The following is a 55,517-nucleotide window of genomic DNA, read 5'->3' on the forward strand; positions in this document are numbered from 1 at the left end:
GCCGTGACATCCGAGTGATCTGCCAAGCCACAGGCCATCTCAACATACTTTTCGCACACGGCCAGAACCTTGTGCGGCGACTCCCCGACAAGACGCGAGACGGCGGCAAATGGCATCTGGCCAGACAGCATCAGAATGAAGGCTTCAAACAGCAAGGTGAAGCCATTAAGTCGCCCGGCAAAATCAGGCTCGACCAACCGCACCGAACCGTTGGGAAGTTTCACGCGAGGCGTGCGAACTTGCAGATGGCACTCGTGTTGAAAGAAGTTCAGGTGCCGATACGTCTTGGCCACCGTGTCGTGCACACCATGCAGCCCATCGTGACCCGAGACTGCAAAGCGACTGCCGACTTTGAAGTCAATCAATATCGTCAAGGTCTTGGCACCTTCGTCGAACTCAACCGAGGCAACGCACCACGGGTCAGTGATGCCCAGGGCAGATTCAAACAGCTTGGCAGTCATCAATTCACGCTCAAAAGTTGATCAATATGGCAGAAGCTTACCCACTCAAATTTCAAGAGAACCTAAAGCAATTTGTCTTTGGGTGCGGCCATCACGTCTTGAAGTTTGAAACGTGATTCGTTGTTGGACGGTTCGCCCCAGCTGTCGGCATAGGGCTTTTCAAAGCGGCGGTTGGCCTGAACCCTGTAATAGCGTTCGCTTTTGATAGGCACAGCAAAACCATGCATGTGCACGTCTTCCCAGCCCATGGCGGCCTGGATCAGTTTATGAAACTTGGGCAATGGCGTGGCCGGATCGACCAGCACATCGCGGTAAATAGCGGGTTTGAAATCGCGCAATTCAATGCGCAGTTGGTAAGCCAAAGTCATGGGTGAGTGAAGCTCAGGGTTTATGGAACGAGCACCTTGGGCACCCAACCTTTTGCAGTGGCCCGCTTGGCAAAGCCTTTGGCATCAAAGGTGACCAGCGCATCGCAATGGCGGCTGCTGGCGTGGTGCAAGGCATCGGCAAAGTCGAAACCTTGGCTCAAGGCATCGCAGGCACTTTGCAAGGCTTGACGGTCTTGCATTTGCACCTGGGGCATGCTGAGCAAGTGGTTGAACACCTTGACCACCGTGCGTGCCTCCAGTTTATAGAACCCACGCAAAACCCACTCCAACTCCAAGGCCACAGTGGTGGCCACAAAGAGGGGCTTGCCACTCTCGAGCAAGGCACGGGCATGCTCACATTGGAGCGCCGTGGCAGCATCGGTTTGCTCGGCCTGCACGTAATAACGCGCCAACACATTGGTGTCCAACGCCGTCAGCTGCGAGGTGCGTTGCTTCATGGCTTGAGCGCTTGAGCCGCATCCCAATCGGCCGCCACGTGCGGCCCCTTGACTTTGACCATGCCAAAACCGGGTTGGGGCGACTTTTTGGCAGGGACTGCGGGGCGCAAGGTGATAAAACTGGCGTCGGCGCTGAGGTCAAACGTCACCGCTTGCCCCGGCATCAAGCCCAGTTGCTGGCGCAGGGCTTGCGGAATGGTGACTTGGCCTTTGCTGGTCAGTGTGGAAAGCATGGTTGACCTCCGGGTTGATCTGGGTGCGGGTGAAAGCACCATTGAATTGTATTACCAAGTAAGAATTGGCACCGATTTACACGTCGATCTCAATCGAGTCGCCATGCAGCTCCATCAGCTCGCGGCGGGCGGCGGCTTCGCCTTTGCCCATGAGCTGGGTCATGAGGTTTTCGGTGCCCGCGTTGTCCAGCGGCCCCAGCTCAATGGGCAGCAAACGGCGCGTATCGGGGTTGAGCGTGGTGTCCCACAACTGTTCAGCGCTCATCTCGCCCAGGCCCTTGAAGCGGCTGATGCTCCAGCCGCCTTCTTTCACGCCGTCTTTGCGCAGCTTGTCGATGATGGCGGTGAGCTCGCCCTCGTCCAGCGCGTAGGCTTTGGAGGCAGGCTTTTTACCGCGTGCAGGCGCATCGACGCGGAACAAGGGCGGCCTGGCCACATACAAATGTCCCGCTTCGATCAGCTTGGGGAAATGGCGGAAGAACAAAGTCAGCAAGAGCACCTGGATGTGCGAGCCGTCCACGTCCGCGTCACTCAAGATACAGACCTTGCCGTAGCGCAGGTTGCTCATGTCGGGGTTGTCATTGGGCCCGTGCGGGTCCACGCCAATGGCCACCGAGATGTCGTGGATTTCGTTGTTGGCGAACAAGCGGTCGCGGTCGACTTCCCAGGTGTTGAGCACCTTGCCGCGCAGAGGCAAGATGGCCTGGCTCTCTTTGTTGCGGCCCATCTTGGCGCTGCCACCCGCCGAGTCGCCCTCCACCAAAAAAACCTCGTTGTGCAGGATGTCCTTGCTCTCGCAGTCGGTCAGCTTGCCGGGCAGCACAGCCACGCCAGAGCTCTTGCGCTTTTCGACCTTCTGGCCGGCTTTCTGGCGGGTTTGCGCGGCCTTGATCGCCAACTCGGCCAGTTTTTTGCCGTAGTCCACATGCTCGTTGAGCCACAACTCCAAGGCCGGGCGCACAAAACTGGACACCAGCCGCACCGCGTCGCGCGAGTTCAGCCGCTCCTTGATCTGGCCCTGAAACTGCGGGTCCAGCACCTTGGCGCTCAGCACGTAGCTGGCGCGGGCAAACACGTCTTCGGGCATCAGCTTGACGCCCTTGGGCAGCAAACCATGCAGCTCGATGAAACTTTTGACGGCGGTGAACAGGCCATCGCGTAAACCGCTGTCGTGCGTGCCGCCCGCGCTGGTGGGGATCAAATTCACATAGCTCTCGCGCACCGGCGCACCGTCTTCGGTGAAAGCCACAGCCCAGCTGGCGCCCTCGCCTTCGGCAAAGCTCTCGCTGTTGCCGTCGGCAAAGCCTTCGCCTTCAAACAGCGGGATCACCGGGTCGCCGTTCAGGGTTTGCGTGAGGTAGTCGCGCAAACCGGCTTTGTATTGCCACTGTTGGGTTTCCTTGGTTTTTTCATTCACCAAGGTCACCGTCACGCCCGGCATGAGCACGGCTTTGCTGCGCAGCAGGTGCGTCAGCTCGTTCATGGGCAGGGCGCTGGATTCGAAGTATTTGGCGTCAGGCCAGGCACGCACGGTGGTGCCCTGTTTGCGGTCGCCTTCGCCTGTGGCGCGCTTGACCAGCGGCTCGGTCACGTCGCCGCCCGAAAACACCAGTGTCGCCACTTGGCCTTCGCGGTAGCTGGTGGCTTCCAGGCGCTTGGACAGTGCGTTGGTCACCGACACGCCCACGCCGTGTAAACCGCCCGAGAAGCTATACGCCCCGCCCTTGCCCTTGTCGAACTTGCCGCCCGCATGCAAACGGGTGAACACCAGCTCGATCACCGGGGCGTTTTCTTCAGGGTGCAGGCCAAAGGGGATGCCCCGGCCATCGTCTTCGATGCTGACCGAGCCATCCAAGTGCAGGATGACTTTGATCTTTTTGCCGTAACCCGCCAGCGCCTCGTCGGCGGCGTTGTCCAGCACTTCCTGGATGATGTGCAGGGGGTTGTCGGTGCGGGTGTACATGCCCGGGCGTTGCTTGACGGGCTCGAGGCCCTTCAAGACGCGGATCGAGCCTTCGGAGTACTCATTAGAGGTTTTGACAGTTGAGTGGGTGGCCATGGTGGCGGATTGTAGTGGGATTTCAGGCGAGGCACTGGATGCAAAAACAGTATTCAGACTCCGCATGACATGCAGGCATCTGAGCGACCTCGGTGCTGCATGACATTGGTTACAGTCAGAGGATGCAACACAAACCCCTTTCCCTGACCCAGGTGCTGATTTGCGGCGCGGCCATCGTCACCCTCTCCATGGGCATTCGCCACGGCTTTGGCCTGTGGCTGCAGCCCATCACCCAAGCCCAAGGCTGGGGCCGCCAAGAGTTCGGCTTTGCCATGGCCATTCAGAACCTGTCCTGGGGCTTCATGGGTATTTTTGCGGGCATGGTGGCCGACAAATTCGGTGCGTTTCGCGTGATTGCCTTGGGCGCCGTGGTCTACGGCGTAGGCCTGCTGGGCATGGCCTGGGCCACCGATCCGTGGGTGTTTGCCCTGTTCACCGGGGTGATCATTGGCACGGCCCAAGCCGGCACAACCTACGCGGTCATTTACGGCGTGATTGGCCGCAACGTGCCCGCCGAACGCCGCTCTTGGGCCATGGGTGTGGCGGCTGCAGCCGGCAGTTTTGGCCAGTTTTTGATGGTGCCGGTGGAGGGCTTGCTGATCAGCCAAATGGGCTGGCAAACCGCCTTGGTGATTTTGGCGGCAGCAGCGATGCTGATCATCCCGCTGGCCTGGGGACTGCGCGAACCTGCACTGAACGCGCCCGGCCAAGTCAAGCGAGACCAAACCATCGGTCAAGCTTTGAAGGAAGCTTTCAAATACCCCAGTTTTCAGTTGCTGATGGCGGGTTATTTCGTGTGCGGTTTCCAAGTGGTGTTCATTGGCGTGCACATGCCCAGCTACCTGAAGGACCACGGCTTGGCCCCGCAGGTGGCCAGTTACGCGCTGGCCTTGATCGGCTTGTTCAACGTGTTTGGGACCTACATTGCAGGTACGCTCGGCCAGAAGTTTGCCAAAAAGAACATCCTGGCCTTCATTTATACAAGCCGTTCGGTGGCGATTGTGTTGTTCTTGTGGGCACCCCTGACGCCCGCCAGCGTGTACCTGTTTTCGGCCGTCATGGGCTTGCTGTGGCTGTCCACCGTGCCGCCCACCAACGCGGCGGTGGCCCAAATTTTTGGTATCTCGCACCTGTCCATGCTCAGCGGTTTCATCTTTTTCAGCCACCAAATTGGCTCTTTCTTGGGCGTGTGGCTGGGCGGCTACCTGTATGACAAAACGGGCAGCTACGACATCGTGTGGTACCTGGCCATTGCCTTGGGCGTGATGGCTGCACTGGTGAATTTACCGGTGCGTGAAAGCCCGATTGCCCGCAGTCAAGCCCAGGCGGCCTGACGTGTTTTGCACGCCATGACCTCGCAACGACACCGCCCCATGCACCCACGCTGGTGGACCCGCGCCCTGGCCTGGGGCCTGGTAGCGGGGGTGTCGGCCATTGTGTTTTTTCTTTATCAACGCCCGGAAATGCTGATTCAGTTGTCGGACCAGCTGTGGGGCTGTTTTTGAGTTTCTTTCATGCACGGAACTGAACAAGCTTCCCACTGGGTCCAGCGCTGGGCACATCTGATACCCCCAGGCGGGCGCGTTCTGGACGTGGCCTGCGGCGCAGGCCGTCACATGCGCTGGTTGGCAGAACGGGGTCACCACATCACAGGCGTGGACCGCAACCCCGAAGCTTTGGCGCGGGTGGGACCTTGCGGCGACACCGTTTTGGCTGACATTGAAACCGGCCCCTGGCCTTTTGCGGGAAAAACCTTCGATGCAGTCATCGTGACGAATTACCTGTGGCGCCCCTTGTGGCCCGACATCATTGGCAGTGTGGCCGTAGGGGGCGTGCTGATTTACGAAACTTTTGCCGCAGGCAACGAGACGGTGGGTAAACCCTCGCGGCCCGACTTTTTGCTGCAAGCGGGCGAACTGCTGCGTGTGTCGGTTGGTTTGCACACAGTGGCCTATGAAGATGGTTTTGAAACCTCGCCCGATCGATTTGTGCAACGCATCGCGGCCGTTCGCCAGCACACCGACAACGGTCTCAAACGCTTTGATTTGCGTCCTGACTGATTTCGGCAGGACCCAAGTTGTCACTTCCTGTGACAAGCTCACGCGCAGCCCCCGAAAAAACGGGCTGCAATCGTTAGAATGTCTTTTTTCATTCAGAAGCACCTGACATGACCTCCGAATTTCGCCCCATCCGTGGCAGTATTCCTGCCCTGATCACCCCCATGCTGGAAGACGGCAAAGTGGATTACCCCACCTTGCGAAAACTCATCGACTGGCATGTGGCCGAAGGCACCGACTGCATTGGTGTGGTCGGCACCACGGGCGAGTCGCCCACCGTCACCGTGGATGAGCATTGCGAAATCATTCGCGTCTCGGTTGAGCAAGCTGCAGGCCGCGTGCCAATCATGGCCGGTTGTGGCGCCAACTCCACGGCAGAAGCCATCGAGCTGGCCAAATTCGCCAAAAAGGTCGGGGCCGACTGCCAGCTGCAGGTGGTGCCCTACTACAACAAACCCACACAAGAAGGCCAGTACCGGCACTTTCGCGCCATTGCAGAAGCCACGCCCGACTTGCCCGTGATCTTGTACAACGTGCCCGGTCGTTCGGTCGCCGATTTGCAGCACGACACCGTGCTGCGCCTGGCCCAGGTGCCTGGCATCGTCGGCATCAAGGAAGCCACCGGCAACATCGAACGCGCCCAATGGCTGATCCGCGATCTGCCCAAAGAGTTTGCGGTGTATTCGGGCGATGACCCGACCGCTGTGGCCCTGATGCTGTGCGGCGGCGCGGGTAACGTGAGCGTCACAGCCAACGTGGCCCCTCGCCTGATGCACGAGTTGTGCATGGCCGCCATCCGTGGCGACATCCAAGAAGCCATGCGCATCCAGTTCCAGTTGATGCCCATGCACAAGAACCTGTTTGTCGAAGCCAATCCGATCCCCGTGAAATGGGCCATGAACCGCATGGGCCTGTGCGGCCCCACTTTGCGTTTGCCCATGACCGAGTTGTCAGAATCCCAACGCCCCGTTGTCGAAGCCGCACTCAAGGCCAGCGGCCTGATTTGATTTCCACCCAAGGATGCCTGTGAAATTTTCCAACCATCGCACTGCCCCGCAATTGCTCGCGCCACGCACCCTATCGGTGTTGGGTCTGGCTGTTTTGCTCAGTGCCTGTTCTGTACTTGAAGAAGACAAGATCAATTACAAAAGCGCCACCAAGGCGCCAACGCTGGAGATACCGCCCGATCTGACTCAACTGCGCAAAGAATCGCGCTACGCACTGGAAAGCACCTCCGCCACGGCCTCTGGATTCCAAAGCGCAGCGGGCAAGGTTTCCGATGCTGGCACAGCGACCAACAGTTTGGGCGATGTGCGCATGGAACGCCAGGGCAACCAGCGCTGGCTGGTGGTATCGCGTTCAGCCGACAAGTTGTGGGATCCCTTGCGCGAGTTCTGGACAAGCAATGGTTTCAGTTTGGTGACCGATTCGCCCGATGTGGGCATCATGGAAACCGAGTGGGCAGAAAACCGCGCCAAGTTGCCCCAGGACTTCATTCGTAAAACTTTGGGCAAAGTGCTCGATTCTTTGTATTCCACCGGCGAGCGGGACAAATTTCGCACCCGAATCGAACGCAATGCACAAGGCGGGGTAGAAATCTACATCACCCATCGCGGCATGGTCGAAGACTACACGGACGCCCAAAAAACCAAAACCATCTGGAAGCCCCGCGCCACAGATCCCGAGCTGGAAATTGAATTCTTGCGCCGCCTGATGGTCAAGCTGGGGGCTTCCCCAGAAAAAGCCAAAGCAGAAACCCTGACGGCCAGCGCCCCCAAGGGCACCGAGATCACAACAGTTGACGGCCAACCGACCATTGCGCTGACTGACAGCATGGATCGCGCATGGCGCCGCACAGGCGTAGCCTTGGACCGAAGCGGCTTCACGGTTGAAGACCGTGACCGTGCCAAAGGGATTTATTTTGTGCGTTATGTGGCGCCAGGCACAGCCGACAAGGAACCCGGCTTTTTTGCCCGTTTGTTCAGCAGCCCCAAGGAAGTCTCGACCTTGTCCCGCTACCGAATTGCGCTGTCGGACAAAGGCAATGGCAGCAGCCAGATTCGCGTCCTGAATGCCGAAGGACAGGCTGAAAGCACCGCCAATGCCAGCACCATCTTGAAGCTCATAGCCAATGAGTTGCAGTAAGGTAAAGCCCAGAGGCCCTCACGGGCCTGTGCTTGGACAATAAAAAACCCCGCAATGCGGGGTTTTTTATTGTCTGCCCGACTGAGGTCGGGGCAGCTTTGGCCAATTACTTGGCGGCAGAAGCGTCAGCAGCAGGCGCAGCAGCGGCAGATGCTTCAGCAGCAGGTGCCGAAGCTTCAGCAGCAGGAGCGGCCACGGGGGCAGCAGGAGCAGGAGCAGCGGCTTCTTCTTTCTTACCGCAAGCAGCCAAAGCAGCAGCAGCGATCACAGCAGCCAAAACGAGAGATTTGTTCATGATGATTTTCCTTAAGGGGGTTAAACAATTTCCGGAAATTGTCAGACAGGTTTTTGATTATTTGTCTGGACTGCGGCAAAAGCACTCGAGCTCTCTTGCGCACAGCCGCATATTATAGCGTTTTCCCTAAACAAAAATCAGGAAACTGACACGAATCCTTCAATAAGAGGTTTTGCTAGGGTAGTTGCTTAGAGGGTTTTCATCCACCCTGCAGACATCCAATCACGCAAGGCGTTTTGTGCGTCCTGGCTCAATGCTCCCACCGCCTTGGCGGTTAACCGGCGCTCATTGGCCAATTGACGCAAATGCCGTGCATCGCGTCCGCCCACCCTGAAGCTCTCGCCATTGATGAACAAATGACGCTCGTCATACATCATTTTGGTGCGCCGATCCAGTTGCACACCCGCTGATACATCAGGTTCATCGTCTACGGGGTCAAACCACACCTGAGCCTTGGGCTCGGTCAGGTATTCGCCCAGCAAGCTGTCGATCAAATGGGGGTTATTCAAAGCCTTGGCGATGGCCTGCCGTGCAAAATCAACCAATGGAGGCGGCATGGCTGCAGGGGCAATGGCAGCAGGCTGCTTCGGGTCACGGTACAGCGCATCGCCCACACCATCAAAGGCCTCATCGGCCAAGCCGAGCAGCAACTCGCGGGCCAACTCGCCTTCTTGCGGCGATCGAAAGCCAATCGACCAGGTCATGCATTCGCCTTGCGCGATGCCGTCGTGCGCATATTTGGGCGGCAGATACAGCATATCGCCGGGGTTGAGCACAAACTCTTCTTCAGCTTCAAAATTTTGCAAAATCTTGAGCGGCACGCCCGACTGCAGGCTCAGGTCTTGGTTGCGACCAATGCGCCAGCGACGCTGCCCGTGGGCCTGAAGCAAAAACACGTCGTAACTGTCAAAGTGCGGACCGACACCACCGCCATCGGTGGCGTAGCTGATCATCACATCGTCCAGCCGCGCATCGGGTACAAATCGAAACTGCTGCATCAGCGCGTGCACGCCATCGTGGTGCAAGTCCACGCCCTGCACCAGAAATGTCCATTTCTTCTGACTGAAAGGCGGCAAGCTGCGTTTCGGGAAAGGGCCGTGCTTGATCCTCCAGCCTTTGTCCGAGTCGATGATCAGGCGCGACTCAACCCCCTCCTCACCCGCCAAAGCCACCAACTCCGATCTGCCCAAACAAGGCACAAAACCCGGGATGGCATTGCGCACCAACAAAGGCTTTTTCTGCCAATGGCGCTTCATGAATTGCTTGGGTGTCAGGCCGCCCAGCAGGGCCAGAGGTTGTTCTGTGTTCATGTGTTGGTTCCTTTGAGGCCAACAATGCGCGGCCTCTTCAAAGCACAAGCGGCCAAAACCGGCCGCCAAACTGCGACAATTGTCCTATGGAAATCAAGACACCTTCTGTGGTCGCACTGACCTGGACACTCAAAGACACGCTGGGCGAAATTCTGGACACCCTGGACGAGCCCGTTGAATTTTTCATTGGCGGCAAGGATTTGCTGCCCAAGATCGAAGAAGCCCTGCAAGGCCACGAAAAAGGCGCCAAGCTCGACCTGCATCTCGAGCCCGAAGATGCCTTTGGCGACTTTGATGAAAACCTGCTGTTTCTGGAACCCCTTGCGCTGTTTCCTGAAGGCTTGGAAGAAGGACTGACCATTGAAGGCACCGCCTTGCCCGAGGGCTGCCACCCCGATGCGCCGCGCAATGTGCTTTACACCGTGACTGAAATCTATCCCGAGCATGTGGTGCTGGACGGCAACCACCCGCTGTCGGGCATTGCCCTGCGCTTGAGCCTGAAGGTGGAGTCGGTGCGCGAGCCCACCGAGGCCGAAGTGGGCAGCGGCAGCTGCGGCACCGGGTTCTTCAAAATCGAAGTCGGTGATGAAGGCCTGCCCACTGGGCCTACTTTGCATTGATCCATCTGGGCAATTCCGACAGAGGCATATCGGCGGTTTCCGCTACGACATGCACCGGTCCATCAAAAGTCGTCGTCGGACTCTTCGAGTACCGACCTACAAAAGATCATCCCGTAGGTCGGCACTCGAAGAGTCCGACATCTTCACCCCGACCTTATTGTTTGCCGGTAGAGCCGTAACCGCCCTCACCGCGCTCGCTGGGCACGTCAAATTCGGTGACCAGGTTGAACGTGGCCTGCACCACCGGCACGATGACCATTTGCGCGATGCGCTCCATCGGCTCGATGGTGAAGGCCACGTCGCTGCGGTTCCAGGCGCTGACCATCAACTGTCCTTGGTAGTCGCTGTCAATCAAGCCCACCAAATTGCCCAGCACGATGCCATGTTTGTGGCCCAAACCAGATCGCGGCAACAGCATGGCGGCATATCCGGGATCTTTCAGGTGGACCGCAATGCCCGTGGGCACCAATTGCCAGGCGTTGGGCAGCAGGGTCAAAGGCTCGTTCAGGCAGGCGCGTAAATCCAGGCCTGCGCTGCCAGATGTGGCATAGGCAGGCAGCTGATCGGCCATGCGGGCGTCGATGATTTTGAGGTCGATGTTCATGTGAGGTTGTGCGTTGAGCGTTGAGCGTTGAGCGTTGTGCCTTGTGCGTTGTGCGTTGAGCGTTGTGCGTTGTGCGTTGTGCGTTGTGCGTTGTCTTCAGGCTTTTCTCTTCTCGCTGAACGCTGAACGCTGAACGCTGAACGCTGAACGCAGGACGCTGAACGCAGGACGCAGGACGCTGAACCCAAACATGGCTTATCGGGTCAAGCGTACTGCGATATCGTCGATCAGCTGCACCGCCAAGGCCTGCTTGCTGGCATGGGGCAACTCGCGTGCACCCGATGCATCCACCAAGAGCAAGGCATTGTCGTCCTGGCCAAAAGTGGCTGGGCCAATATTGCCGACCAACAGCGGCACGCCCTTGCGAAGGCGCTTGGCCGTGGCGTGCGCCAGCAGGTCGTGGCTTTCTGCCGCAAAGCCCACACAGAACAAGTCGCCCGACGCGCCACGCGGGGACTGCGCGATGGTGGCCAGGATGTCCGGGTTTTCGACAAAACTCAGCTCGGGCGTTTGGCCTGAGCCGTCTTTCTTGATTTTTTGATCGGCCGAATGGGCAGGCCGCCAATCGGCCACGGCGGCGGTGGCGATGAACACGTCGGCCGCATCCGCATGCAGCACCGCAGCATTGAGCATCTGACGGGCCGAACGCACATCGAAGCGCTGCACGCCTCGCGGCGTGGGCAAATGCACGGGCCCCGCGACCAGCGTGACGCTCGCCCCCGCCATCCGGGCCGCGCGCGCAATGGCAAAACCCATCTTGCCGCTCGACAAGTTGGTGATGCCGCGCACCGGGTCGATGGCCTCGTAAGTGGGCCCAGCCGTGACCAGCACTTGCTTGCCGGACATCACCTTGGGTGTGAAAAACGCCTCCAGGTCTTCCAGAATCTCTTCGGCTTCGAGCATGCGCCCGTCGCCCGTCTCGCCGCAAGCCTGATCGCCCTGCCCCACATCCAGCACATGGATGCCATCGGCTTTGAGCTGGGCCACATTGCGCTGCGTGGCCGGGTTGGACCACATTTCTCGGTTCATGGCAGGGGCCACGATCAAAGGCACTTGGTCGATGGGCCGCGCCAGGCACATGAGGCTGAGCAGTTCGTCCGCGCCGCCGTGCAGCAGTTTGGCCATGAAGTCGGCACTGGCCGGCGCCACCACAATCGCATCGGCCTCGCGGCTCAGGTTGATGTGTGCCATGTTGTTGGCCTCGCGCGGGTCCCACTGCGAGGTGTAAACCGGCCGACCCGAGAGGGCCTGCATGGTCACCGCCGTCATGAATTTCTCGGCCGCCTCGGTCATGACGACCTGCACCGTCACGCCCGCCTTGACCAAGGCGCGGCAGAGTTCTGCCGACTTGAAGGCCGCAATGCCGCCTGACAAGCCCAGAACGATGTGTTTTCCAGCCAATGTGCTCATGGCTGGGGAATGTAGCAGACCGCCACGTCAAGTAAACCCACAAGAAACGGCTGCAGACCGGCCCCCCCCCAACCCGACTGTCTATAATCGCGATTTCCACCTTCCGGGAGCCCCTGGTTCCCGTCTTGGACATGACCAAATTCGTCTTCGTCACCGGCGGTGTGGTGTCTTCCCTGGGCAAGGGAATCGCCTCCGCATCGCTCGCCGCCATCCTTGAATCGCGCGGCTTGTCTGTCACCCTCATCAAGCTCGATCCCTACCTCAACGTCGACCCCGGCACCATGTCGCCCATCCAGCACGGCGAAGTGTTCGTGACCGACGACGGCGCAGAAACCGACCTGGACCTGGGCCACTATGAGCGCTTCATCAACACCCGGATGAAGAAGGCCAACAACTTCACCACCGGCCAGATCTACAAAAGCGTGCTCGAAAAAGAGCGCCGTGGCGACTACCTGGGCAAGACCGTGCAAGTCATCCCCCACGTCACCAATGAAATCCAGGAATTCGTCAAGCGCGGCGCGGGCTATGGCACGCCAGAAGCGGTCGATGTGGCCATCGTCGAAATCGGCGGCACCGTGGGTGACATCGAGTCCCTGCCGTTTCTGGAAGCCGTGCGCCAGCTGAGCCTGCGCCTGGGGCCCAACAATGCGGCCTTTGTGCACCTGACTTACCTGCCCTGGATTGCCACAGCCGGTGAGCTCAAGACCAAGCCTACCCAGCACACGGTGCAAAAACTGCGCGAAATCGGCATCCAGCCCGACGCGCTGCTGTGCCGCGCTGACCGCTACATCCCCGATGATGAGCGGGACAAAATTTCACTGTTCACCAACGTGCAAGGCTGGGGTGTGATTTCCATGCCCGACGTGGACACCATCTACAAAGTGCCCCGCGTGTTGCACGAGCAGGGCCTGGACGGCCTGATCTGCGACAAACTGCGCCTGAACACCCCACCCGCCAACCTCAAACGCTGGGACGATCTGGTGTACGAGACGGCCAACCCCAAGGGTGAAGTGACGATTGCCATGGTCGGCAAATACGTCGAGCTGTCGGACAGCTACAAATCGGTCAACGAAGCACTGCGCCATGCGGGCATGCGCAACCATGTGCGCGTCAAAATTGAGCACATCGACTCAGAAACCATCACCCCCGAGACCGTGGCCAGCTTGGCCAACTTTGACGGCGTGCTGGTGCCCGGCGGCTTTGGCAAGCGCGGTGTCGAAGGCAAGATCGAGACCGCGCAATACGCCCGCACCCACAAAGTGCCTTATCTGGGCATTTGCTTGGGGATGCAGGTCGCGACCATCGAATACGCCCGCCATGTGGCCGGCATGAAGAACGCCAACAGCACCGAGTTCGAACCCGAAACGCCCTTCCCGGTGATCGCACTGATCAACGAGTGGAAAGATGCCGACGGCTCGATCCAAAAGCGCGACGAGAACTCAGATCTCGGCGGCACGATGCGTCTGGGCGCACAAAGCTCCGACGTTTCCAAAGGGACTTTGGCCCACAAAATCTACGGCGACGTGGTCACCGAGCGCCACCGCCACCGCTATGAGGCCAACGTCAATTACCTGGACGACCTGCGCAAAGCTGGCCTGGTGATCTCGGCCCTGACCCAGCGCGAGCAACTGACCGAAATCGTCGAGTTGCCACAAAGCGTGCACCCTTGGTATGTGGGCGTACAGTTCCACCCCGAGTTCAAGTCCACGCCTTGGGATGGTCACCCCTTGTTCAACGCCTTCGTCAAGGCGGCGGTTGAGCACCAAGCCGCTGCCTGAAACCCCCATTGAGGTCCACCATGAAACTGTGCGGATTTGATGTTGGCCTGAACCAACCCTTCTTTTTGATCGCGGGCACCTGCTCCATCGAAGGCCTTGAGATGTCCCTCGAAGTGGCCGGTCGCCTCAAAGAGGCCTGCACCGCCTTGGGCATCCCCCTCATCTACAAAGGCTCGTTCGACAAGGCCAACCGGTCCTCGGGCAGCACCCAACGTGGCGTGGGCATCGATGCAGGCCTGAAAATCCTGGACGAAGTGCGCCGCCAGATCGGCGTGCCCATCCTGACCGACGTGCACGACGAGTCGCAGGTCAAGACCGTGGCCAGCGTGGTGGACGTGCTGCAGACCCCCGCGTTCTTGTGCCGCCAGACCGATTTCATCCGCGCCGTGGCCCAGTCGGGCAAGCCGGTGAACATCAAGAAGGGCCAGTTTTTGGCGCCTTGGGACATGAAAAACGTCATCGACAAAGCCCGCAGCGCTGCCCGCGAAGTCGGCCTGCCCGAAGACAACTTCCTGGCCTGCGAGCGCGGCGTGAGCTTTGGCTACAACAACCTCGTGGCCGACATGACGAGCCTGGCCGAAATGCGCAAGACCGGCGCACCCGTGGTGTTTGACGTGACCCACTCGGTGCAAAAGCCTGGCGGCCAGGGCACCAGCAGCGGCGGTGCGCGCGAGATGGTGCCGGTGCTCGCCCGCGCGGGCGTGGCCGCTGGCGTGGCAGGTCTTTTCATGGAAACCCACCCCAAGCCTCAAGAGGCCTGGTCTGACGGCCCCAACGCCGTGCCTCTGGGCAAGATGAAAGCCCTGCTGGAGACGCTGGTACAACTCGATTCCGTCACCAAAAAGAACCCCTTTTTAGAGGATGATTTCTCATGAGCGGCTATATCATCGCCCACGTCCAGGTCACCAACCCCACCCAGTACGAAGAGTACAAAAAGTGGTCCACCGCCGCCATGAAAACCGCAGGTGCCGAAGTCTGCGTGCGCGGCGGCCAGGTGCAAGTGCTCGAAGGTGACTGGGCCCCTGAGCGCATCGTTGTCCTGAAGTTCCCCTCGTTCGAGGCCGCCAAGGCCTTTTACGAACTGCCCGAATACCTCCAAGCCCGCGAAGCCCGCGAAGCCCGCGAAGGCGCTGCCATCATGCGCATGGTGGCCGTCGAAGGCGTCTGACACGCCGGCTTTGAAGACCCGTTTTGTTTTTAAATTGAGAGAGTTCAAAAATGAGTGCAATCGTTGATATCGTCGGCCGTGAAATCCTCGACAGCCGTGGCAACCCCACCGTCGAATGCGACGTGTTGCTGGAGTCGGGCGTCATGGGCCGCGCCGCTGTGCCGTCCGGCGCATCGACCGGCAGCCGCGAAGCCATCGAGCTGCGTGACGGCGACAAGAGCCGATACCTGGGCAAAGGCGTGCTCAAAGCCGTCGAGCACATCAACACCGAAATCAGTGAGGCTGTGCTGGGTCTCGACGCCTCCGAGCAAGCCTTTTTGGACCGCACCCTGATCGACCTGGACGGCACGGACAACAAAAGCCGCCTGGGTGCCAACGCCATGCTGGCCGTGTCCATGGCCGTGGCCCGCGCTGCGGCCGAAGAGTCTGGCCTCCCCCTGTACCGCTACTTTGGCGGCATGAACGGCAACCAGCTGCCCGTGCCCATGATGAACGTCATCAACGGCGGCGCCCACGCCAACAACAACCTGGACTTGCAAGAGTTCATGATCATCCCCGTGGGTGCGCCGTCGTTCCGCGAAGCCGTGCGCTGGGGCGCTGAGGTGTTCCATGCCCTGAAGAAAATCATCCACGACAAGGGCATGAGCGTTGCCGTCGGCGACGAAGGCGGCTTTGCCCCCAACATCGACAGCCATGAAGCAGCCATTCAGATGGTGCTCGACGCGATTGCCGCTGCGGGTTACACCGCTGGCGAGCAAATCGCCATTGGGCTGGACTGCGCGGCCAGCGAGTTCTACAAGGACGGCAAGTACGTGCTCGAGGGTGAAGGCGGCATCAGCCTGACATCCGAGCAGTGGACCGACATGCTGGCCACTTGGGTAGCGAAGTACCCCATCATCAGCATCGAAGACGGCATGGCCGAAAGCGACTGGGACGGCTGGAAAGTGCTCACCGACCGCTTGGCCAAAAACGTGCAGATCGTCGGTGACGACCTGTTCGTGACCAACACCAAGATCTTCAAAGAAGGCATCGACAAAGGCATCGCCAACTCGATCCTCATCAAGATCAACCAGATCGGCACCCTGACCGAAACCTTCGAAGCCATCGAAATGGCCAAGCGCGCAGGTTACACCGCCGTGATCAGCCACCGTTCGGGCGAGACCGAAGACAGCACCATTGCCGACATCGCCGTGGGCCTGAACGCGGGTCAGATCAAGACAGGTTCGATGAGCCGTTCTGACCGTATGGCCAAGTACAACCAGCTGCTGCGCATCGAAGAAGACTTGGGCGACGTGGCCGTGTACCCCGGCCGCAGCGCGTTCTACAACCTGCGGTAAAACCCGATGGGCAACCGCCTCGTTCCGATCGTGCTGGTCACCTTGCTGGTGATCATCCAGGCCCAACTGTGGTTCGGACGGGGCAGCTTGCCCAACGCGGCAGACCTGGAACGTCAGGTCAAGCAACAAAAAGCCGCGAATGAAGAAACCCGCCGCGCCAATGAGCAGCTGAGCGCCGAGGTCAACGACCTCAAGGAAGGCCTCAACATGGTGGAAGAGCGGGCCCGGCACGAGCTGGGCATGGTCAAGCCCAACGAAATCTTCGTGCAAATCGCCAAATGATGTCCCTGACCGAGATCACCGGCTTCGTGCTGGGCTTGGTGATGGTGGTGTGCAGCATCCTCGAACTGCACTGGAGCTGGCCACTGGCTATCGCCAGCTCTCTGCTCTACTTTTTTGTGTTCAAGGACAGCCTGCTGTATGGCGAAGCCGGCCTGCAAATCGTGTTCGCGGCTCTGGCGCTCTGGGGCTGGTGGCAATGGCTGCGCAAGGGCGATGATGCTCAACCGGCCCTTGTGATCCAGCGGCTGCCAACCCGGGGCTGGTGGTTGGTGCTGATCGTCAGCGCCTTGTTGTGGCCCACGCTGGCCCTGCTGCTGCAACACTTCACCGACAGCGATGTGGCCTGGTGGGACGCCTTGCCCACAGCCCTGAGCCTGGTGGGCCAAGCCCTGCTGGGGCGCAAATACATCGAAAACTGGCTGGTCTGGTTGGTGGTCAACGTCATCAGTGTGGCGCTGTTTGCCCACAAAGGACTGTGGCTGACTTGCGTGTTGTATGCGCTGTTCACGCTCATGAGTGTGTGGGGTTGGCGCGTTTGGCAAGCCCGGCTCAAGGCAGCGCATCCATGAATGCCCGGCGCATTGCCATTGTCGGTGCCGAAAGCACCGGCAAATCCTGGCTGACGCAAGCGTTGACCTCGGTGATGCGCATGCGTGGACAAACGGTGCACTCCGTGGATGAAGTCCTGCGCAGCTGGTGCGACCGTGAAGGCCGCACACCCCAGCCCCATGAGCAAGCGGGCATTGCGCACACGCAAGCCCAAGCCGTTGAACAGGCGCCGCCGGGCTGGGTCATTTCAGACACCACGCCCCTGATGACCGCCGTCTACAGCCACATGTTGTTTGCAGACGAGAGCCTCTACCCCATGGCTTTGGCGCATCAAGCCCTGTACGACCACACCCTGATCACTGGCTTGGATTTGCCCTGGGTGGCCGATGGCCTGCAGCGCGATGGCCCGCATGTGCGCGGCCCGGTGGACACACTGGTGCGCCAGGCGCTGGAGCGGGCAGGCATCAGCTACCGTGTGATTTACGGACAAGGCCATCAACGACTGAACAATGCTTTACTCGCTTTGGGACTGCCAGGTGAAGACGATGCTGCCCGCCTGAACCGTGAAAACGCGCAATTTGCCATCAACCAGGGCCGCACAGTGTGGCAGTGCAATGAATGCAGCGACCCCGAGTGCGAACACAAGCTGTTCACAGGTCTGCTGGCGCAGCGTTCAACTTGACCCCGCAAATCGGCACACGCAGGGGTCCGACGTTTACAGCCTCAGGTACAGGCCCCATGTCGGAGTCTTCGACCGCCGTCCTAGGAAATGGCAACGCCCCGTAGCTCGGTACTCGCAGAGTCCGACGTTTTCAGTGCAAGGAGCCGCCTGACACATCGGCAGGCAAGCCCGTGAAAAGGCCCGCCGCATCCACTGGATCAAACCGGTATTGCGCACCGCAAAAGTCGCAACCCACTTCCACCTGCCCCTGCTCGGCGATGATGCCTTCGACCTCTTCGGTGCCGAGGCTGCGGATCATGTTGCCCACGCGCTCGCGGTTGCAACGGCAGGCAAAGCGCGGGCCGGTCTCACCGATGAAGGGTTCGAAACGTGCGAGGGGCTCTTCCCAATACAAACGGTGCAAGATGGTTTCTGCATCCAAGCCCAGCAGCTCTTCACGCTTGAGGCTTTTGGTCAGGATCGAAATGCGGCTGAAGTCTTCGCTTTGGCCCAGCACCGACTCGCGCATGAGTGAGTCGGTCTTGCCGGCCAGGTTGCCTTCGCCTTCGATGGGCAGGCGCTGGATCAGCAAGCCCGCCGCCACCTTGTCGTCAGCCGCCAGCACCAGCACGGTGTCCAGTTGCTCAGACTGCAGCATGTAGTGCTCCAGCACCTCGCTGATGTTTTCGAGCTTTTCACCCCGATCGCCAAACAGCGGCACCACGCCTTGGTAGGGCTGCTGGCCGGGTAAGCGGTCTTGCGGGTCCAGGGTGATGGCACAACGCCCTTCGTTGTTCACATTCACCATCTGGCTCAGGGTGGCGTTGTCGGCCACCTCGCCCACCTGGGTGCAGGTGGCGCGCAGGCTCAAATCCGGTTGCACCTCGACCACGCCCAGCTTGACTGGGCCGTCGCCAAAAATCTGCAGCACCAAAGCGCCGTTGAACTTGATGTTGCCCTGCATCAGCACGCCGGCCGCGGCCATCTCGCCCAGCAACTGGCGCACGGGCGCGGGGTAAGCGCCGGTTTCGGAGTTGGCGGCGCGGCGCGCCAGGATGTCTTGCCAGGCATCGGTCAGGCGCACGAGCATGCCGCGTACCGGCAGGCCTTCGAAAATGAATTTATGGAGTTCGGACAAAGTGCAATCAACAGCCCCGTGGGGCCGATCCTCAAAAGTTAAAAAGCGTTTGCGACAACCAACCCATCAGCTGATTTTTTTCAGGCCCGCCTTGAAGCGGCGGGCGTTTTCCACGTAATGTTTGGCGCTTTGGCGCAGACCTTCGATCTGCTCGGGGCTGAGTTCGCGCACCACCTTGGCAGGCGTGCCCATGATCATGGAGCCATCGGGGAATTCCTTGCCCTCGGTCACCAGCGAGCCGGCACCCACCAGGCAGTTCTTGCCGATCTTCGCACCGTTGAGCACCACCGCACCAATGCCGATCAGCGACTCGTCGCCAATCGTGCAGCCGTGCAGCATGACCATGTGGCCCACCGTGACATGCTTGCCGACCTTGATCGGCTTGCCGTGGTCGGCGTGCATCACGCTGCCGTCCTGGATGTTGCTGCCCTCGCCGATCTCAATCGTCTCGGTGTCCCCGCGCACCGTCACACCAAACCAGACACTGGCGTCCGCCGCGATCTTGACCGCGCCCATGACCTGTGCGTTGTCGGCCACCCATGCGGTCTCGGCAAGTTCAGGGGTTTGATCATCCAGTTGGTAAATGGCCATGGCGGTCTCCTGTCGGTTGGGTTTTCTTGAAAACCTACAATTGTAGGGATGCCCAAACCCTGCTGTGGGCGCTGCCAACGATCACCATGCACACCCTGCGCTCCGCCGCCCTGATCCCTTGGGCGCAAACCGACCCGAACCTGAAGGCCCAGGCCACTTTGGCGCTGGACCTGAGCCTGCCCGTGGGCACGCTCGACAGCCTGAGCGCGCCCTCTGTTGGCCCCGGCCGCGCTGCCCGCCCGCTGCTGGTGCCACACACCCAGCTCAAAGCCAAATCCATGGCCACGCCCGAGGGCCGGGCCATGTTGGTGCATTCGATCGCGCACATCGAGCTCAACGCCATCGACCTGGCGCTCGACGTGGTCTGGCGCTTTGCGGGCATGCCCGAGGCGTTTTATACCGACTGGGTGCGCATTGCCCAGGAAGAGGCCAAGCACTTCAGGCTGCTGCGCCAGCATTTGGTGAGCTTAGGTGTTGACTACGGCGACTTTCCGGCCCACAACACCTTGTGGGACATGGCCGAACGCACAAAGGACGACATCCTGGCCCGTATCGGCATCGTGCCACGCACCATGGAAGCGCGGGGCCTGGACGCCTCGCCGGGCGTGAAAAACAAACTGGTCAGTGTGGGTGACCACCGAGCGGGCGAGATTTTGGACATCATTCTGGAAGAAGAAATTGGCCATGTGGCCGCTGGCAACCGCTGGTACCGCTATCTTTGCGAACAGCGCGGCCTGGACCCGGTGCGCACCTATGCCGAGCTCATCGCGCAATACGACGCCCCCAAACTGCGCCCGCCCTTCAACATGGCGGCGCGGCGGCTGGCGGGGTTTGAAGAGGCCGAATTGGCAGCCTTGAGCTGAACCTCACCCCCTGGGGTGATGCTGAGCATGCAAGGTCTTGAGCCGCTCACGCGCCACATGGGTGTAGATGGTGGTGGTCGAGATGTCGGCGTGACCCAACAGCATTTGCACCGCGCGCAAATCGGCCCCGTGGTTGAGCAAATGCGTGGCAAAGGCGTGGCGCAAGGTGTGCGGCGACAGCGGCGAGGTAATGCCTGCCTCGATGGCGTAGCGCTTGACCAGGTTCCAGAACATGACGCGCGACATGGCCGTGCCGGGTTTAGGGCCGCTGGTGGTGATGAACAGGTCTTCCGTCTGGCGTCGGCCTAGCAATGCAGGTCGGGCCTGGCCGATGTAGCGCTGCAACCATTCACGCGCCTCTTCGCCAAAAGGCACCAGGCGCTCTTTGCTGCCCTTGCCCGTGATGCGCAGCACACCCTCGTTGAGCGATACATGCAGCGTCTTGAGCCCCACCAACTCGCTCACGCGCAGGCCACTGGCATACATCAGCTCCAGCATGGCGCGATCTCGCAAGCCCAGATCGGTGGCCAAATCCGGTGCACGCAACAAGGCGTCCACTTGCGCCTCACCCAAAGTCTTGGGCACCCGCAAAGCCTGTTTGGCAGCCAGCAGGCGCAGCGTCGGGTCTTGCAACATCAGGCGTTCGCGCAAGGCCCAGCGGAAATAGCGTTTGAACACCGTCAGCCGCCGATTGGCCGAAGTGGCCTTGGTCTGGCCATGGCGCTCGGCAAAATAAGCTTGCAGATGGTGCTCTTGCGTATCGTCGAGTGCCAGTCGGTGCTGCACAAACAACCAAGTGGCAAAAAGCCCCAGATCCCGGCGGTAAGCCGCCAAAGTGTTGGCGGCCAGACCATCCTCCAGCCAGAGGGCGTCTGCAAAGCGGTCAATCACCCCCAGGCTGGCTGCGTGCATCAATCGAGCTTGAGTTTTTGCTGTTCAACGACTTTCTTGTAGACCTCAAACTCTGCCTTGATTTGGACCGTGAACTCTTCAGGCGTATTGGCGATCACCAAAGAGCCGGTGTCGTTGATGCGCTTGACGACAGCAGGATCTTGCAGGGCTTTTTTCACGCCAGCGCTGACCTTATCCACCACCTCTTTGGGCAAGTTTTTGGGGCCCAAGATGCCGTAATAAGCCATGCGGTTGACCGGCTCCAAGCCAATTTCCTTGAAAGTCGGCACATTGGGCAACTGGGGCAAGCGCTGAGGCGCAGCCACCACGATCGGCACCAACTTGCCGGTTTGGATGAAAGGCAATGCCGAGGGCAGGTTGTCAAAAATGATGGGTACCTGACCGGCCACGGTGTCGTTCAGGGCAGGGCCTGCGCCACGGTAAGGGATGTGGGTGATGAAAACGCCCGACAAACTCTTCCACAACTCGGTTTGCAAGTGGCCGATACCACCCGTGCCCGAAGAAGCGTAGGAATATTTGCCGGGATTTTTCTTCAATTCAGCCACAAAACCGGCGTAATCCTTGGCCGGAAAACTGGGGTGCACCGCAATCACATTGGGCGTCGCCGCAATATTGATGATGGGCGTGAAGTCGGTCAGGACGTTGTACGGAATTTTGGGGTTGATGGCCGGATTGGCCGCGGTGGTGGACACCGTGGCCATGCCCAGTGAATAACCATCGGGGGCTGCTTTGGCTGTCTCATTAGCACCCACGACGCCACCGCCACCCGCCTTGTTTTCAACGATCACGGACTGCCCCAGGGCTTTGGCCAGGGGCTCGGAAATCACCCGAGCCACGATGTCGGTGGTGCCGCCTGGCGCAAAAGGCACCTGCAACTTGATCACTCGATTGGGATAGGCTTGCGCCCATACAGAGCCACTGGCCACAGCCGATGCAGCCAAAGCGGCCACCGAAATCCATTCACGACGTTTCATTGACAGATACTCCTAAAACAATCCTTGATCATAGGCAATAAATCAACCTATCCATCAAGGGGAAACCCACAAAACCATCAAAACACACACTTGAACGTGCACCCAAGCGACAGCCAGCGCAGACCAGGGCGAACACCGGCGGTTATCCTATCGCCGTGAACTTTGCACAACTTCTCTTTCCAGACTTTTCCCTCATTTTGTGCGGCTATCTGATTTGCCGCTTCACGGCGCTCAACCGGCCGCTGTGGCAACAGGTCGAAACACTGGTCTATTTCCTGCTCTTTCCGGTGCTGCTGTTTCACTCCATCTTGAAACGCCCCATAGATGTGAACGCAGCTTCCAGCCTGATGGGTGCAGGCGTTTGCTTGGGGCTGTGTGCGATTGCCCTGTCCTACAGCCTGCCTTTCTGGCCCATTTTGGGTAAACGGCTGGACAAGCGCGACCACGCCGCCAGTGCGCAAGTGGCCTTTCGCTTCAACTCCTTCATCGCCCTGGCACTGGCCGACCGGCTGGCGGGGCCGGATGGCCTGTTGATGATTTCCATGCTCATTGGCGTTTGCGTGCCGCTGTTCAATGTGGCTGCGGTCTGGCCCATGGCTCGGCATGCCAATTCAGGATTTCTCAAAGAACTGATACGCAACCCCTTGATCATGGCCACCTGCTCGGGACTGTTGGGCAATTTGCTGGGCTTTCGCATTCCCGATTGGCTGGACCCCACCATCAGCCGCATCGGCGCGGCCTCTTTGGCGCTGGGCCTGATGGCTGCAGGCGCGGGCATGCAATTGGGCACCCTGCGCCAAGGCAAGCTGCTGGGCCTGAGCGTGCTGAGCATCAAACACCTGCTGCTGCCCATAGGGGCGCTGGGCATGTCGCACCTTTTCCTGCTCAATCCGTCTCAGACCACTGTTTTACTGGCCTTTTCTGCCTTGCCCACAGCATCGACTTGCTATGTGCTGGCCGCCCGCATGGGCTACAACGGACCTTATGTGGCCGGGCTGGTCACACTGTCCACACTGGCAGGCATGCTGAGCTTGCCCTTTGCTTTAGGTGTTTTGCGTTGAGCGTTGAGCGTTGAGCGTTGAGCGTTGGGCGTTGGGCGTTGGGCGTTGGGCGTTGGGCGTTGGGCGTTGAGCGTTGAGCGTTGAGTGATCGAGCAACTGACTTTGCAGAACGCAAGTTTCAGCTGCAACTTGGGCTGAAGGACTTCAGGCACATGTCGGGGCTGAAGCCAACGACCTACAAAAAACCACACGCCTTGCCTTGCAGATCGGCAACTTCAACTCCGACATTGCGGGCTTAGCCGCAAACCTCGTTCAGATGCTCAAGCCGCCAATCTCGGGATTGATCTTTGCATCAAACCTTGGCCAGAGACCAAGCTACTTGCTCTTGCACCACCGGGTCGGGATGCGCCGCATGTGTGGTCAGGGCTTGTTGCAAAGCCAGTCGGTCCTCTGTGTTCATGCCCATCGACGCCAATGCATTGCCCGCCGCCAGCGCCAGGTTGCGCAGCCAGCGGGCATGGCCAATGCGGCGGATGGCGCTGCCTTCGGTGCGGCGCAGGAACTCGGCTTCGTCCCAACGCATGAGGGAAACGATGCTCGAAGCCTGCAGGCCATCCCGGGGCTGCCAGTCGGGCAAGGCGCTGACTTGTGCAAACTTGTTCCAGGGGCAGGCCAGCTGGCAGTCATCGCAACCATAAATGCGGTTGCCGATCAGCGGGCGCAGCGCTTCATCAATCGGCCCGGCATGCTCGATCGTCAGATAAGAAATGCAGCGCCGTGCATCCAGCCGGTAGGGGCCAACGATGGCCTGCGTGGGGCACAAGTCCATGCAGGCGGTGCATTGGCCGCAATGTGCAGACACCGCTGGCGTTTCAGGCAGCGCAAAGTCCACAAACAACTCGCCCAGAAAGAACATCGACCCCGCCTCGCGGCTCAGCACCAAGGTGTGTTTGCCGCGCCAGCCCAGCCCGCTGCGACTGGCCAGCTCGGCCTCCAGCACGGGGGCCGAGTCGGTGAACACACGGTGTCCAAACGGGCCTATCGCCTCAGCAATGCGGTCTTGCAGCTTTTGCAAACGTCTGCGCAAAACCTTGTGGTAATCGCGCCCCCGGGCATAGAGCGACACCACCGCTTCACCGGGCTGCAGGCTGCGCTCAGTTTCGCGGGCCAGCCAGTTGGGCGGCGTGCCTTCGGGCAGGTAATCCATGCGGGCCGTGATCACGCTCACCGTGCCCGGCACCAGCTCGGTGGGGCGCGCGCGCTTCATGCCGTGACTGGCCATATAGCCCATGCTGCCGTGAAAACCGGCGGCCAGCCAGGCCTGTAACCCGGGCTCTGCAGAGGACAAATCGATACCCGTCACGCCAATTTGGGACAATCCCAGCTCACGCGCCCAGATCTGGATCTGGGGCCACAGTTCAAGAAGGTCGATTTGAATACGTTGAGCAGTCACACGCCGATTGTAGGAAGCCCCGGCTCCCCTGCCCTCACTCCCGACTCAGCCCTTGCCCCCCATTCGGCGCAGACGCTGGTTTGGGATGGCATTTGGCCGGATGAAGCCGCCACACAGGCCTTTGCCACTGCGCTGGCCGCTGCCCTGCCCGGCTGGCCGGGTGGGCGCGATGCCCGCATCGAATTGCGCGGCAACCTGGGCGCGGGCAAAACCACGCTGGTGCGCCACCTTTTGCGCGCCGCCGGGGTGCAAGGCCGCATCAAAAGCCCGACCTATGCCGTGGTCGAACCCCACCAGGCGGGCTCGGGCGAGAGTACCTGGCCGATCTGGCATTTTGATTTTTACCGCTTCAACGACCCCCAAGAATGGGAAGACGCGGGTTTTCGGGACATCTTTGCCGGGCCGGGCCTCAAGCTCATGGAATGGCCCGACAAAGTGGCCGGACAACTGCCCCCCGCCGACTGGGTGATTGGCCTGGAGGCCATCAACGAAGACAGCCGCCGCGTGCACATCAGCGCCCAAACGCCGCAGGGTCAAACTTGGCTGAAGGCCTGGATGGCCTCAGCCCCCGGGGCTTGCCATGCCGATTGACCGTCGCCAACTCCTGCAAACCGGGCTCGTGGTGCTGAGCCTGGGGGTCTCGCACTTGGCGCGGGGCGCCAGCATGCTGGCCGTGCGCATTTGGCCAGCGCCCGACTACAGCCGCGTCACCCTTGAATCAGACACGGCGCTCAAAACCCGGCAAACCTTCATCCAGTCGCCTCCCCGGCTCGCGGTCGACATTGAAGACATGGAACTCAATGCCGCCTTGCGCGAACTGGTGGGCAAAGTGCAGGCCTCAGACCCCAACATCGCAGGCATTCGCGTGGGCCAGTTCAGCCCTGGCGTGGTGCGGCTGGTGATCGACCTCAAGCGCCCCATCGCTCCCCAGGTGTTCACCTTGCAGCCGGTGGCCAACTATGCGCACCGGCTGGTGCTCGACCTGTACCCCAGCCAAGCTGTTGACCCGCTGGAGCAACTCATCCAGGAGCGCGTCATGGCCAAGGCCGAGCCAGCTCCTGCGCCCTCTGCAGCAGGCCAACTGCCCACGCCTTCGCCGCTGAATGACCCTTTGGGCGAATTGATCGCTCGTCAAGGCCTGCCTGCCGCCGTGCCCACTGCGCCCTCAACGCCGTCTGCGCCCCCTTTGCTCACGCCCTCCACCCGCAGGCAAGGCTTCGAGCTCCCCGGCGCCGAGATGGACAGCCCCAACCACCCTCCCAGAGCGGCCACGGGCAAGTCCACCGACCGGCTCATCGTGATTGCCCTGGACCCCGGTCACGGCGGTGAAGACCCAGGTGCCGTGGGGCCTGGCGGCACGCGGGAAAAAGACGTGGTGCTCAAAATCGCCAAACTGCTGCGTGACCGCATCAACGCCAGCAGCGTCAATGGCAGTCCCATGCGGGCATTCTTGACGCGCGATGCCGACTTTTTTGTGCCCCTGCATGTGCGGGTGCAAAAGGCCCGCCGTGTGCAAGCCGATTTGTTTGTCAGCATCCACGCCGATGCGTTTTTCACACCCCAGGCCAGCGGCGCCAGCGTGTTCGCGCTCAGCCAAGGCGCAGCTTCGAGCAGCGCTGCCCGCTGGATGGCGCAAAAGGAAAACAAAGCCGACTTGATCGGTGGCCTCAATCTTGGGGCTCAAGACGCGCAAGTGCAGCGCGCCATGCTGGACATGAGCACGGCCGCGCAAATCAAGGACAGCCTGCAATTGGGCGGCAGCTTGTTGCGCGAAATTGGCGGCGTGGGCCGCCTGCACAAGCCCCGGGTCGAACAAGCCGGTTTTGCGGTGCTCAAAGCCCCCGACATCCCCAGCGTGCTGGTCGAAACCGCCTTCATCAGCAATCCGCAAGAAGAAGAAAAACTGCGCAGCGACGCCTACCAGCAACAACTGACCGATGCGCTGCTGCGCGGCATCGTGCATTACTTCTCACGCAACCCGCCGCTGGCGCGCAACCGGGCCATGTGAGGCCTACCCATGGGGGCCAAGCGCCCCCTTTTTTTCGTCTACCTTTTTTCTTCGACCCTTATCTGCGCCCACTGCCCGGTTTGGCGAAATCGGCATCCACCCAAGCTTGTGCGGTCTGGCGGTTGAGCTTGAAACCGGCATCGACCTTGACCTCGGCCAGCGCGTCGCCCCCTTCGTCCTGCGCACTCAACAGGGCATAGGGGTTGTCCTCGTCCGGCACGATGTCCAGCAGCACCGTCACGCGGCCCTGCCCTTGACCGTTGACGATCACCGACTGGTGCAGCGTGGCGTGCAATTGCTGCTCACTGCGGCGCACAAACTCGCTGGCGGTTTTGACCAAGGTGATGAAGGCCGAGCCATCCAGCGGCTTGGGGTTCTTTTTGTCGCGGCCCATGGTCCAAGGCCCCACCAGTGCGGGCTCGGACTCACCGGTTTTGAACATGGCCACCGCCCAGCCGTCGTCATCGTCGTTCTTGATGACCTGGGCGGTCCATTGCTCGTTTTGCCAGAAACGGGGTTCTTGAATCAGGGGGGAGTCTTGCGTGTCTTCGGTCATGTTGAAAAGGCCATTGAAATCATGTTCGATCATGCCTCAAGGCGTCCCAGAGGGTCGGCATCTGTGGGATTGGCGCAGGTCGCATGTCGGGGCTGAAGCCGCCGCCCTTCCGGATACAGCCATCATGGCCGCAAATGCAAGGCCAGCAGCAACACCTGACTGGCCCCCCGCTCGCGCAAAAGTGCTGCCGCCACCGTGGCCGTCCAGCGGGTTCGCACATCGGTGGCCACCAGCAGCACCGGCCCGTCGGGCATGGTGGTGTCGTCTGTGCAGCGAATGGCCGACTCCAGATGCGCCACCACCGGGGTTGACGCCGCATCATCCGGAGCGGGGCCATCCGTCCAGCTGAACACATCCAACAAAGGCAGCCGCCCTTTTCGCGCGATGTGTTCGGCCATGCGGCGGTTGGACGCCATGTCGAGCGCAGGCAGTGGCACGACACACACCGGTCGAGCAGGCCAGCGCTTGGCCCAGCGCCCCAGCGTGGCCACCGCGCCCGCCAGCAGTTCGGCCGGCACATCACCCGGTGCGGCGGTGCGCAGGGCCTGCAATTCGGCCACCCAACCCGGATCGTCGGCAAACGAGACAGCACGGCCCACATCAAAGCCTTGAATGCTGCCCTTGCGCCGCACACCGGATGGCCAGCGTTTGCGCGGCTCGATGTCCATGTCCACACCCCGCAAAAAGTTGCGGGCGGCCATCAAGTTCTCGGGCGAGGGCGTCTGGCCCGGAAACGGCACATGCCCTGTGCAGACCGAACACCGCCCACAAGGCGCAGGCGACGGGTCGTCCAGCGCGGTTTGCAAATACGCCATCAGGCAGCCCGCACCGTGCGCGTACTGGCGCATGATGCCCGCCTCCTGCTGGCGCACCTGGGCCAGCGCCGTCCATTTCGCCGTGTCGTGCACATAGGGCACGCCGGTGGCCCGCCAGGCCGAGCCGTCTTTGTCCACCACCCCCTCCACCGCCAAAATTTTGAGCAGCGCTTCCAGCCGCCCCCGCCGCACGCCCGTGTCGGCTTCGATCTCGATCAGGCTGCGCTCATCATCGCCCAGGCTTTGCAACACCTTGGCTGCCGTCGTCGGATCGGGAATCGAGGCGGTGGCGAAGTAATCCCAAATGCGTTCATCGGCATCAGACGGCAACAACACCCCTTCGGCATGCGCCACCGCCCTGCCCGCCCGGCCCACCTGCTGGTAATACGCCACCGGGGTGGAGGGCGAGCCCACATGCACGCAAAAGCCCAAGTCCGGCTTGTCGTAGCCCATGCCCAGTGCCGAAGTGGCCACCACCGCCTTGACCTGGTTGTGGCGCAAACGGTCTTCCACCTTCAATCGGGTGTCGGCGTCGATCTGCCCGCTGTAGGCGTCGACCGCATGGCCGCAGCTGCGCAAAAAAGCCGTCAGCCGCTCGGCCTCGGCCACCGTCAGCACATACACAATGCCCGAGCCCGGCAACTGCTCCAGCGCATCGGCAATCCAGGCGTAGCGCTGCAAAGGCGACAAACCCGGCACCACCGACAAGGTGAGCGAGGTGCGTGCCAGCGTGCCGCGAAAGGTCACCGTGCCCGCACCCAACTGCTTGCCAATGTCCAGCGTCACCCGCTCGTTGGCCGTGGCCGTGGTGGCGAGCACGCTGGCCGTGGGCGTGGACAAGAGCGCCCGCGCCAGCCGCTGGTAGTCAGGCCGAAAGTCAAAACCCCAATCGCTGATGCAATGCGCCTCGTCGATCACGATCAAGCCCACCCGCGCCAGCAAAGCGCCCAGCCGCGCCGCAAAGCGCGGATTGCCCAGCCGCTCGGGCGAGACCAGCAGCACGTCGATGGCGTCCTCGTCCAGCCGCTGGAACACATCGTCCCAATCGTCGATGTTGGTGGAATTCACCGTGGCCGCCTTCAGGCCCGCCCGTTCGGCGGCACTGACCTGGTCGCGCATCAGCGCCAGCAAGGGCGAGACCACCAGCGTGGGCCCCGCGCCCGTGCTGCGGATGGCGTGCGTGGCCACCCAATAGACCGCAGATTTGCCCCAGCCCGTGGCCTGGACCACCAAAACACGGGACGCGGCTTGCACCACCGCATGCACCGCGTCCACCTGATCCGTGCGGGGCACCGCGCCCGGCCCGGCCAAGCGGGCCAGGATGGTGTGCATGTGGTGTTCCGCGAATGTGCGGGATGTGTGCTCTTGAGCCTGCAAATTGTTGGATGTGTTCATGGGCTCCCCCTGTCTGATGTGATTTTTTTAACCAAGGAAGATTGTGCAACGCAGTTGGGTGTCATGAGTGACCGATCCATCGCCGCAGGTCGGACCTTCCACTTCGACATCCTTCACATCGCGCAGCGACACCTTCAAACAGCTGTGGTCCGCCAGGCATGTCGAGGCTGAAGCCACCAAGCTACGAAGACCGAACGCCCTGGATCACAAGCGCATCTAGCCGCCGACGCGGCGCAGGCCCGTCGGCCGGGGCATGGCCCATACGCGTTCACATCCGCACCGTGTGCCCACGCTCGGCAGGACCCAGCAACTGGTGCACGGCCTGGTAGTGCGGCTTTTGCTCGGGTTTTTACTGCAAAGCCTGCGGCAAGGGGTGCATGGACAAGCCCTTCGCCATAGCCGCCAGCTGCGCCCGCACATAGGGATGGCCGGTCAGCCGCTACTTGATGCGATCGTTGCGCTCGGTGATCAGTCGAAAAAGCGGGGGTGCTGGCAATTGCGGCGTTAAAAAGCTCCAGCTGGCCCGTGATTTCAGAGCTTTCCGGGGCCGAGGCGTGGGCCAACCTGCAGCCTGCTTTGTTTTGCCGACCATCCTAGCCTGCATGCGCCAAACCCTGCCCGATGTGGTGGTGGATCTGCTGGTCAGCAATTCGGTCAGCAACCTGCTCATGCGCGAGGCCGACATGGCGCTGCGCATGGTGCGGCCCGAGCAACGCAGCATGGTGGCCAAGCACATTGGCCAAGTTGCACTGCGAGCATGCGCCAGCTAAAGCTCTTTGCAGCGCAGGGGAACGCCGCAGCAACCGGCCGACCTGCTGGCGCACGACCTGATCACCGGTGACCGTAACAACGACATCGAGACGGCTTTGCGGCGCTGGGTTATCCAGCCAGCCGCCTGCGACACGGCCTGCGTACCGATGACTTGATCGCCCATTGGACAGCCGTGCAAGCCGGGCAGGGAGTGGGTTTCGTGAGCGAGCACCTGATAGATGACTCCGACCCCACGGTCAAGTTCATCTTGCCGATGATCGAGCTGCCGGTATTGCCCGTTTGGCTCACGGTACACCGCGAGCCAAACGGCTACCAACACGACAGCCACCCCGACAGCTTCCGCTTCACGGCGAAAGAGCACCAGCACGCGCACGAAGACATGGACATTCAAAAACCACCGACGACAGCCGCCACACCTTGAAGTAATCACCTGATCCAAACACCGACTGGACACAACATGACCAAAATCACCCTCGCCACCGTGACCGGCTGTGCGCTCCAACACAAAGACAGCTTGGTCAAAACCGGCAAACTCCAGGCCGTCTGGAGCGCCGTCAAGCCTGCCAGCATCGAAGCCGTTAATGGCAAAAAGGGCAAGGAATGGAAAGTGACGTTCAAGGACGCCACCGCCAAAGACAAATCCAAGAAGACGCTCTACATGTTCTTCACCTTGCCGGGCAACCTCATCGCGGCCAATTTCACGGGTCAATAAAGCTTGTAAAAGGTTCGTCAGGCCAACGCGCAAGGCAACCTGCGGCTCATGAAAAGGGCTATTTGATAGCAAATTTATCAATTGCTGTCATTCAGTCTTATTGAGGATAGTGCGCCATGTCAGCGGTCACCGTCAGAAACCTGTCCGAAGCCACACACCGCGCCCTCAAACTGCGCGCAGCACAACATGGCCGCAGCACCGAGGCCGAGATTCGCCTGATTCTGGAAAATGCCGTGGCCCCCAAAATCGGCATGGGTTCTGCCTTGGTGGCCATCGGGCAAAAGTGGGGGGGGATCGAGCTGCACTTCGTACGCGACAAGCGCCCCGCAGAAACCGCGAGCTTTGAATGATCATCCTCGACACCAACCTGGTGTCCGAACCGCTCAAGCCCTTGCCGCATCCGGGTGTCGTCGATCGGCTCAATGCGCAAGAGCCAGCGAGCTTGTTTATCACCAGCATCAACTTAACCGAACTTTTGGCAGGCATTGCAACCCTGCCCCAAGTCAAACGGCGGGATGCATTGGGGCAAGCCTTGACCAGCCATCTGACGGCGCTCTTTGAAGACCGGATGCTGAACTTCGACACCCGTGCCGCGCAAAGCTTTGCAGCCTGCTTGGCCGGGGCCCAGGCCCAGGGCAATCCCATAGGTTTTACCGACTTTGTCATTGCAGCGGTTGCCAAAACCAAGGGTTTTATCGCGGCCACCCGCAACGTGCGGGACTTCCTGGGCACGGGCGTTCAAGTCGTCAACCCTTGGGCATTGAACTGATTCGCCCTGATAAGGCCGCCAACCATGGCCCACACAACACCTTGACAGTCCCAACCCTTGACGTACACTATTTTCGTGCCGCACTAATTTAGCAATTGATCCAGGAGCAGCCATGGCCAGCCTCACTTCCCCCCCCAGCGTCAAAATCATCGGTGCCAATGGCCAGATTTCTTTGGGCAAGCAGTTTGCGGGCCGTCAGGTTTTGGTCGAAGAAAAAGAAGCCGGAGTTTGGCTGATTCGCACCGCAACGGTCATTCCAGACAACGAACGTTGGTTGCACGAGACGCAAGCCGCGTCCGATCTGTCCAAGGCATTGGCTTGGTCTGCACAAAACCCTGCCTCAAACGCACAGACCGACGCCCTTTTGTCTTCTGTTTTGTCGTCCCCATCACCCAGCGAGTGATGGAGATGGGCGCGAACGACCACCCCATTCGACTGGATTTGAACAACCCGGTGTTTCAGGAAAACCTGTTCGGTTTACAGAAACCGGAGCGCCATGCAGCCATCGACACCCTGAGGAAAATCCGGCAAATGAGCTGGAACCAGCTTTACCGCGACAACGGCCTCAAGTGGGAAAAGATCGCGAGTGTCAAACCACCGCCAGGCATTGACGCCATCTATTCAATGCGCATCACCCAAAGCCGCCGATGCACAGCCCACCGTGACGGTGATTTCCTGCGGCTCTTGACGCTGTCTCCCGACCACGACAGCACCTACGGGCGCAAGTAAAGCCGCTTGCTGTGCTGACGCACAGGCTGCGCAATCATTTGGCCAGTCTGAGGCACCCAAGAAAGCCTGTAACGAACTGCCCGACAATCACCCCTTTGCTCCTTTCCCTTTCAGCAGCGGTTTTCTATGGCGATTCAATGGTTCCCCGGACACATGCACCTCACGCGCAAGGCGATTGGGGAGCGCATCAAAGAGATTGATGTCGTCATCGAAATGCTCGACGCCCGCCTGCCCGGCTCCAGCGCCAACCCCATGCTGGCCGAGCTGATCAAGGGCAAACCCGCCCTCAAGATCCTGAGCAAGCAAGACCTGGCCGACCCGGCCCGCACCACGCAATGGCTGGCCCACTACAACGCCCTACCCGGCGTGCGCGCCATTGGCCTGGACACCAGCATGACGCAGCCCGCCAAGGCGCTGATCGAAGCCTGCCAGCAGCTGGCCCCCAACCGGGGCGGCATGGTCAAACCCATGCGCGTGCTGATCTGCGGCATCCCCAACGTGGGTAAATCCACGCTGATCAACACACTCAAGGGCAAACGCGCCGCCAAGACCGGTGACGAAGCCGGTGTGACCAAGCAGGAAGCGCGCATCGCCCTGGCCGACGACTTTTATTTGTACGACACGCCCGGCGTGCTGTGGCCGCGCATCATCGTCGAGCAAAGCGGGTTCAACCTGGCCGTCAGCGGGGCGATCGGCGTGAACGCTTTTGACGAGGAAGTGGTGGCACTGGAGTTGCTCAATTACCTGATCCCCCACTACCCGCAAGCCCTGACCGACCGCTACAAGATCGCCGACGTGGCCAGCCACACCGACGAAACCCTGCTCGAAGCCATTGGCCGCGTGCGCGGCGCCATGCAAAGCGGCGGGCGCATCAACACCACCAAGGCCGCGCACATCGTGATCCACGACTTCCGCTCGGCGGCGCTGGGCCGCATCACCCTGGAAACGCCCGAGCAATTTGCCCAGTGGCTGGCCGAAGGCAAAAAGGCCGATGCCGAGCGCGCCGTGCGCAAAGAGGCCATCGACAAGGCCAAGAAGTCACCCCGCAAATGAAGTGCCGGGTTTGCGCCCCGCAAGCGTTACTTGCGCCTCATGGATGCGGCCCCAAGAAGCCTTCAGTGAACAAAAATGTGGTGCGTCGGCGGCATCAAAGCCGACATGGCGCCTGCGCTTTAGCGAGTTCGGGGCAGCGATGTCGGACCTGAAGGTACTGGCCTGTGGGTTGACGGTGAAAAAAATGGCAAGCGTCAGCGTTCCGATCATCAGAGCTCAATCAGAGCTCAAAGCCAGCAGGGCACAGGCCATCTTGGCGCCATGGCTTGCGCAAGGCGATAAAGTCCACGCTTGATGACACGGACTTTGCAACACCCTCATGAACACCCGCCTCGCCACGCCCGACAAAGACGCCATCGCCCTGCTCCCACCGTTTGAACGGCTGGGCCTGGACCGCATCACCCTGGTCAGCAATGCCACCCAAGCTCGTCAAGCCCACAGCCATCTGACACAAGCGAGCGCCTGGGGTTTTGACACCGAATCCAAACCCACGTTTCGGGTGGGCGAGGCCTCTGACGGCCCGCACATTCTTCAACTGTCCACCGCTGAGCGAGCCTGGGTCTTTCAGCTGCACGAGCCCGAATGCCGCGCCGTGGCCGCCGACTTGATGGCGCTGGGCGGCATTGCCAAAGCCGGTTTTGGCCTGGGCGACGACCGCAAACGCATCATCCACAAATTGGGGATAGAGCCCCAAGGCATTCTGGAACTCAACACCGTATTCCATCAACGCGGCTATCGCAAAGACATGGGCGTCAAAGGCGCCGTGGCCGTGTTGTTCAACCAACGCTTCATCAAGTCCAAAAAAGCCGCCACCAGCAACTGGGCCAATGCCCACCTCAGCGAAGCGCAACTGGTCTATGCCGCCAATGACGCCTATGCGGCGTTCCGGGTCTGGGAGGCGCTGGGGCTTGCGCTCACGGTCAGGCATCCATCCCGCAGCACCGAATGATGAAGTGAAGAACTGCCTTGAGCGAGCGCAGCTGCTGGTTTGCCGCGTCGCGGGCTCCTCGCAATGACCTCAAGATAGATGCACGGAACGCCAACGCCATAGCCGCCACCGCCGATGGCCGTTCAGGCTTCGGGCAATGAATTCTTGTCTAACCAAGACCGAAGCCGCTCAACGCCCTGCGCCAGCCGCGCCAAATCCTGAGACGCAAAGCACCAGCGCAGCCAGCCTGCCGCCTCGGGGGCAAAGGCTTCGCCGGGGGCCAGGCCCAGACCGGCTTCGGCCACCAGCCGTTTGGCAGTCGCCACCGAGTCGGGGTGCCCTTCAAGCCGGAAAAACGCGTACATGCCGCCTTTGGCCGGGGCCACTTGCACGCCGGGCACGGCTTGCAAAAGCGGCAACAGGGTGTCGCGGCAGGCTTTGAGGTGCGCCACCACGCGGGGCGTGATGTCGGCGGTGTTTTGCAAAGCGGCCACGCCCGCCCGTTGGGTGAAGACCGAGGCGCATGAGGTGTTGAACTCGATCAGCTTGCCCATGTGGGGCGTCATGGCAGGCGGCATGACCAACCAGCCCAGGCGCCAGCCGGTCATCAAAAAGCTCTTTGAAAAGCTGTGCACCACGACCAGGCGGTCGTCGGGCTCGGCCACGTCCAGAAAGGAAGGCGCGCAGCCGTTGGGGGTGTCGGTTTCGTAGTACAGGCGTTCGTACACCTCGTCGGCCAGCACCCAGGTGCCGGTGCTGCGGCAGTGGGCCAGGATTTCGGCCTGCTCGGCGCGGCTCAAGGTCCAGCCCGTCGGGTTGTTGGGCGAGTTGACGATCAGCATGCGCGTGGCAGGCGTGATGGCAGCTTTGAGCGCGGCCATGTCGAGCTGCCACTGGCCAGCCACGGGGCGCAATGACACGCACTTCAAATTCGCCCCCATCACCAGCGCCTGCGCCGTCAAGTTGGGCCAGACGGGCGTGACCGCGACCACCTCGTCGCCCGCGTCGATCAAGGCTTGCGCGGCCAGCATCAGGGCGTTGACGCCACCCGAGGTGATGGCCAGCCGGTCCACGCCTATCGGGCCATGCAGGGCCGACATGTAGTCGGCCACGGCCTGGCGCAGCTCGAGCAGGCCCAGGTTGTGCGAATAAAAGGTCTCGCCGCGCTGCATGGAGTCGATGGCGGCCTGACGCACCACATCGGGCGTGACTTCATCAGATTCGCCAAACCAGAAAGCCAGCACATCGGGACGGCCCATGCCCGCGTTGGCCACTTCGCGGATGCGGGACTCTTCCAGATCGAGCACGGTCTGGCGCATGAAAGGGGTGAGAAAGGGGGTGGAGGGGGTGTTCATGCGGGCATCGTAAAGGCAAGCCAAAGTCGGGGCTGTCACGGGCTTGCACAAGTTGAAGGCTTGCATATGATGGACAACAAAAAATCACACACAGGGAGACCCGCATGACAAAGCAGCTGATTCTGGTCGGCTTGATCGCTTGGGTGATGGGCGGCACCAGCCTCGCAGCGGCCCCCAGCGACAACTTCACCGCCACCGCTGGCGCTGTCCCCGAAAAAGCCAAAAAGGCCAAAAAAGCCCGAGCCCCCAAGCCCCAAAAAGACAAGGGCTATGGCGAAAACAAGGCCGAACGCGACAAACGCCTGTTGCGCGAATGCCGCGGCAAGCCCAATGCGGGGGCTTGTGAGGGGTATGCGGGCTGACACGGTCTGTGGGGTGGATCGCTGAGGTCAACTGACATGTCGGGGTCTTCGACCGCCGACCTGCGAGTGACCGGGCTGTTCCGTAGGTCGGTACTCGAAGAGTCCGACGTTGCTGGATCAAGCAACTCAGCAGAAACCAAATCGGGTGCCCTGGCTCAAGGGTCAATGTCGGGGTCTTCGACCGCCGACCTGCGAGAGTCCGCAGGTGTATGGCACGCAAACTACCGCTCTGCCCCGCCCCACCACTGCCGCAATCCGCTGACGCGCACGCTGGGGCGGGCGATGGCGGCGTGGAGCAGCCCCTCCTGGGCTTCGATGAGGGTGAATTTTTCTCGGGCGCGGGTGATGCCGGTGTAAACCAGTTCGCGCGAGAGCAGTTCGGCAGCGCCGGGCGGCAGGACCAGGGCGGTGTGTTCAAACTCCGAGCCCTGGCTTTTGTGCACCGTCATGACAAAGGCCGTTTCGGCATGGGCCAGACGCGCCACGCTGACCGAGCGCAGTTGCTCGCCGTCGAGAAACCAGGCTTTGGGCACTTTGTGCAGGTTGGGCAAAACGACGCCCACATCGCCATTGAAGACGCCCAGTTGCGTGTCATTGCGCGTGACCATGATCGGACGGCCGGTGAACCATTCGCCCTGGGGCTGCAGCCAGCCTGCATCGGCCAAGGCTTTTTGCACGGCGGCATTGAGTGCGGCGGTGCCCCACTCGCCCTGGTGCACCGCGCACAGAATGCGAAAGCGGTCAAAGCTTTTGAGCACTTGTTTGACCCAGGCCTCGTGCGCGGCCAAATCGCCTGCCGCGGGTGGATCGTTGACGCATGTCAGGTAGTCGGCATACGAAGCGCCGCCGATCGCCCGAGCGCCTTGCCCGGTGGCCAGATCACACACCGCTTGGGGGCTTTCAGGCTGCCAGGCGGTCAAGGCCTTGCCGGGCAGCGCAAAGGCTTGCTGCACTTGGGCCGCATCGCCTGCGTTGACCGCCAGGGCCAGCTGGCCAATGGGGCCGTCAAAGCGGCGGCTTTTGCGCAGCATCACGGTTTGCTGGGCCAAGGCGGGCAGCGCGGGCGCGGCCGATGCGTGAAAACACGCGGCCAGCGTTTGCCCGGCCACCTCTTGCGCAAAGCGCAAGGTGTCATCGGTGTAGCCGCCTTGGGCAGCGTCGCGGCAGACATCGCCCAGCACCGCACCGGCTTCGACCGAGGCCAGCTGGTCTTTGTCGCCCAGCAGCACCAGGCGGGCAGTGGGCGGCAGCGCTTGCAGCAAGGCGTCCATCATTTCCAGATGCACCATGGAGGCTTCGTCCACGATCAGCACGTCCACGTCGAGCAGATGGGCGGCGTGGTACTGGAATTGGCGCGTATCGGGACGCGCCCCCAACAGCGAATGCAGGGTGCGGGCCGCGCCGATGCGCTGGATCAGGGTGTCCAGATCGAGCGTGGCACCGGCCTGCCCGGTGGCCTGCGCCTTGAGCGCCTGGAGTGAGCCGTCAATCGATTGTTTGAGTCGCGCAGCGGCCTTGCCCGTGGGCGCGGCCAGGGCCACGCGCAAGGGACTGGCACCTTCATGCAGCGCCAAAAGCAGTGCCAGCAAACGTGCGGCGGTGTAGGTTTTGCCCGTGCCAGGGCCACCGGTGATGACCGACAGCCGCGCCCGCAGGGCCACGGCGCAGGCGAGTTTTTGCCAGTCGGTGGCATCCTCAGGCGAGCCCCCCGTGCGGGGCGCAGTCACAAAAAACCGGTCCAGCCATTCGCGGGCCTGGGCCGTGGGCACGTCCACCGCACTTTGGGCCCGTTGCAAGAGGGTTTGGCCCACACGTTCTTCGTAAGCTTGGTAGCGACGCAAATACAGCAAGGGCGCATCAGCAGCGCCGCCCAGCACCAAGGGCTGGCCCGCATCGGGGGCGCTGGCATCGAGCAAACAAGCGGGTGCCGCACGCAAGGCGGCCAGCCAGCCTGCCCGATCTGAGGGCAAATGTGCCCACAGTGCCAGCAAGCCTTGCGGGCCATGCACCGCATCAGCGGGCCAGGCCAGCAAGGTCACGGGAGGCGTGAGCAAGTCGTTGACCGACAGGCAGGTGTGGCCCCGGCCTTCCATCTGGGCCAGCACGGCAGCGGCCACCAGCAGCGCGGGCGGTGCGTCGGGCTGCAGCCGCAGCAATTGCGCAGCCAGGGCGCTGTCCAGGCGGCGCAGCCAGCCCAACTCGGACCAGCCGTGCAGCCAGTTCAGGGTTTGCTCGGCGTTCAAACCACCAACGGGCAGGTCGTTGAGCCAATCCATCTGGGCGGCTTTTTGCGCCGAGGTATGCGCTTGGTGCGCCTGCTGCGCCGGATTGAGCAGGTTTTGTCGCAAGCTCATGCGCTCATCTCCTGTGAACCATTCTTCAGACCCTTTAATGTCGCGACCCAGTCTTTGTAGGAGCCAGCCCTGCTCGTAAAAGAACCCAGGCGGTCCGCAGGCCATCGCTTGCAGGGCAAGCTCCTACAGAAAACCCCTGCATCAGTGGATTGCGGGTGATCAGCCGCAGCCTGATCTTTGTAGGCGCCAGCCCTGCTGGCGATAGAACCCAGGTGGTCCACAGGCCATCGCATGCAGGGCAAGCTCCTGCAGAACAAAGCAGCAAGCGCATCACCCTGCTGCACAACAAGGTCAACCATCACAGTACCTCATTCACTTGCGATACGTTGTCGGACGATGGGTCCGCCCCCAGCATCGCGTCCAGGCTGTCCATCAGGGCGACGGGGGCGGGCAAAGTGCAGCAGCCTGCGGCGGGGCCGTCGATGCCGCGCAGGAACAGATAGACCGCGCCGCCCAGTTGCTGCGCCGGGTCGTAGGCCGCGCCCAAACGCGCGCGCAGCAGGCGGTGCAGGGCCAGCATGTAGAGCGCGGCTTGCACCTCGTAGCGGTGGTGGGCCATGGCCTTGTCCAAGGCTTGCGAACTGTAGGCGGCATCATCTGGCCCCAGGTGGTTGGACTTGTAATCCAGCACCCAATAGCGGCCCTGGTGCTCGAACACCAAATCGGCAAAGCCCATGAGCATGCCGTGCAGCTGGGCATCGGGCAGTTGGGGGCGGCTCACGCCGGGCAGCAGGTGCTCACGGCACAGGGCGTCCACTTCCTGGGCGTGCAGACGCTGTGCGGGCAACCAGAACTCCATCTCGGGCAACAAAGTCCCAAGCGCATTGAGCGGCGCGTCCGGCCCGCGCAATGGCTGGGCCACCACGCGGGACAGCCACTGCACCACCTCGCCCGCTTGCGCCGAGTAGCCCGCCCGTTCGCAGCGCTTGGCCAGGCGCTGGGCCAAGGGGGTGCCCGGCTGCAGGGCAAATCCGTCTGCGGCCAGCCACTCCAGCTGGTCGTGCAAAAAGTTGCCCGCGCTGGGGCCTCGGGCAAAGCTGTGCCAAGGCGACACAGACAAGGGCTCGGAGGGCGCCGCCGCCGGGGTGCCTGCCAGACTGACACTCAACGCTGTCAGCGCCTGCGCCGCGCCCTCCTCTGGCGGTTCGTCATCGGCCGGGCGCGGCGTCGTCATGTTCGAAGCTGTTTGCAGCACGGGTTGCGAAGACAAGTCACGCGCCAGGCGCGAAAAGCTGGCAATCGTCCAGCTCTTGTCGATGCGGGCGGTGCTGTGCAACGCCTCTTGCAAGGCCGACTGCTGTGCAGGCCGCTGCCAGCGGGTCAAGGGCACATCGCTTGGGGCCAGCGTCAACTGCACCGACAAAGCCGCGCCCTGGGCGTTGGTCTGCAGCGCCTGTAGTTTGGGTAGCCATTGCGCTGAATCCCATGGCTGACCAGCTCCCAGCAAATGGCCGGGGGCACTGTCGTGGTTGACACAGGCCTTGCCGTTGCCGCGCTTGACCGCGCTCCAACCCACCCACAGGGCGTGCCGCGCACGGGTCAAGGCCACGTACCACAGGCGCAGGTCTTCGCGCAGCCGGTCCAGGTCTGCGCCTTTGGCGTCCTGCTTGTCAAACGCCAGCGTCCAGCGGCGCTCGCCCTGCGCGTCATTGACTTGCAGCACGGCGGCCTTGTCGGCCGTGACCACGCGGTGGCTGTGCGCAAAGGGCAGGCACACCACCGGGTATTCCAGGCCCTTGCTCTTGTGGATGGTGATGACCTTGACCAGGTCTTCATCGCTTTCCAATCGCACGGTCTGCTCTTCGTTCTCACCTGCACTGCCGTCCATCGCTTCGTCAATCTGCTGGCTCAACCAGCGGATCAGGGCCTGTTCGCCGTCCAGCTGGTGGCTGGCGGTTTGCAGCAGTTCGGCCAGGTGCAAGACATTGGTCAGGCGGCGTTCGCCATCGGCCTGCCCGCGCCAGCGCCCGGCCAGCTGCAAGACATGCAACGACTGGCGCAGCATGGCCAGAACGCCCTGGTTTTGCCAGGTCTGGCGCAGCTCGCGCATCTGCTCGGCGCGCTGGTCCAGCAGCTCGTCTTGGGTGGCCAAGTCATGCAGCTCGACCAAAGACAAACCCACAGTGCGCGTGCCCAAGGCAGCGCGCACGCGGCGCATGTCTTGCGGTTCGGCCACGCCGCGCAGCCACAGGCACAGGTCTTGCGCTTCGTCGCTGGCAAACACCGAATCGCGGTCCGACAAATACACCGAGGCCACACCGCGCCAACGCAGCGCATCGCGCACGGCGGCGGCCTCCACGCCGGTGCGCACCAGCACCGCAATGTCTTTGGGCTTGAGCGCGGTGTCGCCTTTTTGTGAATCGACAAAGCGCGCCTGCGGGTCACTGAGCCAGGCCACGATCTTCTCGGCGCACAAGGCCGACAAATGCGCACGCGCATCGCGCTGGCTGCGTAGCGTGTCGTCGTGCACCACGGTCATGGCCGGGATGGGGCCAGTGCTGTCGGTCAGCACTTCGGCGCGGCCCTTGGCGTCCACACTCTGGAAAGGCAAGGGGTCTTCATCGCCTTGGCGGTAACCGAAGGCGTCTTGCGGGATGTTGAACCAGCGGTTGACCACATCGACCACCGCCACGGTGGACCGGAAATTGGTGCCCAGCACATGGTGACGGCCCGCCGTGGCGCGGCGCGCGGCCAGATAGCTCTGGATGTCCGCCCCGCGAAAGCCATAAATCGACTGCTTGGGGTCACCGATCAAGAGCAGCGCAATGTCTTGCCGGTTGTCCGCCGTGCGGTAGATGCGGTCAAAGATGCGGAACTGCAGCGGCGAGGTGTCCTGAAACTCGTCGATCAGGGCCACCGGAAACTGCTCGCGCAGGCGCTGGGCCAGGCGCTCGCCCGCTTGCGGGTCGGCCAGCGCCACATCCAGGCGCTGCAGCATGTCGGCAAAGCCAAACAGACCGCTGCGGCGTTTGAGCTCGGCCATGCGCTGCTGCACATGCTGGCGAGCGTGCAGGCGGGCGGCCTGCGCCGGGTCGGGCAAGGCCAGTAAGGCCGCTTGCAAGTCGGCATAGGCCTGGCTTTCGGGCGGCCAATCCACGGGTGCTTCGCCAGGCTTGCGGCAAGCGAGCAGCCCTTCGGGCGTGAAGCGGTCCCAGCCGGCTTTCATATCGGCTTGCAAGGCCTGCGCATCGGCCGGGCCTTGCGACCAGGCCTTGAGCACGCCCAGCCACTCGGCGCATTTTTTGTACGTCAGCTTGCGGACATCCCAGCTGGACTTGTGGTGTTCCAGTTGCGCCTCGATCCAGCCCAGCAAGTCGTCGGCCCGCTCGACCCAGCCTTGCTTGAGTGCTTGCAACTGCGTTTGGCGGGCATCAAGCGCTGCCGACAGCACCTGGCCCAGTGTGCCCGGCTCGGCATCGGCCAGCGGCACGCCCATCAGGGCGCGCATGTCGGCTTCGAGCGTGTCCACATCGCGCCAGATGCCCTGCACCTGCGCCACCAAGTTGGGGGGCATGGGGTACAGCTGCTGGCGCCAATAGTCCTGCACGGCGTCCATGCGCAAGGCGGCTTCGTCGCCCACCAGGTTTTCTTCAAACAGGTTGCCGCTGTCAAAGGCGTGCTCGCGCAGCATGCGCTGGCACCAGGCGTCGATGGTGTAGACGGCCGCATCGTCCATGGCCTGCGCGGCCAAGGCCAGGCGGTAAGCGGCCTGCTCGCGCAGTGGGCCCTCGGGGTATTCGTTTTTCAGTTCAATCAGGAAAGCATCGTCCGTCTGGGCGATGCCGCGAAACACCTGTGCGGCTTCGGTCAGGCGGGCGCGGATGCGGTCGGACAGCTCGCGCGTGGCGGCACGGGTGAAGGTCATCACCAGCACGTCTTGCGGCAGCATGGGTCGCACGGGCGCGGTACCCCCTTCTGCGCCATCTGTTGCCTGTGTGCCGTGGCCCAGCACCAGGCGCACATAGAGCGCGGCAATCGTCCAGGTCTTGCCGGTGCCTGCGCTGGCTTCGATCAGGTGGCTGCCGCGCAGCGGAAAGCGGTTTGCATTCAGGGCGTGTGCGCTGCTCATGCCAGCACCTCCTGGGTATCTGTATCAGCAGGCGCATCGGGCAAAGCCTCGACCACGGTTTGGGCGGCCCAGGCTTTCAGGGGCGCATAAACCGCCTCGGCCAGGCGTTCAAACGCGCCCGTGGCCAGCAAACTGTCGAGCGTGGGATAGGTCCGCGCCAGCGCCGGGTCAAGGCTGACTTCGGCACGCTGGTGGCTGCTGCCTTCGTACAGGTCGAGCAGCGCGTTGGCCTTGTCTTTTTTCTCCAGCCATTTCAGGGCCAGCGCAGGCGGCAAGGGCAGCGGCCAGCGCATGCCTTCGACCCAGGTGTCCAGCAGCACCTGCAACTGGGCGCGGGCCGCTTCGGGGTCTTGCGGCGGAACACGCACCACGGCGTTGCGGCCCACCACCACGCAGGGCAGCGGCTGGCCCATGGCCGCAGCAGCCAGCGAGGTGAGCCACACATCGATCAATTTGTCGGGCAAGGCCAGGGCTCCCCCGCCATCTTTGATGCGAGCGATGCTGCTGGCGCGCAGGGTCAGGGCCACTTGTTCACCTTCACCTGCCAATAAGCCACCCAGCGCGTCTTGCAAATGCACATGCGCGTGCGGCAAATCAACCAGCACGCGCGGTGCCGCATCGGGGCAGCCCTCGCGCTCACGCAGGGCGGCGGTCAGCAGGGTCTGCAGGCTGTGCGAGAGTTTTTGGGCTTCGAGCAGGCCCACGCCCGCCAAAGGCAAGGCCCCGGCTTTGCGCAGGCGTTGCACCGCATGCTGCACATGCAAGGGCAATTGCGCGTTGGCCAGATCCACCGGCAGATGCTGCAGTCCGTGGTCGAGCAACTGGTACAGGTCCAGCCCGGCCAGGCCAAACAGCTCTTCGTCGTGCAGTTCGCTGCGTTCGTCTTCCAGATGTACCTGCAGGCGTTCACGGAAAAACGCGCCCACCGGCCTGCGCAGGAAGCGGGCCAGTTGGGCGAGCGAGATGACGGGCATGCCCTGGGCTGCATCGAGTGGTGGCAGCAGGACTGGAAACTTGGCATCAACCGCCCCCCTGTAGGCGCTTGCCCTGCAAGCGATGGACGGCTCGTGGCCGTCAAACGCCCCATCGCCAGCAGGGCTGGCTCCTACGGGAGAATGGCTGGCGATTTGTGCGGCCCGCCACTCTTTGGCATACGTGCGCAAGCCGCTGCCCGCTTCAAAATAAGCCCGGCTGAAGGGCTGCAACGGGTGCACCGTGGTCAGGCGCTCTGCGGTGCCCGTTCCCCACAGCGCGTCAATCTCGTCGCGCAGCTGAGACACCAGCACCGAAGGCGGTTGTTCGCTGTTGTCGCGCACACTGCGGCCGCTCCAGCTGACGTAGAGCGTGCGGCGGGCCGACAGCAGGGCTTCGAGCATGAGCTGGCGGTCGTCGTCGCGGCGCGAACGGTCACCTGGGCGGCTCATGCCGGGCAGGCCCAGCAGGTCGAAGTCGGCACGCGGACTGCGGCGCGGGTAGTCGCCATCGTTCATGCCCAGCAGGCACACCATCTGAAAAGGAATGGCGCGCATGGGCATGAGGGTGCAAAAAGTCACGCCCCCGGCCCGAAAGCGCTGCTCCAGCTTGGGCACTTTCAGGGCTTCGAGCCAGGCCGAGCGGGCCACAGCCAGCGGCACAGCCTGCTCAAAAGTGGCCTGATCGGCAGCTTTGACCCAGTCGTTCAAGGCCATGTCAAGCGCTGACAAGGCGTTGCGGTCAGCGTCGCCCTGGGCCTTGAACACCGCCGCCAGCATGGCCCGGCCGCGTTCGGCCCATTGGGCGGGCGTGGCCGGTGTGGCGCTGGTTTGCCACCAGTCGATCAAGGCTTGCAGCAGGTGCGCCAGCGCACCCGCCAATTCAGCATCGAGCCCGCCAACTTCGGCATAAGGGTCCATGCCCGCTGCGCCTGGCGGCATGGGGTCGGCGCCGCAGGCATAGCCCATGAGCATGCGCTGCACGCCAAACAGGGCCGAATTGTCTTCACCGCAGGCGGCCAGGCCCAGGCCCTGTCGGTGCCCGCCCGACAAGCCCCAGCGGATGCCCGAGCCCGCCATCCAGCGCGTGAGCGTGGGCAATTGTTCGGGCTGGATGCCAAAACGCGCCGCCAGCGCAGGCACTTCAAGCAGCTCCACCAGCTCGCTCATGCGGCCACGCTGCTGGGGCAAGGCCAGCAGCCATTCCAGCGCATGGATCAAGGGGCTGGTGGCCTGGGCGCCCAGGTCGGCAATGTCGTGCGGAATAAAACGGGCGTCACTGCGTTTGTATTGGCCAAAGACCGCACGAATGGCCGGGGCCATGGTTTCGATGTCGGGCACCATGACCACCACATCGCGGGGCGACAGGTCGGGCTGTTCGTGGAACCACTGCAGCAGCTGGTCGTGCAGCACTTCCAGCTCGCGCACCGGGCTGTGCGCCACTTTGAACACCACGGATTGGTCATCTGCTTGCAAGGGCGCATCCACCGGGTCTTGGGCAGACTTCAGATCACGGATGCGGTTTTGCAGTTGCGTCAGCAGCCGCGTGCCGTCGGCCCCGGGCGCGTCGTCAAACAGGTCCAGGCGCTGGCCCGGCATGCAGGCCTGCGCAGCCTGCACATCATCAAACGCATCCAGCTGCCGAATGAAGTCTCGCCCTTGCCGCCCCCACGCGGCCAGCAAGGCCGGCGCGTGCAAATGCATCTGCTCATACGGCGTGTCCGACAGGTCTTGGTCACCCTTGTAGGCGTGACGCCGCCGCTCGGTCTTGAGGGCGTCGCGCCCGTCCATGATGTCGCCCCAGTGGTACTGACAGGGGTTGGGCACGGCCAGCAGCACCTGGCTGTGCCTAGCCAAGGCGGCCAGAATGTCCAGCAGTTGGCCGGGCATGTGGCTCATGCCAAACACTGAAACACGCCGCGCCACCGGGCTGGCCAGGGCCTGGCCAGATTGGAGGTGGGCCACGGCCCGCACATGCAAGGCGGGCCGGGTGGCTTGTTTTTCAGCGTCTGACAGGGTGGCCAGCACGCACCGCCAAAGTTCGGCTTGCCACAGCTGGTCTGGCGGCAGCTGACCTGCGGCAGCACCGGGCAAGACGGCCTGCCCGGGCTGTTTGCGCAGCACATTGCGCCCGGCGGCCCAGTCTTCGAGCCAGTCGGGGCGGTAAATCTGATACTGGTCAAACAAGTCGGCCAGGCGGCTGGCCAGTTGCAGCAGGCGGTCGGGTTCATCGCCCTGCAAAAAACCGGCCACGGGCTTGAACACCTCCTGCCCCACGCAGCTGGGCAACAAGGCCATCAAGCGCCAGGTCATGGGCAATTTGTCGAGCGGCGAATCAGGCGGCACGTTCTGAACACCCAGCACCTGCCGGTAGGTGCGCCACAAAAAGCGCGAGGGCAACTCCACCTTGGTGGCCGCGCACACCCCACCTTGCTGTGCCAGCGCCATCTTGATCCACTCGGCCATGCCGTTGCTTTGCACCAGCACCACCTCTTGCTCCAGCGGCGCCAAAGGCTGACGCACCAGCCAACCCGACAAAGTCTCGGCCAACACTTCAGAGCGGTGGCTGTGCAAAGCCAAAAATCCGGGGGGAATCAAGGAATCGGTCATGCAATCAGTCATGCAAACGGGCGGGGGCATCAAAGGAAAGCAAGAAGAATAGCCGCAATAAGGCTCAGGTCTTCGTTGGCGGCAACCGAGCCGACTTGGGGCTGTGCCGAAGCGGGCAAACGTCGGACCTGAAGGTACCGACCTACGGGAGCCGCGACTTCTTAGGCCTTGGGTTCGATCACCTCTGTGGCGCTGCGAAAGGCATCGATGGCGGTGGGAAAGCCGCAATACACGGTGGCGTGCAGCATCAATTCACGAATTTCTTCGGGCGTGACGCCGTTGTTCAAGGCGCCGCGCACATGGGCCTTGAGTTCCTGCTGCTTGCCCAGCGCGGTGAGCATGGCCACGGTGATGAGGCTGCGGGTTTTCAGATCCAGCCCTGGGCGCTGCCAGACGTTGCCCCAGGCGTTGCGGGTGATGAATTCCTGCATGGGTTCGGTGAAGTCGGTGGCCCCTGCCAAAGCACGGTCCACATAGTCCGGCCCCATGACCTGGCTGCGGGTGGTCAGGCCAGCTTGAAAAGCGGCGTCGTCAGGACGGGCATCGCGGGCTTGTTGAGTGGGGGAATGTGTGGATGAATGTTGGGGTGTTGGGGACATGACAGGCTCCTGAAATATCTGTGAGCATAATCAAAAGCAAGCCCCCCCCCAACTGGAGACCCCCATGAGCACTCGCTACCCTGCCCCCGACATCCATGACTTGCCCGATGACATCAAAGCCAAGGTGCTGGAGGTGCAGGAAAAAGCCGGTTTTGTGCCCAACGTCTTTTTGGCTTTTGCCCGCCGCCCGGCCGAATGGCGGGCCTTTTTTGCCTACCACGATGCCCTGATGGTGCCCGAGTCGGTCGGGCGCGAGAGTGGCCTCTCCAAAGGCGAGCGCGAGATGATCGTGACCACCACCAGCGCGGCCAACCACTGCCTGTATTGCGTGGTGGCTCATGGCGCGATTTTGCGCATCTATGAAAAGAAACCGCTGGTGGCCGATCAGGTGGCCATCAATTACCGCAAGGCCGACATCAGCCCGCGCCAGCGCGCCATGCTCGACTTTGCGATGAAGGTCTGCCAGCACTCCGACGAGGTGGAAGACGCCGACTTTGCCGCCTTGCACGCGCATGGCTTCAATGACGAGGACATCTGGGACATCGCGGCTATCACGGCTTTCTTTGGACTGAGCAACCGCATGGCCAGCTTCAGCGGCATGATGCCCAATCCAGAGTTTTACCTGATGGGCCGCACGCCCAAAGTCAAAAGCTGAAACCAGCCGGGCTGGCGATGCCCGGCCGCTGCCTGACTCAACGTTCGCTCAGGGATTGCGTCAGGGTTTTGAAGATGGGCTTGACCAGATAGCGCAGCACGGTGTTGGTGCCTGTTTTGAGTTCCACGGTGGCGGTCATGCCCGGCTGAATGGCCAGGTCTTTCTCGGCATTGCCACTGAAGCGTCGACCTTCGGTTTGAACCCGCACCCGGTAGTAAGGTTGTTCGCCTTGCTGCACGTTCAAATTTTCATTGAGCGTATCGGCACTGATGTACACCAGCTTGCCCGACAAGGTGCCGTAAATGGCGTAGTCGTAGGCATCAATTTTGATGGTCGCATTGAGGCCGGGCTTGATGAAGGCGATGTCAGTCGGACTGACCTTGGCTTCGATGACCAGGTCTTCTTCCAAAGGCACAATTTGCATGACCTCTTCGCCCGGACGCAGCACGCCGCCACGGGTGGTCACACGGACGTTTTTCACCACGCCGTGCATGGGCGCACGCAGCACGGTTTGATCCATCTGATCTTGCCTTTGAGCCATGACTTGCTCGATGCCTGCCAAATCCTCCTGGGCCTTGCTCAGTTCAGCCTGCGCATCCTGAAAATACTTGTTCCTTCGGTTCGTGATTTGCGCCTGGATGTCGGCCAATTGACGCTCCAGACGCAGCACATCGGTCATGCTCACATCCCCTGTTTTGAGCAAGGGTCGGGTCATGTCCAGCTCTTTTTGCGTGAGCCGCACCATGGACTGCAGGGCTTGAACTTCTTCTCGAATGGCTGATCGGCGTTTTTTGAACAACACCATCTGGGATTGCACAAACTCAGGGTACTTCAAGGTCTCGCGCGGAAACTTGGGCTCACGTCCCAATACTTCGGCCTGCAAACGTGCCACGGTCACGGTCAACGCAGCCGCTTTGGCCCGTGTTTCCAGAAAGCCCGACTCTTGGCGTGTTTTTTCCAGCTTGACCAGGACCTGGTCACGCTGCACCACATCGCCTTCTTTGACCAACAGGTCTTCAATCACACCGCCATCGAGTGACTGAATGACCTGCGAACGAGCACTGGAAATCACCGAGCCGGGCGCACGGGTGATTTGATCCACCTCGGCAAAGTAGGCCCAGGTCACAAACACGGCCATCGTCAAAGTGATCGTCCAGAACAGCCAGCGTGAACGGCGCAGGCTGCTGGACAGTTCATCCGAAGAAGAGCCAGCGTCCTGGGATTGAAGAAACCAGAAAATTTTCATGCTTTGGCCCCTCCGGGCGAGATGGCTACGGCGCTTGGCGCCGAGCGGGTGGGCGTGGGCGTGTGTTGACTCAGGCGTGTCAGAACCTCTTCACGCGGACCGTCGAGCACAATCCGGCCACGGTCCATGACCAAGATACGGTCCACATGCGGCAGCAACGCAGGCTTGTGGGTGACCACCACGATCACGGCATCCTTGGGCATTTCCTGGAACAGATGGCGCATGACCTTGATCTCAAGCTGTCCGTCCATGGACGCCGTGGGTTCATCGAGCAGCAAGACTTTGGGGCAAGCGAGCAACATGCGGGTCAGTCCAACCAATTGACGCTGCCCGCCCGACAAACCCCGGCCCCCCTCAGCAATGGTCAACTCCAGACCTTTGGGGTGATTTTGGATGGCGCTGTCGAGCCCCGTCATGGCCGCCGCGCGCAGAATTTGAGAATCACTGGGCATGGGCAAGCCCAAAGTGAGGTTGTCACGCAAAGTGCCGTTGAACAGCCGCACATCTTGAGGCAAATACCCAATGCTTTCACGCACATATTCCGGGGCCAGATGCGTCACATCCACATCATCCAAAAACAAATGCCCCGTCATGGGCTTGTAAAGACCAGAGAGCAACTTGATGAAGGTGGACTTGCCCGATCCGACTGCGCCCAATATGGCAATCCGCTCGCCAGGACGAATTTGCAAGGCAGAAATATCTACCGTGGGCGCGTCTTTGGCATAGGCAAAGCCCACTTTGTCCATGCGCAACTGCCCGTAACATTGCTCAGGCACCACCAAACGTTCTTGTGAATCCCGGTCACTGGGCATGGCCATAATGGCATTGAGTGCTTTGAGGGCCAAACGGGCATGCTCCCATTGCACGATCAGACTGGACAATTGCGCCACAGGGGTCAGGGCACGCCCTGAAATGATGGAGCAGGCAATCAAGCTGCCCATGGTCAGATTGCCAGCATTGATGGCATACGCGCCCACGGCCACCATGCCCACATAGCTGATTTGCTGAAGCGATTGGGTCACGTTGCTGGACATCGACGACATCATGCGCATCTTGAGTTCATTGGATGCCAAATGGGCTGTCATGGCCCGCCAGCGCGTCAACATCTTCCATTCAGCGTTGGCCGCCTTGACCGACTCAATGCCATCAATCGCTTCAATCAGCAAGCCGTTTTTGAGGTTGGACTCCTCCATGTGCTCTGCGGTCAGTTTTTCCATCGACCGGCGAAACGCCAAACCTGCGAGTATTGAAACTGGCACCATGACGAGTGGCACCAAGGACACAGGCCCCGCCAACAAGGCGATCACGCCAATGAACAAAAGGGCAAACGGCAAATCGGCCATGATGAACAGGCTCGAAGATGTCAAAAAGTTCCGCACCGATTCAAATTGTCGAATTTGGGAAGCAAACGTGCCCACCGTCCCCGGACGGGCATCCAGACGAATGTCCAGCGCTTTGCCAAAAAAAACAGCCGACAGTTCTTGATCAATCAGTTTGCAGGCCCTGTCCACCATGTAGGCCCGCACCTGTTTGATGATGAGTTCCAAAATGATCGAAATCACCACCCCGATGGTCAAAACCCACAGCGTCGAGTAGCCCTTGGAGGGAATGACTCGGTCATACACCTGCATCGAATACATCGCCGCAACCAGCCCCAGGGTGCTCAAAACAAAGGTCGCCGCCACGCCTTCAAAAAAAACAAATCGGTAGCGCCGGAGGCTAAAAGCAAACCACTCGGTGGCCGACATGGCCTGATGCCCCCTCTCGCCGGGCAAGGCAGGCGCTGTGGTCAATTGGTACAGCGAACCTTTTTGCGCCTCGTCGACGGTGACTGCGTAAGTTTCGCCGCTTTCATTTTGGGTGATCAAGGCACCCCGCCCAGAACGCCCCCGCACCAGCCGCACCTGCTTTTCATCGGCAGAAACCCACAGCAAGGGAAATTGGTCCGGCTGCACCTGTGCCAGACTCAATTCGGTGATTTCAGCACTGGGAAAACGTGCACGCCACCAGGCTTTCATGCGCTCGATTCTGTTCAAGGCATCGACAGACAAGCCCGAATCAGTGGACCCCATCATGCCAAAGCGGTGCACCGGTACGGCTTGGCCTTGGAGCCCGGCCAGTCTCGACAGCAAGGTGGCCAAGGCGGGGTCCAGCATGGGGGGAGCGGAGTTTTGGGGGTCAGTCATGGATCAATTGCATATTTTCTAAATGGACTAGCCCGCTGCTGAGCAACAAGCGCAGCTTGACAGCTTGCAGACCGTATTCAATTTCGCCCGCAGAATTGGCGGCCTGGGTGCTTTCGCGCAACGCATTCAATACATCGAGCCAATTTTTTCGACCAATTTGGTACTGCCGAAGATAAGAGGCAACCACCTCTTCGCTGGCCTTAACGAGCTCTTTGGATGAATTTCGCTGCAATTGCAGCGATCTCTCATCCGACAAGTTATTGCGGACCTGTTGCTCAAGCTGGCGCTCATACAAAGCTAAACCTTGGCCAGCCGTATCCATACGGGCTTTTGCAGCATCAGCCGCAGAAGCAGACGACAAGCCTGCACCAGGTGAAAAATTCATACTCAAATAAGTTTGATTACGCTCACCTCCGATCGCGTAACCTGAGCCGCCTAATGCCTGGCGGTTGACAAGATACACACCGGGCCGACTTGTTGATTTTGCGATCTGAATTTGGGCTTCTGCCACATCGACCAGAGCACGAAGTCGACTCAATTCGCCAGAAAACGATTTGGATGATTCCACCCACTGCTCATCAGGCCAAGTGACCAATTCCAATTCCCTGGGCAACTGAGGGATTCCGGAGTCCGGCCCCACCAGCTGATTCAAAGTCAATAACGCCGTCTGCAAAGACCGCTCGACTTGCATACGATCACTGCTGGACTGCTGTTTGCGCGCTTTGGCCAAAATGGCATCGGCCACAGGGCTGATCTGCGTCTTCACTCGTCGACCAATCAAATCCACCAACTTTTGATGTTCAGACTCGTTTTTTTGCGCCAGCACCAAACGCTCTCTAAGGCGTAGTACTTCAAAAAAAGCCGACCCAGTCTGTTGCAACAATGACTGCCGCGTTTCCAGAAGCGCCGCCTCAGCCTGACGAACGGTAGCTTGTGCCACTTGGATTTGAGCGTCGATTCGGCCGCCTTCCCACAAGGGTTGCTGAATCACAAGAGCGGCTTGCGGTTGTGCGTTTGATGAAGTTCCCTGTACGCTGAGTGAAGGAAATCTTCCCCACTTGGCTGAGTCGACTTCTTTGTTGGCCGCCTGTAATTCAGAAAGTTTTGCTTGTACAGAGGGATGTCCCTGACCCGCCATCCGCAGAGCCTCTGAGAGCTTCAACTCCCCGGCCACCGCACCTGGTCCTATCAAAGCTCCCACTGCTAGCCAGCTTGCTGAGCAAACAATCATCCAATGAAAACCATTTTTGAAGTTAATTTTTTTCATCTGATAAATTTATTGTTTAGGAAAATCAATCATGCGGATGGCATGTGCGTGAGTATGTAACTTTGGACAGTTTAATCAAATTTCAAAATCATTATTGAATTGGAACCCCGGCCATTTCGCAACGGCGACTGATGCTACTTAGACTGCCAGTAGGCTGGAAATTTGATCAATTTGCGGCGTTTGATGGGCCTGCACACATTGACTGCGCCGGGTTGGCGGTACACCCCAAGACCAAAAACAGAAACAGATGCTTGGAAACGATGCACCAAGAATTGAAGTTCAAGACCACAAACCTGAATGGCCTTGCCAGTTGGGCGGTCCGGGATGTGGTGCCTGAGGGTGTTATTCTTAAGATGCTGGGGCACCATCAATGGAAGATGCGAGCAACTCAAAAAAGGCGTTAAAACGTACGGAACCAATGTATCAACGTACGACACCACTGATCAACACCTTAACGCGCCTATTAGGCGCATTGCATGCGATGTCTTCAGCGGTCGGTTTGCGACCGCAAGTTGCCTGAACCAGGGCATTGGAGCCGCGACCTTCCGAGGTGATGAAGGTCGTTTGCAGACCATTTTCTTTCAGGTAATCACGCACTGTTTGTGCCCTCTCTTTTGCCAAGCGATTATTGACCGCTGACTCTCCAATCGGGTCTGCATAGCCAAGCACATGAATCCGCTCAACGCTGTTGTAGTTGGACATGACATTGGCGATCAAGTTATCCAATGCTACGCGGCCTTGTGGTCCCAACGCTTTGCGATCCGAACCCGCAAAATCAAACAAAGCGTCAGCGCCCAAGGTGATGGTCTGCACGGATGGGACTGCGGGCTTTGCATCTTGCGCATTTGCAACTTGCGCATTTGCAACTTGCGCATTTGCAACTTGCGCTGCTGCATTGACTTGTGGGCTGCTCGGTGCTGCCTGTGCCTGTGCCTGTGCCAGTGCAGTACGGCAAGCTTGAGCAGGTGTGACGCGGGAAATCGTGTGGATTTGCTCCCGGCTTGAGGCCAATTCGGCCAGGGCCTCTTGCTCACTGACAAGCTGCAAAACTTTGAGGCCTTGGTCCTCAACGACCCGCAAATAATGGTTGCGCCCACCCTGTAAGGCTATTGCACTGATGCTCTCCAAGCTTGCGTTATTCTGTCCAGCAGCCATAACAGATATGACCCCGACATTAACGACCCCTGGACTGGCACACAAACTCGTGTAGGCATTGCGGGGCAAGGTCGCGTGGTACATGCCATTGAAGTAGATGGTTGCAGCGCCTTTGAAATCCGACGTGTTGGGTCTGTAGAAAATCATCCGAGATTGCTGTTCGACCACACTGGCTGGGATTTTGAACACCGAGCCAACCTCGAACCCACCGAATTTGCCATCAGCACCCGTGTTGTTTGAAGATGCGCTTTGCGCGTGGGACCAAGGGACCATCAGCGCAACTTGGATGCAGAAAAGCGCGCGGAAAGCGACGTACAAGGATGAGAAACAGGAATTTTTCATGAACGTTTTAGGGGTCATTTTTCGCTACTCAACAAATATGCAATTGTTCCAATTTTTCCAAGCAGTGCAAAAGCACACATTAGTGACCATTCCGCACTGCAATCAGCGTTAGTCAGTGCCGATTGAACGAACTTTTAAAACGCAAATGTCATTTTCACACAATTTAAGTACTAAAAAAATTTTTAAAAACATAAAAATTCCCTAAATTTAACGGCTGTAACAATTCATTACCACTGAAAAAATCCAAGTGTAGTTTTAACATTCGAAATGCCCCCTGTACGGCATCACATGCACTCAAGAATTTGGCAGATGCAATTTTGAATGCGGTGTATTTTCATGTTTTGAGTGATTTTTATTGAATTTACAATTTCAATATTGAAATTGATTGAATATTTTAAATGAATTAAAAAACATCCATAACACGCAAATTTAAAAAATGACAATGAAAATCCTTGCTATGACTAAACACTCCACAACATTCGATCCATATGAATCCCCAAGATTGGCATCACTTGTGAACCAATCCACTGTCACTTTTCGGCATAAAAGAGCCTGCAACCAGCTGCGGCGGCGCCCCAGGCGGTGCGTGAGCCACGGAATGGGCAGGCGGTCCACTAGCGGCGCCCACATCCACTTGAAGCCATAGGCCAGCCCCACCCAGCTCAAATAACCAATGGTGCTGCGGTCAATGCCCGCCTCGCGCAACCTGAAGCTCAGGGTGCCCAGCACCAGCAAGAGCGGCAAACCCGCCGCAAAACCCAGCAACAACATGCGCAAGCTGGCGGGTTGCAAATACAAACGCCAGGCCTCGCGCCAGCTGCGTTATTGGGGCAAAGGGGATGGGGTCAATGTGGGCATCACGCGATTATCAGGGCCTGCACTCACAGGGCTTTCTGTATGATTTCTCTCCATGTGCTTCCTTTGCGATCTCAAATCCTCCTCCACTGCAGCTGATGTTCCGTCGCCTCGCTGGCAAGCGCGGCGTGCATTTTTGCTGGCCGCAGGCGCCACAGCAGCCGGTTCAGCGCTGGCACAGGTGGATGTGGGCTCTTCCTCCAGCTTGCGCAATCTGGTGCCTGCCGAAACCCTGGAAGGCTCAGCCCGCCAGCAATACAACCAAGTGCTGACCGAAGCGCGCAACAAAGGCGCCCTGGCCCCCGAAGGCCACCCACAACTCAAACGCCTGCACGGCATTGCCCAACGGCTCATCCCACATACGGCCCAATGGAACCCACGCGCACGCGACTGGCGCTGGCAAGTCAACCTGATCGGCAGCAAACAAATCAACGCCTGGTGCATGCCCGGCGGCAAGATCGCTTTTTACACCGGCATCCTTGAACAGCTGCAGCTCAACGACGATGAAGTCGCCATGATCATGGGCCACGAAATGGCCCATGCCCTGCGCGAACACGCCCGTGAGCGGCTGGCCAAAAGCCAAATGACCGGCATGGGCCTGTCCATCGCCTCACAACTGCTGGGCCTGGGCTCTTTGGGCGACGCGGCCGCCAATCTGGGCACGCAACTGTTGACGCTCAAATACAGCCGTGACGACGAAACCGAATCCGATCTGGTCGGATTGGAAATTGCCGCACGCGGCGGCTTTCGCCCCGGAGCCAGCGTGGCCTTGTGGAAAAAAATGCTCGCCGCCAACGGCAACGGCAGCCCCTCTTTCCTGTCCACACACCCCAGCGGCGCCAACCGCATCCAGGAACTCGAAGCCAATCTGCCCAAAGTGCAGCACCTGTACGAGCAAGCCCGCCAAGGCTGAGGGGCTCAGCGCCTCATCCTCAACCCCATGTCGGGGCCATAGGCACCGACTTACGAAACTGTGAAGGGCTTACCTCAGGTGCCGCCCACGCAGGGGTTGCTTTGCGCTCGCGGCC

The 55,517-nt window shown here is 60.7% G+C and carries 57 protein-coding genes and 2 pseudogenes (1 of these 59 running past the window's edge); 31 read left to right on the top strand and 28 right to left on the bottom strand.

The window, feature by feature from the left end; genetic code table 11:
- The 5 genes from AMM33_RS19245 to AMM33_RS19265 all read right to left on the bottom strand — a co-directional run.
- The coding region (locus tag AMM33_RS19245; RefSeq protein WP_194945586.1) for a transposase family protein at positions 1-461 on the bottom strand (461 nt) is incomplete at its 3' end.
- Positions 462-523: 62 nt separating this feature from the next.
- Positions 524-829, bottom strand: a complete 306-nt coding sequence (locus AMM33_RS19250; RefSeq protein WP_090142873.1) for a plasmid pRiA4b ORF-3 family protein — start codon at positions 827-829, stop codon at positions 524-526.
- A gap of 20 nt (positions 830-849) precedes the next feature.
- Complete coding sequence (locus AMM33_RS19255) at positions 850-1,287, bottom strand: type II toxin-antitoxin system VapC family toxin (protein WP_090142874.1); 438 nt, start codon at positions 1,285-1,287, stop codon at positions 850-852.
- Entirely contained in the window at positions 1,284-1,520 is a 237-nt protein-coding gene (locus AMM33_RS19260) for an AbrB/MazE/SpoVT family DNA-binding domain-containing protein (RefSeq protein WP_090142875.1), read from the bottom strand. Before AMM33_RS19260 ends, AMM33_RS19255 begins: the two co-directional genes overlap by 4 nt.
- 76 nt (positions 1,521-1,596) lie before the next feature.
- A complete protein-coding gene (locus tag AMM33_RS19265; RefSeq protein WP_090142876.1) occupies positions 1,597-3,579 on the bottom strand; it encodes a DNA topoisomerase IV subunit B in 1,983 nt (660 codons plus the stop codon).
- 122 nt (positions 3,580-3,701) lie between these two features.
- Between AMM33_RS19265 and AMM33_RS19270 the strand changes: the two genes are divergently transcribed.
- From AMM33_RS19270 to bamC, 5 genes are all read left to right on the top strand, one after another.
- Positions 3,702-4,913: an MFS transporter gene (locus tag AMM33_RS19270; protein WP_090142877.1), complete on the top strand. Its 1,212-nt coding sequence runs from the start codon at positions 3,702-3,704 to the stop codon at positions 4,911-4,913.
- Between the two features lie 15 nt (positions 4,914-4,928).
- On the top strand, positions 4,929-5,084 hold the full coding sequence (locus AMM33_RS22165; RefSeq protein WP_194945591.1) for a hypothetical protein: 156 nt from the start codon (positions 4,929-4,931) through the stop codon (positions 5,082-5,084).
- Between the two features lie 9 nt (positions 5,085-5,093).
- Positions 5,094-5,639: a class I SAM-dependent methyltransferase gene (locus AMM33_RS19275; protein WP_090142878.1), complete on the top strand. Its 546-nt coding sequence runs from the start codon at positions 5,094-5,096 to the stop codon at positions 5,637-5,639.
- Between the two features lie 107 nt (positions 5,640-5,746).
- The gene (gene dapA, locus AMM33_RS19280; protein ID WP_090142879.1) at positions 5,747-6,643 is read left to right on the top strand and encodes a 4-hydroxy-tetrahydrodipicolinate synthase; all 897 of its coding nucleotides are present in this window, start codon (positions 5,747-5,749) and stop codon (positions 6,641-6,643) included.
- 13 nt (positions 6,644-6,656) lie between these two features.
- Complete coding sequence (gene bamC / locus AMM33_RS19285; protein ID WP_090142880.1) at positions 6,657-7,781, top strand: outer membrane protein assembly factor BamC; 1,125 nt, start codon at positions 6,657-6,659, stop codon at positions 7,779-7,781.
- 106 nt (positions 7,782-7,887) lie between these two features.
- Here the strand turns inward: bamC and AMM33_RS19290 are convergent, their stop codons facing one another.
- Positions 7,888-8,076: a hypothetical protein gene (locus AMM33_RS19290; protein ID WP_090142881.1), complete on the bottom strand. Its 189-nt coding sequence runs from the start codon at positions 8,074-8,076 to the stop codon at positions 7,888-7,890.
- 188 nt (positions 8,077-8,264) lie between these two features.
- Positions 8,265-9,386: a cupin domain-containing protein gene (locus AMM33_RS19295; protein WP_090142919.1), complete on the bottom strand. Its 1,122-nt coding sequence runs from the start codon at positions 9,384-9,386 to the stop codon at positions 8,265-8,267.
- A gap of 86 nt (positions 9,387-9,472) precedes the next feature.
- On the opposite strand from AMM33_RS19295, the gene AMM33_RS19300 reads away from it, so the two are divergent.
- Positions 9,473-10,006, top strand: coding sequence for an FKBP-type peptidyl-prolyl cis-trans isomerase (locus AMM33_RS19300; protein WP_090142882.1), 534 nt, complete (start codon positions 9,473-9,475; stop codon positions 10,004-10,006).
- A gap of 154 nt (positions 10,007-10,160) precedes the next feature.
- On the opposite strand, the gene dut is transcribed toward AMM33_RS19300, so the two are convergent.
- A complete protein-coding gene (gene dut, locus AMM33_RS19305; RefSeq protein WP_090142883.1) occupies positions 10,161-10,610 on the bottom strand; it encodes a dUTP diphosphatase in 450 nt (149 codons plus the stop codon).
- A 195-nt stretch (positions 10,611-10,805) separates the two neighbouring features.
- Positions 10,806-12,020: a bifunctional phosphopantothenoylcysteine decarboxylase/phosphopantothenate--cysteine ligase CoaBC gene (gene coaBC / locus AMM33_RS19310; RefSeq protein WP_090142884.1), complete on the bottom strand. Its 1,215-nt coding sequence runs from the start codon at positions 12,018-12,020 to the stop codon at positions 10,806-10,808.
- 131 nt (positions 12,021-12,151) lie between these two features.
- On the opposite strand from coaBC, the gene AMM33_RS19315 reads away from it, so the two are divergent.
- From AMM33_RS19315 to AMM33_RS19345, 7 genes are read left to right on the top strand one after another with little or no spacing between them, the layout of a single operon-like run.
- Entirely contained in the window at positions 12,152-13,798 is a 1,647-nt protein-coding gene (locus tag AMM33_RS19315) for a CTP synthase (RefSeq protein WP_090142885.1), read from the top strand.
- Positions 13,799-13,818: 20 nt separating this feature from the next.
- Positions 13,819-14,673 (top strand): 3-deoxy-8-phosphooctulonate synthase, encoded by an 855-nt coding sequence (kdsA, locus tag AMM33_RS19320; protein WP_090142886.1) that lies wholly within the window; start codon positions 13,819-13,821, stop codon positions 14,671-14,673.
- Complete coding sequence (locus AMM33_RS19325) at positions 14,670-14,966, top strand: DUF1330 domain-containing protein (RefSeq protein WP_090142887.1); 297 nt, start codon at positions 14,670-14,672, stop codon at positions 14,964-14,966. The genes kdsA and AMM33_RS19325 overlap by 4 nt, the downstream gene beginning before the upstream one ends.
- A gap of 50 nt (positions 14,967-15,016) precedes the next feature.
- Complete coding sequence (gene eno / locus AMM33_RS19330; RefSeq protein WP_090142888.1) at positions 15,017-16,303, top strand: phosphopyruvate hydratase; 1,287 nt, start codon at positions 15,017-15,019, stop codon at positions 16,301-16,303.
- Positions 16,304-16,309: 6 nt separating this feature from the next.
- Complete coding sequence (ftsB, locus tag AMM33_RS19335) at positions 16,310-16,585, top strand: cell division protein FtsB (RefSeq protein WP_090142889.1); 276 nt, start codon at positions 16,310-16,312, stop codon at positions 16,583-16,585.
- Positions 16,582-17,154, top strand: coding sequence for a nicotinamide riboside transporter PnuC (gene pnuC, locus AMM33_RS19340; RefSeq protein ID WP_228768257.1), 573 nt, complete (start codon positions 16,582-16,584; stop codon positions 17,152-17,154). The genes ftsB and pnuC overlap by 4 nt, the downstream gene beginning before the upstream one ends.
- Positions 17,151-17,816: an AAA family ATPase gene (locus AMM33_RS19345; RefSeq protein ID WP_090142890.1), complete on the top strand. Its 666-nt coding sequence runs from the start codon at positions 17,151-17,153 to the stop codon at positions 17,814-17,816. The genes pnuC and AMM33_RS19345 overlap by 4 nt, the downstream gene beginning before the upstream one ends.
- Before the next feature lie 130 nt (positions 17,817-17,946).
- Here AMM33_RS19345 and AMM33_RS19350 read toward each other — a convergent pair whose 3' ends face one another.
- Both AMM33_RS19350 and AMM33_RS19355 read right to left on the bottom strand, forming a co-directional pair.
- Positions 17,947-18,933: an Hsp33 family molecular chaperone HslO gene (locus AMM33_RS19350; RefSeq protein WP_090142891.1), complete on the bottom strand. Its 987-nt coding sequence runs from the start codon at positions 18,931-18,933 to the stop codon at positions 17,947-17,949.
- A 66-nt stretch (positions 18,934-18,999) separates the two neighbouring features.
- Entirely contained in the window at positions 19,000-19,524 is a 525-nt protein-coding gene (locus tag AMM33_RS19355; RefSeq protein ID WP_089961063.1) for a gamma carbonic anhydrase family protein, read from the bottom strand.
- An 86-nt stretch (positions 19,525-19,610) separates the two neighbouring features.
- On the opposite strand from AMM33_RS19355, the gene AMM33_RS19360 reads away from it, so the two are divergent.
- Positions 19,611-20,387, top strand: a complete 777-nt coding sequence (locus AMM33_RS19360) for a ferritin-like domain-containing protein (protein WP_090142921.1) — start codon at positions 19,611-19,613, stop codon at positions 20,385-20,387.
- Positions 20,388-20,390: 3 nt separating this feature from the next.
- On the opposite strand, the gene xerD is transcribed toward AMM33_RS19360, so the two are convergent.
- Together xerD and AMM33_RS19370 are read right to left on the bottom strand one after the other, a co-directional pair.
- On the bottom strand, positions 20,391-21,299 hold the full coding sequence (gene xerD, locus AMM33_RS19365) for a site-specific tyrosine recombinase XerD (RefSeq protein WP_090142892.1): 909 nt from the start codon (positions 21,297-21,299) through the stop codon (positions 20,391-20,393).
- Positions 21,299-22,273 carry a tripartite tricarboxylate transporter substrate binding protein BugE gene (locus AMM33_RS19370; RefSeq protein ID WP_090142893.1) on the bottom strand — a complete coding sequence of 325 codons (975 nt, stop codon included), beginning with the start codon at positions 22,271-22,273 and terminating at the stop codon, positions 21,299-21,301. Before AMM33_RS19370 ends, xerD begins: the two co-directional genes overlap by 1 nt.
- Before the next feature lie 155 nt (positions 22,274-22,428).
- On the opposite strand from AMM33_RS19370, the gene AMM33_RS19375 reads away from it, so the two are divergent.
- Positions 22,429-23,334: an AEC family transporter gene (locus AMM33_RS19375; protein WP_090142894.1), complete on the top strand. Its 906-nt coding sequence runs from the start codon at positions 22,429-22,431 to the stop codon at positions 23,332-23,334.
- A 292-nt stretch (positions 23,335-23,626) separates the two neighbouring features.
- Here AMM33_RS19375 and queG read toward each other — a convergent pair whose 3' ends face one another.
- On the bottom strand, positions 23,627-24,691 hold the full coding sequence (gene queG / locus AMM33_RS19380) for a tRNA epoxyqueuosine(34) reductase QueG (RefSeq protein ID WP_090142923.1): 1,065 nt from the start codon (positions 24,689-24,691) through the stop codon (positions 23,627-23,629).
- A gap of 126 nt (positions 24,692-24,817) precedes the next feature.
- On the opposite strand from queG, the gene tsaE reads away from it, so the two are divergent.
- Both tsaE and AMM33_RS19390 read left to right on the top strand, forming a co-directional pair.
- Positions 24,818-25,318 carry a tRNA (adenosine(37)-N6)-threonylcarbamoyltransferase complex ATPase subunit type 1 TsaE gene (tsaE, locus tag AMM33_RS19385; RefSeq protein ID WP_255350720.1) on the top strand — a complete coding sequence of 167 codons (501 nt, stop codon included), beginning with the start codon at positions 24,818-24,820 and terminating at the stop codon, positions 25,316-25,318.
- Positions 25,308-26,735, top strand: a complete 1,428-nt coding sequence (locus AMM33_RS19390; protein ID WP_090142895.1) for an N-acetylmuramoyl-L-alanine amidase — start codon at positions 25,308-25,310, stop codon at positions 26,733-26,735. The genes tsaE and AMM33_RS19390 overlap by 11 nt, the downstream gene beginning before the upstream one ends.
- Positions 26,736-26,793: 58 nt before the next feature.
- Here the strand turns inward: AMM33_RS19390 and AMM33_RS19395 are convergent, their stop codons facing one another.
- Together AMM33_RS19395 and AMM33_RS19400 are read right to left on the bottom strand one after the other, a co-directional pair.
- The gene (locus tag AMM33_RS19395) at positions 26,794-27,324 is read right to left on the bottom strand and encodes a hypothetical protein (RefSeq protein WP_369802478.1); all 531 of its coding nucleotides are present in this window, start codon (positions 27,322-27,324) and stop codon (positions 26,794-26,796) included.
- 89 nt (positions 27,325-27,413) lie between these two features.
- Complete coding sequence (locus AMM33_RS19400) at positions 27,414-29,501, bottom strand: RecQ family ATP-dependent DNA helicase (RefSeq protein ID WP_228768258.1); 2,088 nt, start codon at positions 29,499-29,501, stop codon at positions 27,414-27,416.
- A gap of 602 nt (positions 29,502-30,103) precedes the next feature.
- Here AMM33_RS19400 and AMM33_RS22170 point away from each other — a divergent pair.
- The 9 genes from AMM33_RS22170 to ylqF all read left to right on the top strand — a co-directional run bounded on the left by AMM33_RS22170 (position 30,104) and on the right by ylqF (position 33,535).
- A complete protein-coding gene (locus AMM33_RS22170) occupies positions 30,104-30,271 on the top strand; it encodes a type 2 periplasmic-binding domain-containing protein (protein ID WP_228768259.1) in 168 nt (55 codons plus the stop codon).
- Positions 30,272-30,277: 6 nt separating this feature from the next.
- Entirely contained in the window at positions 30,278-30,427 is a 150-nt protein-coding gene (locus AMM33_RS22175) for a hypothetical protein (RefSeq protein WP_194945588.1), read from the top strand.
- Between the two features lie 44 nt (positions 30,428-30,471).
- Complete coding sequence (locus tag AMM33_RS19410) at positions 30,472-30,693, top strand: hypothetical protein (protein WP_194945589.1); 222 nt, start codon at positions 30,472-30,474, stop codon at positions 30,691-30,693.
- A 36-nt stretch (positions 30,694-30,729) separates the two neighbouring features.
- Positions 30,730-30,984 (top strand): DUF6488 family protein, encoded by a 255-nt coding sequence (locus AMM33_RS19415; protein WP_090142898.1) that lies wholly within the window; start codon positions 30,730-30,732, stop codon positions 30,982-30,984.
- Positions 30,985-31,100: 116 nt separating this feature from the next.
- Positions 31,101-31,334 (top strand): FitA-like ribbon-helix-helix domain-containing protein, encoded by a 234-nt coding sequence (locus AMM33_RS19420; protein WP_090142899.1) that lies wholly within the window; start codon positions 31,101-31,103, stop codon positions 31,332-31,334.
- Complete coding sequence (locus AMM33_RS19425) at positions 31,331-31,753, top strand: type II toxin-antitoxin system VapC family toxin (protein WP_090142900.1); 423 nt, start codon at positions 31,331-31,333, stop codon at positions 31,751-31,753. The genes AMM33_RS19420 and AMM33_RS19425 overlap by 4 nt, the downstream gene beginning before the upstream one ends.
- A 112-nt stretch (positions 31,754-31,865) precedes the next feature.
- Complete coding sequence (locus AMM33_RS19430) at positions 31,866-32,156, top strand: hypothetical protein (RefSeq protein ID WP_090142901.1); 291 nt, start codon at positions 31,866-31,868, stop codon at positions 32,154-32,156.
- Between the two features lie 5 nt (positions 32,157-32,161).
- Complete coding sequence (locus tag AMM33_RS19435; protein WP_090142926.1) at positions 32,162-32,482, top strand: hypothetical protein; 321 nt, start codon at positions 32,162-32,164, stop codon at positions 32,480-32,482.
- Between the two features lie 126 nt (positions 32,483-32,608).
- Positions 32,609-33,535 carry a ribosome biogenesis GTPase YlqF gene (ylqF, locus tag AMM33_RS19440; RefSeq protein WP_090142902.1) on the top strand — a complete coding sequence of 309 codons (927 nt, stop codon included), beginning with the start codon at positions 32,609-32,611 and terminating at the stop codon, positions 33,533-33,535.
- On the opposite strand, the gene AMM33_RS22180 is transcribed toward ylqF, so the two are convergent.
- The gene (locus AMM33_RS22180; protein ID WP_194945590.1) at positions 33,521-33,745 is read right to left on the bottom strand and encodes a hypothetical protein; all 225 of its coding nucleotides are present in this window, start codon (positions 33,743-33,745) and stop codon (positions 33,521-33,523) included. The two genes, ylqF and AMM33_RS22180, sit on opposite strands and share 15 nt — an antisense overlap.
- Positions 33,746-33,854: 109 nt before the next feature.
- On the opposite strand from AMM33_RS22180, the gene AMM33_RS19450 reads away from it, so the two are divergent.
- On the top strand, positions 33,855-34,484 hold the full coding sequence (locus AMM33_RS19450; protein ID WP_090142904.1) for a 3'-5' exonuclease: 630 nt from the start codon (positions 33,855-33,857) through the stop codon (positions 34,482-34,484).
- A gap of 122 nt (positions 34,485-34,606) precedes the next feature.
- Here AMM33_RS19450 and AMM33_RS19455 read toward each other — a convergent pair whose 3' ends face one another.
- A complete protein-coding gene (locus AMM33_RS19455) occupies positions 34,607-35,782 on the bottom strand; it encodes a pyridoxal phosphate-dependent aminotransferase (RefSeq protein ID WP_090142927.1) in 1,176 nt (391 codons plus the stop codon).
- A gap of 140 nt (positions 35,783-35,922) precedes the next feature.
- On the opposite strand from AMM33_RS19455, the gene AMM33_RS19460 reads away from it, so the two are divergent.
- Entirely contained in the window at positions 35,923-36,180 is a 258-nt protein-coding gene (locus AMM33_RS19460) for a hypothetical protein (RefSeq protein WP_090142905.1), read from the top strand.
- Positions 36,181-36,401: 221 nt separating this feature from the next.
- On the opposite strand, the gene recD is transcribed toward AMM33_RS19460, so the two are convergent.
- The 4 genes from recD to AMM33_RS19485 form a co-directional block, all read right to left on the bottom strand.
- Entirely contained in the window at positions 36,402-38,534 is a 2,133-nt protein-coding gene (gene recD / locus AMM33_RS19465; protein ID WP_090142906.1) for an exodeoxyribonuclease V subunit alpha, read from the bottom strand.
- Between the two features lie 298 nt (positions 38,535-38,832).
- Entirely contained in the window at positions 38,833-42,603 is a 3,771-nt protein-coding gene (recB, locus tag AMM33_RS19475; RefSeq protein ID WP_090142908.1) for an exodeoxyribonuclease V subunit beta, read from the bottom strand.
- Positions 42,600-46,184: an exodeoxyribonuclease V subunit gamma gene (gene recC, locus AMM33_RS19480; RefSeq protein WP_090142909.1), complete on the bottom strand. Its 3,585-nt coding sequence runs from the start codon at positions 46,182-46,184 to the stop codon at positions 42,600-42,602. The genes recB and recC overlap by 4 nt, the downstream gene beginning before the upstream one ends.
- A gap of 161 nt (positions 46,185-46,345) precedes the next feature.
- The gene (locus tag AMM33_RS19485) at positions 46,346-46,783 is read right to left on the bottom strand and encodes a carboxymuconolactone decarboxylase family protein (RefSeq protein ID WP_090142910.1); all 438 of its coding nucleotides are present in this window, start codon (positions 46,781-46,783) and stop codon (positions 46,346-46,348) included.
- 64 nt (positions 46,784-46,847) lie between these two features.
- Here AMM33_RS19485 and AMM33_RS19490 point away from each other — a divergent pair, with 64 nt between their 5' ends.
- A complete protein-coding gene (locus AMM33_RS19490; RefSeq protein WP_090142911.1) occupies positions 46,848-47,438 on the top strand; it encodes a peroxidase-related enzyme in 591 nt (196 codons plus the stop codon).
- Positions 47,439-47,475: 37 nt separating this feature from the next.
- On the opposite strand, the gene AMM33_RS19495 is transcribed toward AMM33_RS19490, so the two are convergent.
- The 5 genes and pseudogenes from AMM33_RS19495 to AMM33_RS19520 form a co-directional block, all read right to left on the bottom strand.
- On the bottom strand, positions 47,476-48,684 hold the full coding sequence (locus AMM33_RS19495; RefSeq protein ID WP_090142912.1) for an HlyD family type I secretion periplasmic adaptor subunit: 1,209 nt from the start codon (positions 48,682-48,684) through the stop codon (positions 47,476-47,478).
- The gene (locus tag AMM33_RS19500; RefSeq protein ID WP_228768260.1) at positions 48,681-50,870 is read right to left on the bottom strand and encodes a type I secretion system permease/ATPase; all 2,190 of its coding nucleotides are present in this window, start codon (positions 50,868-50,870) and stop codon (positions 48,681-48,683) included. The genes AMM33_RS19495 and AMM33_RS19500 overlap by 4 nt, the downstream gene beginning before the upstream one ends.
- Positions 50,863-52,137, bottom strand: coding sequence for a TolC family protein (locus AMM33_RS19505; RefSeq protein ID WP_090142914.1), 1,275 nt, complete (start codon positions 52,135-52,137; stop codon positions 50,863-50,865). The genes AMM33_RS19500 and AMM33_RS19505 overlap by 8 nt, the downstream gene beginning before the upstream one ends.
- A 423-nt stretch (positions 52,138-52,560) precedes the next feature.
- The gene (locus tag AMM33_RS19515; RefSeq protein WP_090142916.1) at positions 52,561-53,652 is read right to left on the bottom strand and encodes an OmpA family protein; all 1,092 of its coding nucleotides are present in this window, start codon (positions 53,650-53,652) and stop codon (positions 52,561-52,563) included.
- A 537-nt stretch (positions 53,653-54,189) separates the two neighbouring features.
- Positions 54,190-54,405: pseudogene (locus AMM33_RS19520) on the bottom strand (AmpG family muropeptide MFS transporter); the annotation flags it as partial.
- Between AMM33_RS19520 and AMM33_RS22610 the strand changes: the two are divergent.
- Positions 54,308-54,535, top strand: a complete 228-nt coding sequence (locus tag AMM33_RS22610) for a hypothetical protein (RefSeq protein ID WP_228768262.1) — start codon at positions 54,308-54,310, stop codon at positions 54,533-54,535. The pseudogene AMM33_RS19520 and the gene AMM33_RS22610 sit on opposite strands and share 98 nt — an antisense overlap.
- A 9-nt stretch (positions 54,536-54,544) precedes the next feature.
- Entirely contained in the window at positions 54,545-55,402 is an 858-nt protein-coding gene (locus AMM33_RS19525) for a M48 family metallopeptidase (protein WP_090142917.1), read from the top strand.
- A gap of 74 nt (positions 55,403-55,476) precedes the next feature.
- Here the strand turns inward: AMM33_RS19525 and AMM33_RS19530 are convergent.
- Positions 55,477-55,517, bottom strand: a pseudogene (locus AMM33_RS19530) (MBL fold metallo-hydrolase) (it continues 509 nt past the right edge of the window).

The organism is Limnohabitans sp. DM1 (genome assembly GCF_001269385.1).
Taxonomy (GTDB): domain Bacteria; phylum Pseudomonadota; class Gammaproteobacteria; order Burkholderiales; family Burkholderiaceae_C; genus Limnohabitans_A.

Excerpts from the sequence above, each read along its gene's own strand:
- AMM33_RS19250 (WP_090142873.1), bottom strand. The coding sequence starts at position 829 with ATGACTTTGGCTTACCAACTGCGCATTGAATTGCGCGATTTCAAACCC.
- AMM33_RS19255 (WP_090142874.1), bottom strand. The coding sequence starts at position 1,287 with ATGAAGCAACGCACCTCGCAGCTGACGGCGTTGGACACCAATGTGTTG.
- AMM33_RS19260 (WP_090142875.1), bottom strand. The coding sequence starts at position 1,520 with ATGCTTTCCACACTGACCAGCAAAGGCCAAGTCACCATTCCGCAAGCC.
- AMM33_RS19265 (WP_090142876.1), bottom strand. The coding sequence starts at position 3,579 with ATGGCCACCCACTCAACTGTCAAAACCTCTAATGAGTACTCCGAAGGC.
- AMM33_RS19270 (WP_090142877.1), top strand. The coding sequence starts at position 3,702 with ATGCAACACAAACCCCTTTCCCTGACCCAGGTGCTGATTTGCGGCGCG.
- AMM33_RS22165 (WP_194945591.1), top strand. The coding sequence starts at position 4,929 with ATGACCTCGCAACGACACCGCCCCATGCACCCACGCTGGTGGACCCGC.
- AMM33_RS19275 (WP_090142878.1), top strand. The coding sequence starts at position 5,094 with ATGCACGGAACTGAACAAGCTTCCCACTGGGTCCAGCGCTGGGCACAT.
- dapA (WP_090142879.1), top strand. The coding sequence starts at position 5,747 with ATGACCTCCGAATTTCGCCCCATCCGTGGCAGTATTCCTGCCCTGATC.
- bamC (WP_090142880.1), top strand. The coding sequence starts at position 6,657 with ATGCCTGTGAAATTTTCCAACCATCGCACTGCCCCGCAATTGCTCGCG.
- AMM33_RS19290 (WP_090142881.1), bottom strand. The coding sequence starts at position 8,076 with ATGAACAAATCTCTCGTTTTGGCTGCTGTGATCGCTGCTGCTGCTTTG.
- AMM33_RS19295 (WP_090142919.1), bottom strand. The coding sequence starts at position 9,386 with ATGAACACAGAACAACCTCTGGCCCTGCTGGGCGGCCTGACACCCAAG.
- AMM33_RS19300 (WP_090142882.1), top strand. The coding sequence starts at position 9,473 with ATGGAAATCAAGACACCTTCTGTGGTCGCACTGACCTGGACACTCAAA.
- dut (WP_090142883.1), bottom strand. The coding sequence starts at position 10,610 with ATGAACATCGACCTCAAAATCATCGACGCCCGCATGGCCGATCAGCTG.
- coaBC (WP_090142884.1), bottom strand. The coding sequence starts at position 12,020 with ATGAGCACATTGGCTGGAAAACACATCGTTCTGGGCTTGTCAGGCGGC.
- AMM33_RS19315 (WP_090142885.1), top strand. The coding sequence starts at position 12,152 with ATGACCAAATTCGTCTTCGTCACCGGCGGTGTGGTGTCTTCCCTGGGC.
- kdsA (WP_090142886.1), top strand. The coding sequence starts at position 13,819 with ATGAAACTGTGCGGATTTGATGTTGGCCTGAACCAACCCTTCTTTTTG.
- AMM33_RS19325 (WP_090142887.1), top strand. The coding sequence starts at position 14,670 with ATGAGCGGCTATATCATCGCCCACGTCCAGGTCACCAACCCCACCCAG.
- eno (WP_090142888.1), top strand. The coding sequence starts at position 15,017 with ATGAGTGCAATCGTTGATATCGTCGGCCGTGAAATCCTCGACAGCCGT.
- ftsB (WP_090142889.1), top strand. The coding sequence starts at position 16,310 with ATGGGCAACCGCCTCGTTCCGATCGTGCTGGTCACCTTGCTGGTGATC.
- pnuC (WP_228768257.1), top strand. The coding sequence starts at position 16,582 with ATGATGTCCCTGACCGAGATCACCGGCTTCGTGCTGGGCTTGGTGATG.
- AMM33_RS19345 (WP_090142890.1), top strand. The coding sequence starts at position 17,151 with ATGAATGCCCGGCGCATTGCCATTGTCGGTGCCGAAAGCACCGGCAAA.
- AMM33_RS19355 (WP_089961063.1), bottom strand. The coding sequence starts at position 19,524 with ATGGCCATTTACCAACTGGATGATCAAACCCCTGAACTTGCCGAGACC.
- AMM33_RS19360 (WP_090142921.1), top strand. The coding sequence starts at position 19,611 with ATGCACACCCTGCGCTCCGCCGCCCTGATCCCTTGGGCGCAAACCGAC.
- xerD (WP_090142892.1), bottom strand. The coding sequence starts at position 21,299 with ATGCACGCAGCCAGCCTGGGGGTGATTGACCGCTTTGCAGACGCCCTC.
- AMM33_RS19370 (WP_090142893.1), bottom strand. The coding sequence starts at position 22,273 with ATGAAACGTCGTGAATGGATTTCGGTGGCCGCTTTGGCTGCATCGGCT.
- AMM33_RS19390 (WP_090142895.1), top strand. The coding sequence starts at position 25,308 with ATGCCGATTGACCGTCGCCAACTCCTGCAAACCGGGCTCGTGGTGCTG.
- AMM33_RS19395 (WP_369802478.1), bottom strand. The coding sequence starts at position 27,324 with ATGATCGAACATGATTTCAATGGCCTTTTCAACATGACCGAAGACACG.
- AMM33_RS19400 (WP_228768258.1), bottom strand. The coding sequence starts at position 29,501 with ATGAACACATCCAACAATTTGCAGGCTCAAGAGCACACATCCCGCACA.
- AMM33_RS22170 (WP_228768259.1), top strand. The coding sequence starts at position 30,104 with ATGCGCCAAACCCTGCCCGATGTGGTGGTGGATCTGCTGGTCAGCAAT.
- AMM33_RS19415 (WP_090142898.1), top strand. The coding sequence starts at position 30,730 with ATGACCAAAATCACCCTCGCCACCGTGACCGGCTGTGCGCTCCAACAC.
- AMM33_RS19420 (WP_090142899.1), top strand. The coding sequence starts at position 31,101 with ATGTCAGCGGTCACCGTCAGAAACCTGTCCGAAGCCACACACCGCGCC.
- AMM33_RS19425 (WP_090142900.1), top strand. The coding sequence starts at position 31,331 with ATGATCATCCTCGACACCAACCTGGTGTCCGAACCGCTCAAGCCCTTG.
- AMM33_RS19430 (WP_090142901.1), top strand. The coding sequence starts at position 31,866 with ATGGCCAGCCTCACTTCCCCCCCCAGCGTCAAAATCATCGGTGCCAAT.
- AMM33_RS19435 (WP_090142926.1), top strand. The coding sequence starts at position 32,162 with ATGGGCGCGAACGACCACCCCATTCGACTGGATTTGAACAACCCGGTG.
- ylqF (WP_090142902.1), top strand. The coding sequence starts at position 32,609 with ATGGCGATTCAATGGTTCCCCGGACACATGCACCTCACGCGCAAGGCG.
- AMM33_RS22180 (WP_194945590.1), bottom strand. The coding sequence starts at position 33,745 with ATGATCGGAACGCTGACGCTTGCCATTTTTTTCACCGTCAACCCACAG.
- AMM33_RS19450 (WP_090142904.1), top strand. The coding sequence starts at position 33,855 with ATGAACACCCGCCTCGCCACGCCCGACAAAGACGCCATCGCCCTGCTC.
- AMM33_RS19455 (WP_090142927.1), bottom strand. The coding sequence starts at position 35,782 with ATGCGCCAGACCGTGCTCGATCTGGAAGAGTCCCGCATCCGCGAAGTG.
- AMM33_RS19460 (WP_090142905.1), top strand. The coding sequence starts at position 35,923 with ATGACAAAGCAGCTGATTCTGGTCGGCTTGATCGCTTGGGTGATGGGC.
- recD (WP_090142906.1), bottom strand. The coding sequence starts at position 38,534 with ATGAGCTTGCGACAAAACCTGCTCAATCCGGCGCAGCAGGCGCACCAA.
- recB (WP_090142908.1), bottom strand. The coding sequence starts at position 42,603 with ATGAGCAGCGCACACGCCCTGAATGCAAACCGCTTTCCGCTGCGCGGC.
- recC (WP_090142909.1), bottom strand. The coding sequence starts at position 46,184 with ATGACCGATTCCTTGATTCCCCCCGGATTTTTGGCTTTGCACAGCCAC.
- AMM33_RS19485 (WP_090142910.1), bottom strand. The coding sequence starts at position 46,783 with ATGTCCCCAACACCCCAACATTCATCCACACATTCCCCCACTCAACAA.
- AMM33_RS19490 (WP_090142911.1), top strand. The coding sequence starts at position 46,848 with ATGAGCACTCGCTACCCTGCCCCCGACATCCATGACTTGCCCGATGAC.
- AMM33_RS19495 (WP_090142912.1), bottom strand. The coding sequence starts at position 48,684 with ATGAAAATTTTCTGGTTTCTTCAATCCCAGGACGCTGGCTCTTCTTCG.
- AMM33_RS19500 (WP_228768260.1), bottom strand. The coding sequence starts at position 50,870 with ATGACTGACCCCCAAAACTCCGCTCCCCCCATGCTGGACCCCGCCTTG.
- AMM33_RS19505 (WP_090142914.1), bottom strand. The coding sequence starts at position 52,137 with ATGAAAAAAATTAACTTCAAAAATGGTTTTCATTGGATGATTGTTTGC.
- AMM33_RS19515 (WP_090142916.1), bottom strand. The coding sequence starts at position 53,652 with ATGACCCCTAAAACGTTCATGAAAAATTCCTGTTTCTCATCCTTGTAC.
- AMM33_RS22610 (WP_228768262.1), top strand. The coding sequence starts at position 54,308 with ATGGTGCTGCGGTCAATGCCCGCCTCGCGCAACCTGAAGCTCAGGGTG.
- AMM33_RS19525 (WP_090142917.1), top strand. The coding sequence starts at position 54,545 with ATGTGCTTCCTTTGCGATCTCAAATCCTCCTCCACTGCAGCTGATGTT.